The organism is Bradyrhizobium guangxiense, from assembly GCF_004114915.1.
In the GTDB taxonomy this organism is placed as follows: Bacteria; Pseudomonadota; Alphaproteobacteria; order Rhizobiales; family Xanthobacteraceae; genus Bradyrhizobium; species Bradyrhizobium guangxiense.
The window spans coordinates 5,740,717-5,797,058 of sequence record NZ_CP022219.1 but is presented as its reverse complement, the minus strand read 5'-3'; the positions used below and the strand labels follow the sequence as shown (position 1 = coordinate 5,797,058).

Genomic DNA, 56,342 nt, shown 5'->3' with positions numbered 1-56,342 from the left:
TTCGCCGCGCACGGCGTCCGCACCGTGGTCGGCACCGACGGCTACAACATGGATTTGCTCGGCGAGCTCAATGCGGCGTCGCTGATCTCCAAGATCACCTCCGCACGGCCTGACGTTGCGAACTCGCCCGAGCTGATCGAGGCTAATACGGCGGTCGCGGCCGACGTCATCAAGCGGCCGGATCTCGGCCGCATCGAGCCGGGCGCAACCGCCGATCTCACCGTGGTCGATCTGACCCATCCGCATCTGCAGCCGCTGTTCGACCCGCGCCGCGCGCTGATCGCACTCGCCAACCGCGCCAATGTTGATCAGGTCATGGTCGATGGTCGCGTGCTGGTCGATGAGGGACGCTATCTCAGCGCGGATGAAGCGGCGATCACCGCGGCCGGGACGGCTGCGATCGGCAAGATCTGGGATTTGCCGGAGGCACAGGCCGCGTTCAGCGGCTGACCCCGGCTTCGTCGTCCTCGAACTCCACCAGCGCCTTGCGCATGGTCTCGACGAGATCCAGTGCCACCGGAGACGGACTGCGCTGCGCCGGAAAGACCGCGGAGAATTCGAAATCGATCCGCGGCAGGAAGCGGCGCACGACCACGCCGCGGGTGGCGAATTCCCTCGCGGTGAAAGGGTCGCAGATCGCAACGCCAAGGCCCGACGACACCATGCCGCACATGATTTCCGACAACGTGGTCTCGACCCTGAGCACGCGACGAACCTCGTGGCGGTTGAAGACCTGGTCGACGAGATGCCGGCTGGATGATCCCGCCGACAGTGAGATGAACGTCTCGCCTTCGAAGTCACGCGGCTCTAAGACGTCCTTCTCCGCGAGGCGATGACCTTCGGGCAGCACCGCGACGCGCGCGGGCGCCGGCAGTCGCAGGCTCGGCAGGCCGGAATGGGCGATTGGCACCTCGGCAAAGCCGATGTCGCATTGATTGTTCAGAACCCAGTCGACCACGATCGGAGAGATCACGCCGAAGAACGCGAGGTTGAGGTTCGGCCGTTCCTGCAGGAAGTGTCCGGCCAGGCGCGGCAGATAGCCGTTCGCCAGCGCCGGCAGCGCAGCGATACGCAGCGAGCCGGTGCGGCGGCCACGGATTTCCTCGGCCGCTGCGGTGATGCGCTCGAGGCCGACGAAGGAGCGCTCGACCTCGGTATAGAGCGCCATCGCCGCCGCGGTCGGCACCAGGCCGGTGCCGCGCCGCTCGAACAGCTCCATTTTCAGGAGCGCCTGGAGGTCGCGCAGCAGCCGGCTGGCCGCAGGCTGCGTCACCGCCATCAGCTTCGCCGCCTCCGTGACGCTGCCGGTCAGCATCATCGCGCGGAAGGCTTCCACCTGCCGCGAATTGATCCGCGCCATCGTGCACTCCAATCATAACATTTCGGCATGCAGAGGGTGCCATTATTCATTGGACGATGGAAGTATAGGTCTGCGATCTTTTTCATCAGAGCTGGAGCCAGCCCGCTTTTTCGGCAGATTGGAGGGGTTCAAACCTCCAAATCGCGCCAAATTCCGCCGAACAGGGGCCGGAGCCCTGTGTGGTGAGGGATTTGCGCGGAAGGAAATGCGGAAGGCGCTTCGGCCGGAGATTTGTCGGCACGTCACCTCATTCCGGTATGGAGATCGGTCCACATGAAGACTTTTCGCCTTCTGACCGCGGTCAGCATCGCAGCGCTGATTGCCGCCCCCTCAGTCGCCTCGGCCCAGCAAAAGACGCTCTACGTCGCCGGCTATGGCGGCTCGTTCGAGAAGACCATCCGCGACGAGGGGATCCCGAGCTTCGAGAAGGAGAACGGCGTCAAGGTCGAATACGTCGCCGGCAATTCCACCGACACCCTGGCCAAGCTCCAGGCGCAGAAAGGTAACCAGCAGATCGACGTCGCGATCGTCGATGATGGTCCGATGTACCAGGCGATCCAGCTCGGCTTCTGCGGCAAGCTCGACGGCCTGCCCGCCGATCTCTATGACACCGCCCGCTTCAAGGACGATCGCGCCGTTGCGATCGGCATCGTCGCGACCGGCCTGATGTACAACACCAAGGTGTTCAAGGAAAAAGGCTGGGCGCCGCCGACCTCGTGGAACGATCTGAAGGACACGAAGTACGCCAAGCAGCTCGTGATTCCGCCGATCAACAACACTTACGGTCTCGAAGCGCTGGTGATGCTGTCGAAGATGAACAGCGGCGGCGAGACCAACGTTGATTCCGGCTTCAAGATCTTCAAGGAACAGATCAATCCGAACGTGCTCGCCTATGAGCCGTCGCCGGGCAAGATGACCGAGCTGTTCCAGTCCGGCCAGGCCGTCATCGCGGTGTGGGGCACCGGCCGCGTGCAGAGCTTTGCCAATACCGGCTTCCCGGTCGACTTCGTCTATCCGAAGGAGGGCGCAGCGACGCTGCTGACCACCGCATGTCCGATCAGCAAGCCCAACGCCTCGCCGCTGGCGGCGAGCTTCGTCAAGATGCTGCTCGAACCCAAGATCCAGCTCGTGATGCTGAAGGATTACGGCTACGGCCCGGTGCTGAAATCGCTGGTGATCCCGCCGGAGCTCGGCAAGATGGCGCCGATCGGCGAGCGCGCGGCGAAGCTCTACAATCCGGACTGGACCGTCATCAACGAGAAGCGCGAGGAGTGGACCAAGCGCTGGAATCGCGAGGTCGAGCGCTGATCTGATCGTTTGCGGAGACAGCGTATGGCCTATCTCGAGCTCGACCGGGTCGCAAAACAGTTCGGCGCGCAGACTGTGGTCGACGACTTCAGCCTGTCGGTGGGGAAGGGGGAGTTCATCTCCTTCCTCGGCCCCTCCGGCTGCGGCAAGACCACGACACTGCAGATGATCGCGGGCTTCCTCGACCCCACGCGCGGCGCAATCCGGCTGGAAGGCAAGGACCTGACCGCGATCCATCCTGCCAAACGTGGCCTCGGCATCGTGTTCCAGAGCTACGCACTGTTTCCGCACATGACCGCGGCGGAGAACGTCGCCTTTGGTCTCGAGATGCGCGGTGTGCCACGCGCTGAGAGGTCCGAGCGCGTCCGTGCCGCGCTCGCGATGGTAGGCCTTGCCGGTTACGAGGACCGTCACCCGCGCCGTATGTCCGGCGGCCAGCAGCAACGCGTGGCGCTGGCGCGCGCGCTGGTGATCAAGCCGAGCGTGCTGCTGCTCGACGAACCGCTGTCGAACCTCGACGCCAAGCTGCGCGAGGAGATGCAGATCGAGCTGCGCCAGATCCAGCGCACCATCGGCACCACCACGATCCTCGTCACCCACGACCAGAACGAGGCGATGTCGCTGTCCGACCGCATCGTCGTGATGAGCCAGGGCAAGATCGAGCAGATCGGCACGCCGCAGGAAACCTATGAGAAGCCGGCCTCGGCCTTCGTCTCGCAATTCCTCGGCAAGACCAACGACTTTGCCGGAACGATCGACCGCACCGTCGCGCCGACGCAGTTGGCGGCGGGCTCCTGGCGCGCCCCGGCGCCGGCCGGGCTCGGCGGTCCCGTGACCGTCAGCGTTCGTCCCGAAAGAATCGGCTTCGGCGATACAGGGCTCAGCGCAAAGATCGTCACGCGCATCTTCCAGGGCAATCACTGGCTGTTCCAATGCGACAGCGAATGCGGCTCGGCGATCGTGATCCGCCAGAATGACGGCACGGCGCAGCCGGCCGAAGGCGACGCGGTTCGCCTCACCTGGCGTCCCGAGGACATGAGCGTGCGCGCGAGGGCAGGCGCATGAGCATGGCCGCCGAGGAGCGCAGCGTACGCGCGCCGTGGGCGCTGAGCGCGCCCGCCTTGATGCTGTTCGTCGGTGTGCTGCTGATTCCGCTGGCGATGACGGTGATGCTGTCGTTCCACGATTGGGGCCAGTACAAGGGAATCGAGCCGGTCTTCATCCTCAAGAACTGGCACGAGATCGCGACCGATCCCTATTACGCCGAGATGTTCTGGCGGACGTTTCGGATCGCGATCCTGACCACGCTGCTCACGGCTCTGCTCGGCGCGCCCGAAGCCTACATCCTCAACCGCATGAGCGGCCGCTGGAAGAGCTTTTTCCTGCTGGTCATTCTCGGCCCTCTCTTGATCTCCGTGGTGGTGCGGACGCTCGGCTGGGCGTTGCTGTTCGGCGGCAACAACGGTCTCGTCAACAAGCTCCTGATGTCGCTTGGCGTGATGCGCTCGCCAATTCCCTTCATGTTCACCGAAACCGGCATGGTGGTCGCGCTCGCGCATGTGATGATGCCGTTCATGGTGCTGTCGGTGTGGGCGGCGCTGCAGCGCCTTGATCCGCAGATCGAGAATGCCGCGATGTCGCTCGGTGCGGGTCCCGTCACCATCATTCGCCGCATCGTCATGCCGCAGATCATGCCGGGCGTGCTGTCGGGCGCCATCATCGTGTTCTCGCTCTCGGCCAGCGCCTTCGCGACACCGGCGATCATCGGCGGTCGCCGGCTCAAGGTCGCCGCGACGCTGGCCTATGACGAGTTCCTCAACACCCTGAACTGGCCGCTCGGGGCCGCGGTCGCGACGCTGCTGCTGGTCGCACTGGTGCTGATCGTCGTTGGCAGCAACGCGCTGATCGAGCGGCGCTATGCCGAGGTGTTCCGATGAGGCAGAACGGTCCGCTCGCGCTGATCTTTCACACCATCTTCGTCATCGTGATGGTGGCGCCGATCCTGGTGGTCTGCCTCGTCGCCTTCACGCCCGAAGGTTTTCTGTCGCTGCCGACCAACGGCTTCTCGCTGCGCTGGTTCAAGACCATCGCGAACTATCCCGAATTCATCCACGCGTTCTGGGTCAGTCTCGGCCTCGGCGCGCTGTCCTCGCTCGTGGCGCTCCTGTTCGCGGTGCCGGCGGCGCTGGCGATCGCGCGCTACCGCTTTCGCGGCCGTGATGCGCTGGCGGCGCTGTTCCTGTCGCCGCTGATGATCCCGCATGTCGTGCTCGGCATCGCCTTCCTGCGCTTCTTCACCTCGGCCGGCCTCGGCGGCAGCTTCGCCGCGCTGATCATCGCCCATGTCATCATCGTGTTTCCGTTCGCGCTGCGGCTGACGCTGGCGGCGGCGACCGGCATGGACCGCACGGTGGAGATGGCGGCGGTCTCGCTCGGTGCCAACGGCTGGACGCTGTTCCGACGCGTGACGCTGCCGCTGATCTTGCCCGGCGTCATCAGCGGCTGGGCGCTCGCCTTCATCCAGTCCTTCGACGATCTCACCATGACCGTCTTCCTCGCCGCGCCCGGCACCGAGACGTTGCCGGTGCGCATGTTCCTTTATATCCAGGACAACATCGATCCGCTGGTGACGTCGGTCTCGGCCTGCGTGATCGCAATCACCATGACCGCCCTCATTCTGCTCGACCGCTTCTACGGGCTCGACCGCGTGCTCGCCGGCAAGGGCGATACGGGACGATAGGAGAACTCATGTCAGGGGACTACGACGTCGCCGTCGTCGGCGGCGGACTGCTCGGCTCCGCCATTGCCTGGGGCCTCGGCCGGCTCGGCAATAAGGTCGCCGTGCTCGATGAAGGCGATATCACCAAGCGTGCCTCGCGCGCGAACTTTGCGCTGGTCTGGGTGCAGAGCAAGGGGCTCGGCATGCCCGCTTATACGGTCTGGACCGTGCAGGCGTCGCAGGCGTGGGGCCGGCTCGCGTCCGAGCTGAAGCAACAGACCGGCCTCGACGTCTGCCTCCAGCAGAATGGCGGTTTTCACCTCACCCTCGGCGAGGACGAATTCGGCCAACGCGCCGAGTTGGTCAAGCGCATGCACAACCAGGTCGGCGCCGCCGACTACAAGATGGAGATGCTCTCGGCCTCCGAAGTGAAGAAGTCGCTGCCGTTGATTGGGCCCGAGGTCTCGGGTGGCAGCTATTGCCCGCTCGACGGCCACGTCAATTCGCTGCGTACCTTCCGGGCCTTCCACACCGGCTTCAGGGCGTTCGGCATCGACTATTTTCCGGAGCGCCCGGTCTCGGCGATCAGCAAGAGCGGCGGCGAATTCCGTCTGACCACGCCGAAGGGCGAGCTTCGCGCTGCCAAGATCGTGCTGGCCGCCGGCAACGCCAACCAGACGCTGGCGCCGATGGTCGGTCTCTACGCGCCGATGGGGCCGACCCGCGGCCAGGTCGTGGTGACTGAGCGCACCATGCCGTTCCTGCCGCATCCGTTGACGACGATCCGCCAGACCGACGAGGGCACGGTGATGATCGGCGACAGCAAGGAGGACGAGCTTGACGATCGCGCGCTGAAGCATTCGATCAGCGCGGTCATGACCGATCGCGCCCAGCGCATGTTCCCGCATCTGTCGCGGCTCAACGTGGTCAGGAGCTGGGCCGGCATCCGCGTGATGCCGCAGGACGGCTTTCCGATCTACGACCAGTCGGAGACGCATCCCGGCGCCTTCGTCGCCTGCTGTCATTCCGGCGTGACGCTCGCGTCCAACCACGCTTTCGAGATCGCGCGCATGGTCGCGCAAGGCGCGCTCGAGCCGGAACTCGTCGGCGCATTCTCCGCCAGCCGCTTCGGCACAGGCGCGCCGAACAACAGCGGTTACTAGAGATACCGAAGGAGCCAAGAGGCATCCCATGTTCAAGAGATCCGAGCGGGACAAACGTCCGCAAGTGCAGATTTTCGTCGATGGTGTCGCCGTTGCGGCGCGCCAGGGCGACACCGTCTCTGCCGCGCTGCTGGCTTCCGGCTGCGATGTCCGCCGCTCGACTGCGGTGAGTGGGGTGCCGCGTCTGCCTTATTGCATGATGGGCGTGTGCTTCGACTGCCTCGTCACCATCGACGGCGTCGGCAATCGGCAGGGCTGCCTCGTGCCGGTCGCCGATGGCATGCAGATCGAGATCCAGAAGGGCAAGCGGGAGATCGGAAAATGACTGTGGCTCCCAAGCGCGAAGACTATGATGTCGTGGTGATCGGCGCCGGGCCAGCAGGCCTTGCTGCCGCGGCAACCTCCGCCGAAGCCGGCCTGTCGACGCTGCTGCTCGACGAGAATATCGGCCCCGGCGGTCAGGTGTTTCGCGCGATTTCCTCGACGCCGGTGACCGACCGCAACCAGCTCGGCGCTGACTATTGGGTCGGTGCCGATCTCGTGCAGTCGCTGCGCGCGAGCGATGCTGAGGTCATTCATCGCGCCACGGTCTGGAGCCTCGACCGCAATCTCGAGATCGCCGTGTCGATCGGCGGCGCGTCCGCTTTCGTCAAGGCGAAGCGCGTGATCCTGGCGACCGGCGCGCTGGAGCGGCCGTTCCCGATTCCGGGCTGGACGCTGCCGGGTGTGATGACCGCCGGCGCGGCGCAGACCATGCTGAAATCGTCGGCCCTGGTGCCCGACGGCCGCACCGTGATCGCAGGACAGGGCCCGCTGCTCTGGCTGCTCGCGGCGCAGATCCTGCGCCTCGGGGGCCGCATCGATCGCATTCTCGACACCACCGAGCGCGGCAATTATTTCGCGGCGCTGCCGCACGCTTTCGCCTTCCTGACCTCGCCCTATTTCGCCAAGGGCCTGTCGATGATGCGCGAGGTGAAAGCGAAGGTGCAGGTCGTCTCCGGCGTCACCGAGCTCTTTGCGTCCGGTGACGGCCAGCTTGCCAGCGTGAGCTATGTCGCCGGCGGCAAGCGCGAGACCATTCCGGCCGATCTTCTGCTGCTGCATCAGGGTGTCGTGCCCAATGTCAATCTGGCGATGTCGGCCGGTGTCGAGCATCGCTGGGATGATTTGCAACTCTGCTGGTCGCCAGTGCTCGATGCAAACGGCAGCTCGTCGGTCGCCGGCATCGCGATCGCGGGCGACGGCGCGGGAATCGGCGGCGCGAATGCTGCGGTGGTTCGTGGTCGTATCGCTGCGCGCGCCACGATCGAAGCGCTGGCGCCCGCGGTTGCCGCAAGGCTGCCTGCAATGGCAACGCTTCGCGCCGATCTTGCCAAGGCCGAGCGCGGCCGCGTCTTCCTCGACACCCTGTTCCGCCCCGCGCCGCAGTTCCGCATTCCCTCGGGCGACACCATCGTCTGCCGCTGCGAGGAAGTCACCGCGAAGGACGTGCTCGATTCGGTCGCGATCGGCGCGACGGGGCCGAACCAGCTGAAGGCCTATCGCCGTACCGGCATGGGGCCGTGCCAGGGCCGGCTCTGCGGCCTCACCGTCACCGAGCTGATGGCGCAGGCGCGCGGCAAGACGCCGCAAGAGATTGGCTATTACCGGCTGCGCGCGCCGGTGAAACCGATCACGCTCGCCGAGCTCGCCGCCGTTCCGAAGAGCGAGGCCGACGTCAAGGCCGTGGTGCGCGGATGAGCACAAACGTGGATGCGATCGTCATTGGCGGCGGCATCCACGGGTGCTCGACCACGTTACATCTGTGCCTCGCCGGCCTGAAGCCGGTGCTGATCGAAAAGGACTATGCCGGCCGCCACGCCTCCGGCGTCAATGCCGGCGGCGTCCGTCAGCTTGCCCGGCACATTCCCGAGATCCCGCTGTCCATCCGCTCGATGGGGATCTGGGAGAAGATAGCTGACCTCGTCGACGACGATTGCAGCTTCGAGAGCTACGGCCAGGTGTTGGTCGCCGAGAACGAGGATGAGCTCGCGGTCTGCCGTGCGCGCGTCACCGAGCTCAATGCGCTGGGCTTCACCCACGAAGAGCTGATCGATGCGGCCGAACTGCGGCGCCTGGTGCCGGCAGTCGCCGAGACCTGTCCCGGCGGCGTGGTCTCGCGCCGCGATGGCGCGGCCAATCCGGCGCAGACAACGACGGCGTTCCGCCGCAAGGCCGAGCAGCTCGGTGCGACCGTGCGTGAAGGCGTCGCCGCCGGCAACATCCGGCAGAGCGACGGACTCTGGCACGTCGATGTTGGCTCGGAGAGCTTTGCCGCACCGGTTCTGGTCAATGCTGCCGGCGCCTGGGCCGGCAAGATCGCAGCGGATCTCGGCGAGCCGGTGCCGGTCGAGACCGTGGCGCCGATGCTGATGATCACCTCGCGCGTGCCGCACTTCATTGACCCCGTCGTGATTCTGCGCGGGCGAAAGCTGTCCTTCAAGCAGTTCAAGAACGGCACCGTGCTGATCGGCGGCGGCCATCTGGCGAGGCCCTATCAGGATCGCAACGAGACGGTGCTGGACTGGAAGAGCCTTGCGGTCAGCGCCCGCACCGTGTTCGAGCTGTTTCCGGTGATGCGCGGCGCCACTATCGTCCGCGCCTGGGCCGGCATCGAGGCGAAGATGAAGGACGACATTCCCGTGTTCGGGCCGAGCAGCCGCCACAAGGGGCTCTATCACCAGTTCGGCTTCTCGCTGCACGGTTTCCAGCTCGGCCCCGGCGCCGGCGCCGTGATGGCCGAGCTGATCGTCAACGGCGGCACCCAGACCCGGATCAGCGATCTAGGCATCGACCGCTTCCATCCCTCCACGCTCTAGAGACAAGAGGACATCATGAGCATCACCCGCAGCATCCGCACGCCCATCATGCACCGCGCCGTCGAAGCCAATGGCTTTGTCTTCCTCGGCGGCACGATCGCCGACGACACCTCGGTCTCGATGGGGGACCAGACCCGCAACATCCTCGGCAAGATCGCCGGCTATCTGAAGGAGGCGGGAACGGACAAGTCGCGCGTGGTCAGCGCCTCGATCTTCGTCACCGATCTCTCCAGGAAGAAGGAGATGGACGCGGCCTGGACCGAGTTCTTCGGCGACAATCTGCCGACCCGCGCCACCGTCGGCGTTGCCGATCTCGGCGGCAGCGCGCTGATCGAGGTGGTGGTGACCGCGCTCAAGGGCTGACAGGTGCCCAGAGCCCACAACATTTCGGAGAAGTAATGATGCGGAGCGGCCGCGGGGCCTTGACCCGCGGCCGTTTCCTTTTATCGGTAGGGGACCGGCTGGAGTTCCCGATGTCCTCGCAGGTCAACGACAACAAGCACGCGATCAGATTTCGCTGCCCCGCAGAGCTCGAAGGACTGCTGCCGCAGCCGATCCCTGCCAATCTCGGCATGCCCGACTGGCTCAAGGCGATGCCGAACTCGGCCTTCAGCGCCCTCAATCAGCAGGATGACGACACGGTCAAGCGCTGCCCGCCCTTCATCGATGCGATGACATGCGGCTTCCTGATCCCGCTGATCTGTGATCTCCGCGTCGAGGATGGCGAGATCAGCTGGGACAATGACATCCCGGCGGGCGGGGCGATCGATTTTCCGCGCTCGCCCGTCAGCTTCCACGATCAGAGCCAGCTCACCGGCTCGCCATTGTTCGAGGCCGATCGCTTCGTCATCAAGTTTCACAATCTCTGGACCATAGAGGCGCCGGACGGCTACGCGCTGTTCTTCACCCATCCGGTCAACCGCTTCGATCTTCCGTTCACCACGCTGAGCGGCCTCGTCGATTGCGATCGCTATCGCGACAACTGGATCCATTTTCCGGCGCATTGGCACAACACGGGCTTTCGCGGCGTGTTGCCGAAGGGCACGCCGATCGCGCAGTGCATTCCGGTCAAGCGCGAGGATTGGACGGTGCAGGTTTCAGCCTTCACCCCGGAAGAAACGCAGCAGGTCCATGCGCTTCGCGCCACGATGAAGCGCGAGCCGGGCCTGTACCGGCGGAAATTCAGGGCGTAGCCGCTGGTTCTTGCTCGCGTTCCAGAAACTTCGCCGCCGCGCTCGGGCGGAAGAAGAAGCGACCGTGCGACGAGGCGGCCAACGCGAAGGCGGCGCGGCTGAGCATGTGTGGTCGTCCGCGAAGCACTGCGCGCAGCGCTGCCTCGCCACGGTTGCGCTCGCCCATTTCGAGCAGGCACATCGCGAGATTGGCGCGGGATGGCGCGTCGTCCGGACGCAGTCCAAGCGCGTGACGGTAGGTCTCGGCGGCATCCTTATAGGCGCCGTCGAGAAATTCGACTCCGGCGAGCTCGGTCAGGATGTCGGTTCGTCCTGGCGCGGCGGCGCGAGCGGCGGCCAGGACGGCACGCGCGCTGGTGCGATCATTGTTGCGGACATGCAGGCGTCCGAGGTCGAGTTGCAGGTCGATGTTGGCGGGGGCGCGCGTGACGGCATTCTCGATGATCCCGATGGCCTCGCCAATGTCCCCGGCATTCGCCAGCTGGCCGGCCAACTCCTGGCAAGCAGGCAGATAGGCCGGGTGGCGTGCTGCGGTGCGCCGCAATTGCGCGATCCCGTCCGTTGCGCGCCGCGCGCGGCATAGTGCGTGACCGAGCAGCGTCTCGATTTCCGGATCGTTGCCTTGCCGTGCGGCTTTCTCGAGCGGCGCGATCGCCTCCTCCGCGCGCTCCAGGCCGAGCAGCGCATGGGCCAGAATCAGAACAGCATTCCGATCGGTGCGATTTGATTTCAGGGCTTCGCCGGCAAGCCGGCATGCGATGTCGAACTGCCTGGCTCGCAACGCCAGGAAGGCCTGCTGAAGCAGCTGGGCGAGGGCGCTGTTTGGCTTACCGCTCACGAAATTGCCTCCCTTGGCTGAGACACTCCGACCCTGGTGCCTCTTACCGCGTGCCCTGGGCAGTGTCCATCGACGGCTTCGGGAAGCATCGCCGATCACACCGATGACGCTAGTCGGAATGCGGCCTTGATCCCGCCGCCCAGCGGGATTATGAGCGAGGCTTCAATCAGGAAGCTCGCAGCCATGGATTTCACCCCGACCGCAAAGCCCATCCGCCTTGCCCACGGGGAATTCCATGCCTGCTTCAATCATCCTGTCGAATCTGTCGCTGTCCACGCCTGACGGCCGTTCTCTCTTCTCCAACCTCGATCTGACATTCGGCGCGGAGCGGACCGGCCTCGTCGGCCGCAACGGCGTCGGCAAAACGACGCTGCTTGCGTCGATCTGCGGCGAGCACGGTCCCCGGGCCGGGGGTGTCGTCGTCACCGGAACCGTCGGGTTGCTGCGCCAAGACGTTCAGCTTGTTGCGGGCGCGACCGTGGCCGATTTGTTCGGCGCGCGAGGTCAGCTCGCGTTGCTGCGCCGGGCCGAGCGCGGGGAAGCCTCGGCCGACGAAATCGCCGAGGTCGATTGGACCCTCGAAGCACGCTTGCAGGCTGCCCTTGCACGCCTCGGGTTCGATCTCGCTCCCGAGACCGAACTGGAGCGGTTGTCCGGCGGCCAGATCACGCGGGTTCGCCTCGCTGCACTGGTCTTTGCCGAGCCCGACTTCCTGCTGCTGGACGAGCCCACCAACAATCTCGACCGCGCCGGCCGCAAGGCCGTGATCGATCTCGTTGCGGCCTGGCGTGGTGGCGCGATTGTCGTCAGCCACGACCGGGGCCTGCTCGACACGATGGATGCGATCGTCGAGCTGTCGTCGCTTGGAGCCAGGCGATACGGCGGCAATTGGAGCAGCTTTCGCACGCAGAAGGCCGTCGAGCTCGCGGCCGTGAAGCACGACCTCGCGCGTGCCGAGAAGCGCCTGTCCGAGATCGACGGGAAGGCGCAGGAGGCTGCCGAGAAGAAAGCGCGCAAGGACAGCGGCGGCAGAAAGAAGCGCGCCAAGGGCGACATGCCGCACATCCTGGCCGGCGCGCGCAAGGACCGAAGCGAGGATACCGGCGGCAAGAATGCCCAAATCGCCGAGCGGCAGCGCGCGGAAGCGCTTCAAGCCGTCGACACGGCGCGCCGGCGCATCGAGGTTCTTCAGCCGCTCTCGGTCAAATTGCCCGCGACCGGCCTGCCCGCGGGCCGTGAGGTGCTTTGGCTCGATGGCGTCAGCGCGGGCTATCGACCGGAGCAGCCTGTCTTGCGCGATCTTTCATTTGCCATCGGCGGGCCGGAGCGTGTTGCGCTGGTCGGGCCCAATGGCTCCGGCAAGACGACGCTGCTGAGGCTCATCGCGGGCGAGCTGCGTCCGCTCGCGGGCACCGTGCGGATCAGGCCGGATTTCGCGCTGTTCGATCAGAAGGTCAGCCTGCTCGATCCGGCGCGCTCCATCATGGACAATTTTCGGCGTCTCAATCCGAAAGCGGGTGCGAATGAGTGCCATGCCGCGCTGGCCCGATTCATGTTTCGCGCCGATGCGGCCTTGCAAATCGCGGGAAGCTTGAGTGGCGGACAGATGTTTCGCGCGGGCCTCGCTTGCGTGCTGGGCGGGGCACCGCCGCCGTCGCTGCTGATCCTGGACGAGCCGACCAACCATCTGGACATCGACTCCATCGAAGCCATCGAGGCCGGCTTGCGGGCCTATGACGGCGCGCTGCTGGTTGTCAGTCACGACGAGGCTTTCCTGGAGGCGATCGGGATCACGCGGCGGCTCGATCTTGCCGCCAAGGTGATCCGCATCGATGGCGGGATCGTCTGATCCCGCCTGGCGGTCCGGATGTGGTTGTGATTTTCAAAAACCCGACGCCCTGCCCCCAGCGCGTCGGGTGGAAAAAACGAGTATCAATCAGTAATCCCAATCCGATTATTGTGATGCGTGCCGCAGCAATTTTCTACTCCGGGAAACTACCGCGCTGGAACCGCTGTGCCTTTCCTCTTGCGCGGGCTTATGAGGCCGCGTTTCCGCCCGGCTCCAGCGCCTCGCCGATCTCCAGCGGGTGGGCCATGGTCTCGTGCAGCGCATCGCGATCGAGCTCGCCTTCGGAAATGCTGATGACGACGCAGGCAACGCCGTTGCCGATCAGATTGGTCAGCGCGCGGCATTCGCTCATGAATTTGTCGATGCCGACCAGGATCGCAATCGACTGGATCGGGATGTCGGGCACGATCGAGAGCGTCGCGGCGAGCGTGATGAAGCCGGCGCCGGTCACGCCCGAGGCGCCCTTCGAGGTGATCATGGCGATGCCGAGAATGCCGAGCTCCTGCCAGATCGTCAGATGCGTGTTGGTCGCCTGCGCCAGGAACAGCGTCGCCAGCGTCATGTAGATATTGGTGCCGTCGAGATTAAAGCTGTAGCCGGTGGGAATGACGAGCCCGACCACGGAACGCGAGGCACCGAGATGTTCCATCTTCTGGATCATCTGCGGCAGCACCGTCTCGGAGGACGAGGTGCCGAGCACGATCAAAAGCTCGTCCTTGATGTAGGCAATGAAGCGCAGGATCGAGAAGCCGGCGAGGCGCGCGATCGCCCCCAGCACGATCAGCACGAACAGGATGCTGGTCAGGTAGAACGTGCCGATCAGGGCGGCGAGATTGAGCAGCGAGCCGAGGCCATAGGCGCCGACGGTGAACGCCATCGCGCCGAAGGCGCCGATCGGCGCCACGCGCACGATGATGCGGATGATACCGAAGAACATCTTCGCGGCCTTGTCGATCGCGTCCGCAATGGGCTCGCCCGCCTTGCCGAGGAAGGCGATGGCGAAGCCGGACAGGATCGAGATCAGCAGCACCTGCAACAGGTCGCCGCGCGCGATCGCGCCCACATAGCTGTCGGGGATGATCGCCATCAGATGGGCGACGATGCCTTCCTCCTTGGCCTTGGTGACATAGGTTGCCACCGATTTCGGATCGATCGTGGCGGGGGCGATGTTGAAGCCGTGCCCGGGCTGGAGCACCTCGCCGACCAGCAGGCCCACCGCGAGCGCGACGGTCGAGACCGTCTCGAAATAGATCAGCGACTTCAGCCCGACCCGGCCGACGCGCTTGAGGTCGCCCATCGAGGAGATGCCGTGCACGACGGTGCAGAAGATCACCGGCGCGATCATCATCTTGATCAGCGCGATGAAGCCGTCGCCGAGCGGCTTCAAAGCCTTGCCGAGATCGGGATAGGCATAGCCGATCAAAACGCCGAGCGCGATCGCGATAAGGACCTGGACGTACAGGATCTTGTACCAGGGCTGATGCCGGGCGCGGATAGCTGGCTGGATCGCGACTTGTGTCATAGAGTGGCCCCGGGAACGCATTGATGATGCAAGCATTTGATCTTGCATGTCTCGCATCATGTGATGACCGTCGCAGAAGCGACAATCACATTTTTGTCTGTTCGCACGAAGATCGATCGCTGCACCGCAATCGGGGGGAACATGTCGACAGCAATGGGCTCGGACGAGCAAGCACAGGGCTATTTCCCGCGTTGGAAGCTCAAGACCTCCGGCGTGATCATGCCAGAAGAGCGACTGTCATGGGGGCAGACCGTCGTCTCCGGTCTGCAGCATTGCGTCGCGATGTCCGGCTCGACGATCATCGCCCCGCTGCTGATGGGGTTCGACCCCAACGTTGCAGTCCTGTTCTCCGGTATCGGCACGCTGATCTTCTTCGTCATCGTCGCCGGTCGCGTGCCGAGCTATCTCGGTTCGAGCTTCGCATTCATCGCCGTCGTCATTGCGGCCACCGGCTATGCCGGGCAGGGGACGAACCCCAACATGTCGGTCGCGCTCGGCGGCATCATCGGCGCCGGCGTGCTGTATGGGGTGATCGCGCTGATTGTGATGTGGTCGGGGGTCGGCTGGGTCGAGAGGCTGCTGCCGCCGGCCGTCACCGGCGCCGTGGTCGCCGCGATCGGCCTCAACCTCGCCCCGGTGGCGGTCAAGGCGGTGAGCGCTGGCACGTTCGACACGGCAATCGGGCTCGCGACCGTTCTGATCATCGCCATCGTCGCCGTTGCCGCCCCCGGCCTGTGGCGGCGGCTGCCGATCATCCTCGGTGCGATCGGCGGGTATGTATTGTATTTGCTGTTCGCGAACGGGCTCGGTTTCGGCAAGCCGATCGACTTCGCGCAACTGGCGGCCGCGCCGTGGATCGGCCTGCCGAACTTCACTGCGCCGACGTTCCAGGCCGACGCAATCTTTCTCATTGCCCCGGTCGCGATCATTCTCGTCGCCGAGAACCTCGGTCACATCAAGGCGGTCGGCGCCATGACGGGCCGAAGCCTCGATGCCTATCTCGGCCGCGCCCTGTTCGCCGACAGCTTAGCAACCATCGTTGCCGCCTCAGGCGGCGGCACCGGCGTCACCACCTACGCCGAGAATATCGGCGTGATGGCGGCGACGAAGGTCTATTCGACATTGCTGTTTGCTTTCGCCGCCATTGTGTCGATCCTGCTCGGCTTCTCGCCGAAATTCGGCGCGCTGATCCTGTCGATCCCGGGCCCTGTCATCGGTGGCCTCTCGATCGTGCTGTTCGGCCTGATCGCGGCAATGGCGGGCCGGATCTGGGTCGAGAACAAGGTCGACTTTGCAAATCCTGCAAACCTGATCACCGTCGCGGTGGCGTTGACCGCGGGCGCGGGGGACCTGACGCTCAAGTTCGGCGCATTCACGATCGGCGGCATCGGCACGGCGACCTTCGGCGCCATCATCCTGTATCAGATCCTGACCTCGCCGCTGACGCGGCGCGCGGAGTGAAGCCACGAATGCGCGCAACGGATGGAACAAAACGCTTGTTCCATCCATGATGGAGCATCCCGGAGAGAACACATGCCGCAAACCGAACGTCCTCGCCCCTTTCCGTCGCGCCTTGTCGGCCAATACGCGCTGGTGACCGGCGCCTCGCAAGGCATCGGACGCGCCATCGCCGTCCGGCTCGCCCAGGAAGGCGCGACCGTCGCCATCAATTATTTCGAGAACGCGGAGCGGGCGGAGGAGACGCTCGCGCTTGCCCGGGCGGCTTCGCGCGATCGCGGCCACGACGAGCCCGATCATTGCATCGTCAGGGCCAATGTCGGCGATGAGCAGGACATTGCCGCGATGTTCGAGGCGATCCTGTCGCGCTGGAAACGTCTCGATTGCCTCGTCAACAACGCCGGCTTCCAGAAGGAATCGCCGAGCGAGGCGCTCGACGTCGAAACCTATCGACGCATCATCGACGTTAATCTCAACGGTGCCGTGCTCTGCGCGCAGAAGGCGCTCGCGCATTTCGTGGCGCGCGGGGGAGGCGGCAGCATCATCAACTGTTCGAGCGTGCACCAGATCATTCCAAAGCCCGGCTATCTCGCCTATTCGATCAGCAAGGGCGGCATGGCCAACCTGACCCGCACGCTGGCGCTGGAATTTGCCAGCCGGGGCATCCGCGTCAATGCCGTCGGTCCCGGCGCGATCGACACGCCGATCAACGCCGCCTGGACCGGCGATCCGGACAAGCGGGGCGTCGTCACCAGCCACATTCCCATGGGGCGCGTCGGCACGCCGGAAGAGATCGCCGCGGTGTTCGCCTTCCTGGCCTCTGACGATGCGAGCTACATCACTGGACAGACCCTCTATGCCTGCGGAGGCCTGACGCTGTTTCCGGAGTTTCGCGAGAACTGGGCGAGCTAGCGAGGTGATCTGGCAAAACTCGCCTGCGCAGACTACATCTGCGCCATGACAACAGCTCGGCCGGTTCACCCTCCACTTCAGGACTTCATCGCCCGGCACGAAAAGCTGTTCGTGCTGACCGGCGCCGGCTGCAGCACCAATTCGGGCATTCCCGACTACCGCGACAGCCACGGCAATTGGAAGCGAACCCAGCCGGTCAATTTCCAGGCCTTCATGTCGGAGGAGCGCACGCGCCAGCGTTATTGGGCGCGGAGCCTGATCGGCTGGAGGCGCTTCGGTCGGGCCCGGCCGAACGATGCGCATCACGCGTTGGCCCGGCTCGAGGCGAGCGGGCGCTGCGGCATGCTGCTGACCCAAAATGTCGATCGGCTGCATCAGTCCGCCGGCCACCGGCAGGGGATCGATTTGCACGGCCGGCTCGATCTCGTCCGCTGCATGGGCTGCGGGGCGAAGACCCAGCGCAGCGAATTCCAGGATGCACTTGGCCGCGCTAACGCGGAATGGTTGACGCTCGATGCCGCGGATGCGCCGGACGGCGACGCCGATCTGGAGCACGCGGATTTCTCGTCGTTCAAGGTGCCCGCTTGCGAAGCCTGCGGCGGCGTCCTCAAGCCCGACGTCGTGTTCTTCGGCGAGAACGTCCCGCGTGACGTCGTTGCCGCCGCGCGGGATCACCTGGCGCAGGCCGATGCCATGTTGATCGTCGGCTCGTCTCTGATGGTCTATTCCGGATTCCGCTTCGTAAAGGAGGCGGCGCAGCGCAACATCCCGATCGCTGCGATCAATCTCGGACGCACCCGCGCCGACGATCTCCTGACGCTGAAGGTCGAGGAGCGCTGCGAAGCGGCGCTTGCATTCCTGCTCTGATCGCGAGGGCGGCGAACACGCCTTGCCTATTGCATAGGTGCCAAGCAGAATAGCCGGGCGCGGCGTTGTCCTTGTCGGCCATGGCATGGAAATTGCTGCGTTTTCGACCTCAGTCTTGACGATCAGCACGGAGAATTTGGAATGCTTGAGGGAGCCGAAGTGCGGCTTGCCGTTGATATCGGTGGCACATTCACCGACATCGTGCTGGACGTGGGTCAAGCTCGCAAGACGCGCAAGGTGCTGACGACGCCGCAGCGGCCCGAGCAGGCGGTGCTGGACGGCATGCGTCTCATTCTCGCGGATGCGCGCGCTCATATCAGCGACATCGACGTCTTCATTCACGGCACCACGCTCGCGACCAACGCCATTATCGAGCGCCGCGGTGCCAAGACCGCCCTGATCGCGACCGAAGGCTTTCGCGACGTGCTCGATATCGGCACCGAGAGCCGCTACGACCAGTACGATCTCACCATCGACAAGCCCAAGCCGCTGGCGCCGCGGAGCCTGCGTTTCACTGTGCCCGAGCGCGTTGACGCCCACGGTGCCGTTCGCCTCCCGCTCGACGAGGCCTCGCTACGCGCGCTCGCGCCCAAATTGCGCGAGCTAGGCGTCGAGAGCGTCGCGATCGCCTTCCTGCACTCCTACGCCAATCCCGAGCACGAGCGACGTGCAGCCGCGATCCTGGCTGAGGAGATGCCTGGCATCTCCGTGACGGTGTCCTCCGCCGTCTGTCCCGAGATTCGCGAGTATGAGCGCACATCGACTGCGGTCGCGAACGCCTATGTGCAACCCCTGATCGACGGCTATCTCGCCCGCATGGCCGATGCCCTGCAGGTCGAGCAGTTCCGCGGCGCGATCTACCTCGTCACCTCCGGCGGCGGCGTCACCTCGATCGAGACGGCGCGGCGTTTTCCGGTGCGTCTCGTCGAATCCGGACCCGCCGGCGGTGCCATCTTCGCGGCGCAGATCGCGGCGCGGCTGGGCGAGAGCAAGGTTCTGTCCTTCGACATGGGCGGCACCACCGCAAAGATCTGCCTGATCGAGAAGTACCAGCCCGAAACCTCGCGCGTATTCGAGGTCGATCGCGCGGCGCGCTTCCTCAAAGGCTCGGGCCTGCCGGTGCGCATTCCCGTGATCGAGATGGTCGAGATCGGCGCCGGCGGCGGCTCGATCGCGCATATCGATGCCATGAAGCGCGTCACCGTGGGGCCGGAAAGTGCGTCCTCGGAGCCGGGACCGGCCTGCTACGGCCGCGGCGGCCAGCGTCCGGCCGTGACGGATGCGGACGTTGCGCTAGGCATGATCGATCCCGACGCGTTCGCGGCCGGCACGATCAAGCTCGATCCGGAGCTGTCGAAACAGGCGCTGCTGCGCGATGTCGGTGCGCCGCTCGGCCTGTCCGCGGAAACCGCGGCCTATGCGGTGCACGAAGTCGTCTGTGAGAACATGGCGAGCGCGGCGCGCGTCCATGCGGTCGAGCGCGGTGCCGTGGTCGGCCAGCACACGCTGATCGCCTTCGGTGGCGCTGCGCCGCTGCATGCGGCCCGCGTCGCCGAGAAGATCGGCGTCTCCCGCGTGATCGTGCCGTCGAATGCCGGCGTCGGTTCGGCGGTCGGCTTTCTTGCCGCGCCGATCGCCTATGAGCTGGTGCGCAGCCGTCACGCCCGCCTCGATGATTTCGACACCGAGGCGGTCTCCGATCTGTTGCAGGAGATGGCAACCGAAGCGCGTGCGTTGGTCGAGCCTGGCGCCGCCGGCGCACCGGTGCGCGAGCGCCGCGCCGCCTTCATGCGCTACGTCGGTCAGGGCCATGAGATCTCGGTCGAGCTGCCGAACCGGCGGCTGACCGTGGCCGATCTTGCGGGCCTGCGCCAGAAATTCGAGGCGGACTATTCCGCGATGTTCGAGCGGCCGATTCCGGGCGCGGCCATCGAGGTGTTGAGCTGGTCGGTGCTGGCGACCACCGAGGCGCGCAACCCGCCCGCCGTCGCATCCGTGGCGCGCAAGCCCGCGGCCAAGGCGTCCGGCAGCCGAAAATTCTTCGACGGCCGGGCAGGCGAGGTGATCGAGATCCCGCTCTATCGCCGCGAGGACATGGCGCCGGGCGCGACCATTGCAGGTCCGGCTGTGATTGCGGAGGACGAGACTTCCACCTTCGTCTCTACCAGTTTTGACGCCCATATCGACGGTGCCGGCAGCATCGTCATGGAACGAAAGGCGGCCTGATCATGAGCAAGGCAAATGGCGCGAGCCTGATCGACCTGCAGATCATGTGGCACCGGCTGATCGCCGTGGTCGAGGAGCAGGCGCAGGTGCTGCTCCGCACCGCGTTCAGCCCGATCGTGCGCGAATGCGGCGACCTCTCGGCCGGCGTGTTCGACCTTAGGGGGCGGATGCTGGCGCAGGCGGTGACCGGCACGCCCGGCCACGTCAACTCGATGGCGGAATCGGTCAAGCACTTCATCGACCACTTCCCGATCGCGACGATGCAGGAGGGCGATGCCTATATCACCAACGATCCCTGGATGGGCACCGGCCATCTCAACGACTTCGTCGTCACCCCCCCCTGCTTCAAGGACGGCAAGCCGGTGGCGCTGTTCTCCTGCACCAGCCATCTCATGGACATCGGCGGCATCGGCTTCGGCCCTGATGCCACTGACGTGTTCATGGAGGGGCTCTACATCCCCATGCTGAAGCTGATCGACCAGGGCGTCGTCAACGAGACGCTGATGGCGATGATCCGCACCAACACGCGGCTGCCGATCGACACCGAAGGTGACACCTATTCGCTCGCCGGCTGCAACGACGTCGGCTGCGAGCGGCTGGTCGAGATGATGAGCGAGTTCGGCATCGATACGCTCGACGAGCTCGGCGATTACATCTGCGATCGCTCGCGCGAAGCCGTGCTGGCCGAGATCGCAAAGCTGCCGAAGGGAAGTTGGCGCAACACCATGGTGGTCGACGGCTATGATGCCCCGGTCACGCTGGCGGCGACCCTGACGATCTCGGACCAGGGCATTCACGTCGATTTCGACGGCACGTCCGCAGCCTCGAAGTTCGGCATCAACGTGCCGCTGTCCTACACCACCGCCTACACCGTGTTCGGCCTCGGCTGCGTCGTCGCCTCGCAGATCCCGAACAATGCCGGCTCGCTCTCGCCGTTGACGGTGTCGGCACCCGCTGGCGCCATCCTCAATGCGCCGAAGCCGGCGCCGGTCGCCTCGCGTCACGTCATCGGCCAGATGCTGCCCGACGTCGTCTTCGGCTGCCTGCGCCAGATCATTCCCGAGCGCGTGCCTGCGGAAGGCACCTCCTGCCTGTGGAATCTCAACGTGCGCGGACAGACCCGCTCCGGGGTCGGCGGCAATTACGGGTTCTCGATGGCAGTGACCTCCAATGGCGGCACCGGTGCGCGCTTCGGCAAGGACGGGCTGTCGGCGACTGCCTATCCCAGCGGCGTGCGCGGCACCCCGGTCGAGATTGCCGAGACGCAAACGCCTTTGATCTTCTGGCGCAAGGAGCTGCGTCCGGATTCCGGCGGGGCAGGCCGCACCCGCGGCGGCCTCGGCCAGATCATCGAGGTCGGCAGCGGCGTCGATGCGCCGTTCGATATTCTCGCGGCGTTCGACCGCATCGATCATCCGCCGCGCGGCCGCGATGGTGGCCAGAACGGCGAGGCCGGCTATGTCGGCCTCAAGTCCGGCAAGAAGCTGCGTGGCAAAGGCTTTCAGCAGGTGCCGCCGGATGACCGGCTGGTGGTGCTGACGCCCGGCGGCGCCGGCATCGGCGATCCCGCGGCGCGCGATCGGGCGGCGGTCAAGGACGACGTCGAGAGCGGACTCGTGTCTGCCGACAATGCGGTTGCAGTTTATGGGTACGCGCGCTGAGGCGTCGGTACGTTTGGTAAACGGAGGGGTGCAATGATCACGCGACGGAACTTCACCGCGGGCGCAGCGACGCTGCTCGCCGCCGGCCACATCTCGACCCGCGCCCGTGCGGCGACGACAAGCTGGGACATGTCGACGGTTTGGCCCGATGGCAATTTCCACACTCAGAACGCGATGGCCTTCGCCGAAGAGGTGAAGAAGCAGACGGGCGGCTCGGTCGCGATCACCGTGAAGGCCGGTGGCCAGCTCGGCTTCAAGGGACCCGAGCATCTGCGTGCCGTGCGCGACGGCCTGGTACCGCTCGCAGATGTCCTCAACATCCAGCAGGTCGGCGACGAGCCCTTCATGGGCGTCGAGAGCATTCCGTTCCTCTGCGGCTCCGTGGAGGAGTTGAAGGTGCTGCACAAATATGTGCGGCCCGAATACGAGAAGATCGCGGCTCGCAACAACCAGAAGATCCTCTACATCGTGCCGTGGCCGACGCAATATCTGCACCTCAAGGCGAAGGTCGCCGACGTCGAGGGCCTGAAGAACATCAAGATCCGCGTGCCCGACAAGAATGCGGTCGAGATGCTGAATGCGATCGGCATGGCGGCGGTGATGATCCCCTGGGGCGAAACGATCCCCGCGCTTGCCTCCGGCGCGGTGGCCGGCGTCTCCACCTCCTCGGTGTCTGGCGTCGACGGCAAGTTCTGGGAATTCCTGAAATATGTCTATCCGACGAACCACGTCTGGTCGTCGCAGATGCTGACCGTCAATCTCGATTCCTGGAAGGCGCTCTCTGCGGATCAGCAGAAGCTCGTCGCGGATATCGCCGCGAAGATGGAGCCGGGCTTCTGGGCCAATTCGCTCAAGGCCGACGTCGACAGCCTCAACCGCCTCAAGGAGGGCGGCATGGAGGTGGTGCCGGTTTCGGATGCGATGATGACGGACATCCGGGCCAAGACCGCGCCGCAGTTGGATGCCTTCCTCAAGCGCGTGCCGGCGGCCGACAAGCCGGTGCGGGCCTATCTCGCCGAAATGAAGCGCGGCTGAGGGCGGGATCGTGGCGAGCGTTTCGTCCGAAGCACCGCAAAGCCTCAATGCAGCGGCCCCAGTGCCGCTGCGTATCCTGCTCGACGGCATCGACCGTCTCGGCCGTCTCGACGGCTGGATCGGCGGGGGCTGCCTGTTGATGCTGACGCTGCTGATGCTGTGCGAGGTCGCAACGCGCTTCCTGTCGAACTTCCTGTCGTTCTTTCCCCCGACGATCTCGATCGCCTGGGAATATTCGTCTTATCTGATGGCGGCGTCCTTCACCTTCGGCGCCGCCATGACCCTGCGCGTCGGCGGCCACATCCGTGTCGTGCTGCTGCTCAAGAACGCACCAAGGCCGATGCAGCGCGCGCTCGAGATCCTGTCGGCGGCCGCTGGCTTCGCCTTCATGGCCTTTCTCACGTCAGCGATGGCGAAGTTCGCCTTTGCCGCGTACACGCGCGGCCAGGTCTCGACCTCCAGCGACACGCCGCTGTGGTTTCCGGAAGCCGTCGTCACCTTCGGCATGCTGCTGCTCACGCTCCAGTTCCTGGCGCGCGCAATCCAGGCCGGGCTTGGGCTGCCGCTGGAGGATCACCGCATGAAGGCCTCCCCCGTCGAATGACCGCCTTGCTCGCTCCCGGGTTCAAGATCGTATGACCATCGAAGTCGTCGCCCTCTTCGCGATCCTGTTTGCGCTGCTCGCGTGCGGCGTGTGGATTGGCCTGACACTTGCTCTCACGGCGACGCTGCTGCTCGCGATGTTCCGCTCGATCCCGCTCGACAAGCTGCTGCCGCAATACGCCTGGAACATCCTGACCACGCAGGAGCTCTTGGCGCTGCCGCTGTTCATCCTGATGGGCGAGCTGCTGTTTCGCCCCCGCCTGTCGCGATCGCTGTTCCAGGGGCTTGCGCCCTGGGCCGGGCTGCTGCCCGGCCGCCTGCTCCATGTGAACGTGATCGGCTGCACCATCTTTGCGGCGATCTCCGGCTCCTCGGCGGCGACCACGCAGGTGATCGGCCGCATGTCGCTCAACGAGCTGTTGCGCCGCGGCTATTCGCGCGACATCGCGATCGGCTCGCTCGCCGGTGCCGGCACGCTCGGCTTCCTGATCCCGCCGTCCAACATCATGATCATCTACGGCGTGCTCGGCGACGTCTCGATCCTGAAACTGTTCACGGCCGGCGTGCTGCCGGGATTCCTGCTGGCCGCCACCTTCATGGCGTGGGTGATGCTGCATACGACCCTCAACGCGACGATGGTGCCGGAGACGGAAGCCAAGCTCTCGCAGGTGCCGTGGGGCGAGCGCTTCGCCGCGCTGAAGGACCTTGCGCCGGCGCTGTTCCTGATCGCCTGCGTGCTCGGCTCGATGTACGGTGGACTCGCGACACCATCGGAAGCGGCGGCCGTCGGCGTGCTCGGCGCGGGGCTGGTGGCCTGGGCGCAGGGTGCGATGTCGCAGCAGGTGATGCGCGACGTGCTGATCGGCTCGGTCGTGACCTGCTCGATGATCGCGCTGATCGTGTTAGGGGCATCGATTCTCGGCAATGCCGCGGCCTTCCTCGGTATTCCCCAGGCCGTCGCCGCGTTCGTCAAGGGCCTTGGCCTGTCGCCCTTCATGCTGATCGTGGTGCTGGTCATCTTCTACTTGATCCTCGGCTGCTTCCTCGACGGCTTCTCGATGATCGTGATGACGCTGCCGATCGTGCTGCCCATCGTGAAGGGCGCCGGCTTCGACGAAGTTTGGTTCGGCGTGTTCCTGGTGCTCGCGGTCGAGATGGCGCAGATCCCCCCGCCGGTCGGATTCAACCTGTTCGTGATCCAGGGCTTGACGGAAGATGGCCTCGGCTACATCGCGCGCGTCACGATGCCGTACCTGGTGATCATGATCGGCTTCGTGCTGCTGCTGACGCTGTGGCCGGGCATCGTCACGATCTTGCCGCGCGTGCTGTACGGCTAGCTCTATAGCTCCGATCGCGATCGAACGGTCAGCGCTGCTGTCGTTTCAATTCGCCCTCTGCGCAATGCGCTCCCCCGCGCGCATTCTGTCTTTGCACATTGCGTGATCCGTCGTACGCTGTGCAAGCAGACGTGCGACAGCAATCATGCTAGTGAACGTGGCTCCCTTGGCGACATGCGCCGAGAGAGGGGACATTTGTTTGCAGCTCATGTCCGGTGGAGGACGATCGACGCATACTGAACTGCAAACATTCCTCGCAGCGGCGTTCACGAGAGACGCAATCAATAAACATCAAGCGGGAGGAAGTGCATATGAGGAAGCAGTGGCTCAACTCGGGCTTACCTGTTCTCGCCGTTGCGGCATTTGCGGCGTCGGCGGCGCTGGCCCAAACCGTGGATACGGCTCGGATCGAGAGCGCCGGCCAGAACGACTGGCTCACCTATCACGGTTCATACAAATCCCATCATTACAGCCCGCTCGCGCAGATCAACGCGAACAACGTCGGCAATCTCAGCGTCGCCTGGATGCACATTCCCGGACGATCGACGCGCGGGCTGCAGTCGATGCCGCTCGCGGCCGACGGCGTGCTGTACTATTCGGGGTCCTACAGCCGCGTCTTCGCGCTGAACGGCGCGACGGGCGAGGTCATCTGGTCGTTCCTTCCGGAGCTGGATGAGGCCCTCATCAGCCGGCAGACCCACTCGCCCTACAACCGCGGCGTAGCTCTCGGCGAAGGCAAGGTTTTCGTCGGCACGATGGACGGTCGTCTCTTCGGGCTCGATGCGAAAACCGGCAAAGTCCTCTGGGAGACCAGGCTGATCGATTCGCAGAAGCTCACGGTCGGCTTCACCGGCGCGCCGCTTTACGCGAAGGGCAGCGTGATTATCGGCTCACAAGGCGGTGAATGGCCAGGCCGCGGCCCGATCTTCGCGGTCGATGCCACAACCGGAAAGAAGAAGTGGGAGTTCCTGACGGTCGCGGGCACCGACGAGGCCATGAAGACCTGGGGCAACGATTCCTGGCGCACCGGCGGCGGTGGCGGCTGGATGCCGGGCACCTACGATTCCGAGACCAACACGGTCCTGTGGGGCACCGCAAACCCGGCGCCGCTCTACGACTGGTCGGGCGCCGACTACAAGACGCAAGGCGCGCGTCCCGGCGACAATCTCTATACGAGTTCAGTTATCGCTCTCGATATCGATACCGGAAAGCTGAAATCCTACCATCAGGAACTGCCGCACGACGCCTGGGACTTCGACAGCGCCGTCGGCGAGTTCGTGATGCTCGAGCGAGACGGCCAGAAATACGTGGTTCATCCGAACAAGGGCGGCTTCGTCTTCGTCTACGACCGCAATCTCGGCGTGAAGAACGTCTGGCGGTTGGTCGAGAACATCAACTTCGTCAAGGATATCGATCCCAAGACCGGCGCGTTGATCGGGCGTCGCGATTTCCCGGTCGGGAAGGTCACCGAACCGCCGCTGTGTCCGTTCATCGGCGGCGGCATCAGCTGGAACTCCGGCTCGTACAGCCCGAAGACCGGTCTCTACTACAAGATCGGCCAGGAATGGTGCATGACGCTCGACATCCAGAAGACGACGCCGGTCACTGCGCCGCAAGCTCAGCTCAACATCGGCGCCGATTTCAAGATGGCGCCGCCTCCGGGCGGTGAGATCTATGGGCACCTCGACGCGCGCGACCCCATCACGGGGGCAAAGAAATGGGAGGTTCGCTCCCCCGAGCCGCCGCTCGGGAGCGTGCTGTCGACCGCCGGCAATCTCGTGTTCGTGCCTGATTCCCGCGGCGTCCTTCACGCCTACGATGCCGAAACCGGGGCCGAGTTGTGGAAGCACAACAACGGCACTGGCCACCAGGGCGGCATCGTCAGCTACTCCGCGGGCGGCAAGCAATATATCGCCGTGACAGCGGGCTTTGGCGGCATGCTGGCGGACGAGTATGCGCCGAACTTCGGCGGCGTCTACAAGAGCATGCCGCGTGACGACGGCGCGCTGATCGTTTTCAGCCTGAAATAGTCTGCCGCAAACGTTCGACCGGGGAGCGGGCACCAGCCCGCGTCCCCGGCCGATCGAAGCGGCCGCACGTGATTCAGGATGGAGCGGACGCAGTGAGATTGCATTTGAAAACGATTCCGGCGGGGCTGGCCGCCTCGTTGCTGTGCGCTGTCATGGCTCAAGGACAATCCGCCACGCCGGCGCCCGGGGACGGGACGCTTGACGTCGAGCAGGTGTTCGCGGGGACGTGCGGCTTCTGTCACTCCGATGGTGGCCGGGCAGCCGGCAAGGGGCCGCAACTGATGAACTCCCCGCGCGACGATGACTTCATCCGCAACCGCATCAAGCACGGCAAGCAAGGGGCGATGCCGGCATTCGACGGCGCCTTCACCGACGCCCAGATCGACCAGATCGTCAAATATATCCGCGCCTTGAAACCGCGCGAGGGTTGAACCGCCGAGAGCTGATCCATCAAGAGCTGATCCATCAAGGCCCGATCCATTTCAGAGAGAACGCGGAATGAAGGCATTCGCTTCGGCCATCGTCGCTGCCGCCATCATTCTGTCAGGACCGGCGCAGGCGCGAACCCTGGAGGCGATCCGATCGAGCGGCGTGATCGGGCTGTGCGCGCATCCCAATTCGCTTCCCTTTGCGCAGAAGGCCGGCGATCCCCCCGGCTTTCAGGTCGAGTTCGGCCGGGTCCTGGCGCGCGAGCTCGGCGTCTCGCTCAGGCTCGACTGGATCATCACCCAGTATCAGATGCGTAGCGCCGGCTGCGACATTCTTCTGGATGTCATCGCCGACCGCGAAGCGCAGGGCGAAACCCGCCTGAGGATCTCGAAGCCGTACTATCGCACAGGCGTCGCGCTCGCGGTGCCGTCATCCAGCACGCTCACCTCGTTCAGGAGCCTCAACGAGGCGACCAGGGTGGGCGTGCAGGTTGGTTCGATCGCAGCCATGATCATCGGCCAACGGCGCGTGCCGACGTCGACCTTCGGCTTCGAGACCGACAGCCTGGAGGCCGTGTCGAACCACGAGATCGATGCTGCCGCAGTCACGCCCACCGCAGCGAGCTATTTCAATCTGACGCATCCGGACAAGAAGCTCCAGATCCTGGATCGCGACGAGAGCGTCGTTGACCTCAACTGGAACGTCGCCGTCGGCATGATCCGTCCGGATGATGCGTTGCGCGACGCCATCGACGGAGCAGTGGAGCGGCTGCGAAGCGACGGCACGATCGACCGGATCTACGGCCGCTATGGGATCGTGCTGCAGGCGCCGAGATAGTCGAGCTCGAGGACGAACGACGCCGCCCCGACCGAGCCCGGGGCGGCGTCGCGGCCGCGCGAAATACGGAGATGGCCTACGCCGCCGCCTTCTTGCGTGCGAGCTCGGCCTTGTACAGCTCGAACTCCACAGCAACCGCCTTCGCGACCGACGGCCGCTGCCGCAGGCGCTCGTAATAGGCCTTCACGTTCGGCCATTTCGCAAGCTCGATCGGCGGCGTCGCCATGGTCCAGTTGATGACGGTGACGAGATAGGCATCCGCCACGCTGAAATGATCGAGCAGGAAGTCGCGCCCCTTCAGGTAGTTGTCGAGATAGTCGAGCCGCGACAGGTTCTTCTCCAGCACATAGGCCTTGGCTTCTTGCGGCGCCTTACGGTCGAGCACGGGCACGAACAGGCCTTTGTGCAGCTCGGTGCCGATGAAGCACAGCCATTGATGCAGACGCGTGCGGTCGATGCCTGCGGCGGCGCCAAGCCCGGACCGCGGGAAGCGGTCGGCGACGTATTGCAGGATCGCCGCGTTCTCGGTCAGAACCACGCCCTCGTCGGTGCGCAGCGTCGGCACCAGGCCGATCGGATTGACGGCGCGGAAGTCGGAGCCGTCGCTCAGCACTGTCTTGGTCGGCGGGTCGACTTCGAGATAGTTCGCCTCGGCGCCGGCTTCGTACAGCGCGACGCGGGTCGCCATCGAGCAGGCGAGCGGCGAGAAATAGAGATCCATCTGTAGCCTCCTTGGGGCATGTCTCCTGAGGTTTTCGCTCAACCCGGCCAGATTGATTTTTGTACTATCTTGCATAATATGAGGTCGGTCAAGGATTAACTTGCGAAATGGTACAAAAATCGAAGGGGCCGCCCGCCGCGCCCGAGCCGCCAAAGCGCCGCGGCCGCCCGCGCGCCTACGAGCCAGAGGTCGCACTCGGCAAGGCGCTCGACCTGTTCCGCAGACAGGGGTTTGCCGCGACTTCGCTCGACGATCTCAGCGAAGCCACCGGCATGAATCGCCCGAGCCTCTACGGCGCCTTCGGCGACAAGCGCGAGCTCTACATCAAGAGCTATCAGCGCTACCGCGAGGAGGCGCGGGCCTCCATGGCTGCGATCTTTCGCGAGGAAATGCCCGTGCGCCAGCGGCTGGAGCGGATCTTCGCCTCTGCGCTGGACATCTATCTGTCCGGCGAGACCGGTCCGCGCGGCTGCTTCACGGTGGTGACCGCCGCGTCGGAGGCCGTTGGCGATCCCGAGATCCGCGCCATGGTGCTCGACGGGCTCAGCGAACTCGACAAGGCCTTTGCAAGCTGCTTCCGCCGCGCGAAAGAAAAGGGCGAGTTGCCGGAGAGTGCCGATCCGGCGGTGCTGGCCCAGATCGCGTCAGCCACCGTCCACAGCATCGCCATTCGCTCGCGCGCGCGCGTGTCACGCAAGGAGCTGGAGGCGATCGTCAAGGGCGCGATCGACGTGATGGTGGGAGCGGGCGCCAAGCCCTGAGCTGTCGTCCCGGACACGCGCGCCGATCCGGGATGCGGCGCAATCGCGCCGTCCGATTACACCGCGCGGATCTGCGCCAGGAAACGATCGACCTCATCCCGCAGCCGCTGCGACTGCTTCGACAGCTCGATCGCCGAACCCAGCACTTCCTCTGCTGCGGTGCCCGTCGCGGCGATGCCGGCAGTGACACCGGAAATGTTTTGCGAGACCTCGCCGGTGCGGGCGGCGGCCTGCTGGACGTTCTGTGCGATCTCCTGCGTCGCCGTGCCCTGCTGGCCGACGGCAGCGGCGATCGCGGCGGAGATTTCATCGACCTCTCGAATCGTCGCGCAGATCGACTGGATGCCGTCCACCGCGCCCGATGTCTCGCCCTGCACCGCAGTGACCTGCGCGCCGATCTCCTCGGTCGCCTTCGCCGTCTGCGTCGCCAATGCTTTGACCTCGGAAGCGACCACGGCGAAGCCGCGGCCGGCTTCGCCTGCGCGCGCCGCTTCGATCGTTGCGTTCAGCGCCAGCAGGTTGGTCTGGCCGGCGATGCCGCTGATGAAGGAAACGACGTCGCCGATCTTCTGCGCGGCATCTGCGAGGCTCTGCACACGCTCGTTCGAGCGCCGCCCGTCGCTGGCGGCCTTGCCGACCACCTCGGTCGCGTGGGCGAGGCGGCGGCTGATCTCGGTCATCGACGAGGACAATTCTTCCGCCGCGGCCGCGACCGTCTGCACATTCTCCGAGGCCAGCGCCGAAGCCGACGACACTGCGCTCGTTTGCTGCCGAGACTGCTCGACGATCGCCGACATCGAGCGCGCGGTATGCTCCATCTCGACCGCCGCCGATGAGACGGTGGTGACGACGTCGCGGATGCTGGCCTCGAAATTGTCAGCGAGCGTGGCGAAGGCGCGGCGCTTCTCCGCTTCGGACTGTGCCTTGACCTCGACCTGCTCGGCCTGGAGCTTGTCGAAGTTGACGGCATTGTCGCGGAATACCGCGACCGCCTTCACCATCGCGCCGACTTCGTCATTCGCCTTGCTGGCGGGTATGGCGACGTCGAGTCGGCCATCTGCGAGCTCACGCATCACGCTCGTGATCGACAGAATGGGCTGCGAGATGCCGCGGGCGATGAGATAGCCGACGATGGCCGCCAGCAAGAGCCCCAGCGCGGCGATGCCGATCGCGAGCAGCCAGGCGCGGTCGGCGGAGGCTTCGTAATCGGCATTGTCCATCACCAGCTCGACGGCGCCGAGCGGCTTTCCGGAGAAGTCCTTGATCGGTCCGAGCAGCGCTGCGACCGCCGTATTGTCCAGTTTGGCCTGCTTCACGGTGAAGCTGCCGGCGGTGGCACGGCCGTAATCGGCCGCGTCGAAGAAGCTCTTGCCCTTCAGCGTGCCGCCGAACAATTTGAAGCCCGAGCCGTCGGCAAGATGGAAGGCGATGTCGATGTGGCGGTTGGCCTTGAAGTCGTCGAGGAAGGACTGGCCGAAGGTCAAGCCGAATTCGACGGTGCCGAGATGCTTGTCGCCTTGCGTGACGGGGACCACTCCGCGGATGCCGAGGCCGGCGACGCCGCCCTCGAGGCCGACCACGACCCTGCGATCCTGATTGGCGACCAGAACCGTCTTGCGGAAGCCGGAGAGATCGTCGCCGAACTTCGCGGGCTGATGCACGCGCAGGAACGAGGTCGCCGGCGCCACATGGAACTGGAACTGCTCGACGCCGTAGTCCGATTTGGTCGCGGCAAACACCGGCCCGAACAGGGCGATCAGGGCGTTGCGGTCCTGCCTGGCGATCGCGTCTTGCGTCGCCGGCATCGCGGCCACCACCGTGCTCATGGCGGCGGCGCGGTGGGATTCCTCGGCAATGCGCGATTGAAGGGCATCATAGTGGCTGCGCAGCTCGCGCTGATCGGCGCGGTCGATGATCCCGGCGATGATCCACATCGCCCCGAGCACGGCAAACAAGGCAGTCGCTGCCGCCGTGATCGCAAGGGCGACCGTGATCCGCATCCTGAGGCCGAGACTGGCGCGCATGTCTGACTCGTTCTTTGACCGCTGGTTAAGAACGCTTATCAATTTCTCGCTAAGAGAGGGTGAACGGGATACCGTCGGAGCGCTGTGGTTGTGGTGACCGGGCCCGCCCGCCAAGACGAAGCTGCCGTCCCCCTGGTGCGCAATTGCGCAACGGGGCGGGGACCCACCGCGGACTCGATCGAGGCGCGCGGGTCTCTCTTCCAGTCAGCTGCAGCCTAATAGCCCCTTGCCCGGTCCACCACGTTTTCCAGCGCGCCGCCCGCCTCGAACCGCGCGATCTGCTCGGCGACATAGGCCGAGATTGCGTCCGCGTCGGTATCGGCGGCGTTGTGCGGCGTCAGCACCACCTTGGGGTGGGTCCAGAACCGGCTGTCCGCGGGCTGCGGCTCCTGCACGAAGACGTCGAGCGAGGCGGCACCCAACGTGCCGTCATCGAGGCAGGCCAGGATATCGGCTTCGTTCTGCAAGCCGCCGCGGCCGGCATTGATCAGCACCGGCGCGCCGAGCGGGCTGGCGCGGTTGAGTTTTGCGAAAGCGTCGCGGTTGAGGATGCCATGCGTCTCCGGCGTCAGCGGCAGCAGGCAGACCAGGATGTCGGTCTTGCGCAGGAAGGCATCGATCTGCGCGGCGCCATGGAAGCAGTCGACGCCATCGATCGCGCGCGGACTGCGGCTCCAGCCGACGACCCGGAAGCCGAGCCGGCGCAGCACGTCGGCCGCATCCGCGCCGAGCGTGCCCAATCCCATGACGCCGACCGTGACGGCGGCGGCCGGCCACTGATATTTCGGCTCCCAGCGCTTCTCGCGCTGTGATTGCCTGAGATAGAGCTCCTGGCGGTGGTGCATCAGCACGTGCAGCACGACGTATTCGGTCATGCGGTTGGTGAGGTCGGGCACGGCGACGCGGACCAGCGGCACGTCAGGCAGGCTCTTGTCCGCCATCAGCGCATCGACGCCTGCGCCGAGATTGAAGATGGCCCGCAGATTGGGAAACGAGCCGAGGTCGCCCGGCACCGGCTTCCATACCGCGGCATAGTGCACCTCGGCCGGATCGAGCCCGGAATCCGGCAGCAGCACCACGCGGCGGCCGCCGCAGACCGCGTCGAACCGGGCCTTCCAGCGCTCCGGCAGCCAGTTCTGCTGCGTGCTGTTGATCAGGACGGCCAATGTGCCCATGGTCATTCGAAGTGCCTCGTCAGGTTCCGCTTGAGAAGGCCCTCCTTGGCACGATCTGCCGGATTTTTCTTGCAAATTTTTTCCGCAGTGCTGTCGGGGCGGGGCATATTGGCGCGTCTTTAGAACAGACGAGGAAAGTGCCGTCCATGCTTTATGCCATCCTTTGCTATCACGATGAGGACTTCGTCGGCTCCTGGAGCAAGGAGCAGGACGAGGCCGTGATGAAGAAGCTCGCCGTGGTGCAGGAGAAGCTCACGAGCCAGGGCCGGCTCGGCCCGGTGGCGCGGTTGTTGCCGACCACGGCCGCCGCCACTCTGCGCAAGGAGGCCCCGCCGCTGGTGCTCGACGGCCCCTATGCCGAGACCAAGGAGCAGTTGCTCGGCTTCTACATCGTGGATTGCAAGAACCTCGACGACGCCCTCGACGTCGCGCGCGATCTCGGCGCCGCCAATCCCGGCGGTGCCTATGAGGTGCGTCCCGTCGGCGTATTTCGGCCCGGAGGAAACCTGACGTGAGCGAGACCGATGCCGCCTGGATCGAGACTGCGCTGAGCTCGGCGCGCCCTCAGGCGGTCGGCGCTCTGCTGCGTTATTTTCGCGACCTCGATACGGCGGAGGAAGCGTTCCAGAACGCCTGCCTTCGCGCGCTGAAGACCTGGCCGCAGAACGGGCCGCCGCGGGATCCAGCGGCGTGGCTGATCATGGTCGGCCGCAACGTCGCGATCGACGAAGTTCGCCGCGCCCGCAAGCAGCAGCCGTTGCCGGAGGACGACCAGGCGATCTCCGATCTCGATGATGCCGAAGGCGCGCTGGCCGAGCGGCTCGACGGCTCGCACTACCGCGACGACATCTTGCGCTTGATGTTCATCTGCTGTCATCCGCAATTGCCGGCGACGCAGCAGATCGCGCTGGCGCTGCGCATCGTCTCGGGCCTTACCGTGAAGCAGATCGCGCGCGCCTTCCTGGTTTCGGACGCGGCGATGGAGCAGCGCATCACGCGCGCCAAGGCGAAGGTCGCGGAAGCCGGCACACCGTTCGAAACGCCCGGCGCGGTCGAGCGCTCCGAGCGCCTCGCCGGCGTCGCGGCGATGATCTATTTGATCTTCAACGAGGGCTATTCGGCAAGTGGCGACACCGCAGAGATCCGCAAGCCGCTCTGCGAGGAGGCGATCCGGCTGGCGCGCCTGCTGCTCAGGCTGTTTCCGAGCGAGCCGGAGATCATGGGGCTCACGGCGCTCATCTTGCTGCAGCATGCACGCAGCGCCGCGCGCTTTGCCGCAGATGGCTCGCTGATCCTGCTGGACGACCAGGATCGATCGCTGTGGAACGGCACCATGATTGCGGAAGGGTTGGCGCTGATCGACAAGGCGATGCGCCATCGCCGCAGCGGACCCTATCAGATCCAGGCCGCGATCGCTGCGCTGCATGCCCGCGCAGCGACGCCGGAGGAGACCGACTGGACGCAGATCGACCTGCTTTACGGCGCGCTCGAAGTGGTGCAGCCCTCACCGGTGGTGACGCTCAACCGTGCAGTTGCGGTGTCCAAGGTGCGCGGGCCGCAGGCCGCGCTCGAGCTGATCGAGCCTCTGGCGCCCAAGCTTGGCAACTACTTCCATTTTTACGGCGTGCGCGGCGCTTTCCTGATGCAGCTCAGCCGTAACGACGAAGCCCGCGTCGCCTTCGACCGCGCCATTGCGCTTGCCAACACCTCGGCGGAAGCCGCCCATATCCGCATGCATCTCGATCGCCTGATCCGGGACAGCCAGCCGAAGGCAAAGGAAGGCGCGAAGGCGAGATAGGCGTATCTGCCTCCACGTCGTCATGCCCGGGCTTGTCCCGTCCATGTTCTCCGGCCCTCTGTGCCAAAAAATTCGTTTCCGGTCTGTCGGCCCGCGCTGTTCCCCTTCGTCCTTAGCCCGTACCAGGGGAGCCCTTCATGCTGAAAGCCATTGCCATCATCGCCATCGTGCTCGCCGCCGGCATAGCCGGGGTTCTCGCCTTTGCTTTGGCGAAACCCGACACATTCCGCGTCGAGCGCAGCCTCGCCGTGAAGGCGCCGGCGGGCGCGATCTACCCGCAGGTGGCCGATTTCCGCCGCTGGACCGCCTGGTCGCCCTATGAGAGCCGCGATCCCGACATGAAACGGACCTTCGGCGGAGCCGCGGAAGGACGGGGCGCGACCTATGCCTGGGACGGCAACAACAATGTCGGCGCCGGCCATATGGAGATCCTGGAGGCGAGCGGGCCGTCGAAGCTTCGCATCAAGCTCGATTTCGAGCGGCCGTTCGAAGGCCACAACACTGCCGAGTTCACCTTTGTGCCGCAAGGCGATGCCACACTCGTCACATGGGCGATGTACGGTCCGGCGCCGTTCCTGTCCAAGGTGATGCAGGTGTTCATCAACATGGACAGCATGATCGGCAAGGATTTCGAGGCAGGCCTCGCCGCCCTCAAGAAGCTCACCGAGAGGCAATAAGCCCCACAGCAAACGAAGAGGAGAGAAACGATGCTCAATCCCTACCTGTTCTACCAGGACAATTGCGAAGCCGCGTTCAACTATTACACCAAGGTTCTCGGCGGCAAGATCGAGGCGATGATGCGCGCGTCGGATGCGCCGCCGGAGGTGCCGGCCGCGCCCGGCCGCGAGAAGATGATCATGCATGCCCGCATGTCGCTCCCCGACGGCAGCGTGCTGATGGCCTCCGACGCGCCGGCAGAGCACTTTCACAAGCCGCAGGGCTTCTCGATCTCGCTCACAGTCAAGGATCCCGCGGATGGCGAGCGCAAGTTCAACGCGCTCGCCGACGGCGGCAGCGTGACCATGCCGTTCAGCAAGACGTTCTGGGCCAAGGGCTTTGGCATGTGCGTCGACAAGTTCGGCATTCCCTGGATGGTGAACTGTCCAGCCGAGGGTATGTGACGCGCGCGACTGCGCATGTTTTTTGCGTTGCGATTCCCCTCTCTCCATCTTTGCGGGAGAGGGGACGCATCGGAATCGTCACGAAACGTAGAGACGCTCCGTCACGTGCGGCTCGGCCGTCATCGGATTGATCCGGTCGTCTCCTCCCCCTGCGGCGAGGATTGCACGCACCCAGGGCAGATCACGAGCTTGGCGCCGAGCTGCCTGTCGTTCTCCGCTTCGATCGCGTCGTAAACTGCCCACCACGCCTCGGAGTATGGCCGCAAAGTCCCGAGCACTCGTTCCCGCTCCAGATTGGGATCACTCGCCGCAGGCGCGGGGTTCGCTGCGCGCCGTTTCGCCATGCGAGGGCGGCTCGCACCCTTGTTCGGGTCTTGGCCGAGGCCGTCCCACGCGATCGGGCGACGCTCCTGCGCCGGCGCGACTGCACATCCGAGCAGCGCTGTACACAAAGTGAGCAAGATGAAGCCGTGTCGCATCATGCCGGACCCGAATTTCTGCTGTGCAATACCAAGCTCCGTACGGGAAACTGACATCGCGTCGGTCAAATGGAACTTAAGGCAAACGAGTTGGGTCGGCATGGCCGAGCATGAACTCACTATTCGCATGACTCTGTGGGAGCAGTGAGGCCGCTTCGTGAAACCACGCGGACTGCAGCGCACAACAATTGACGCAATATTGGGCTGTGATCTGCACGTCAGAATCGCTATTGATGATTCATAAAATCTAAAAACTAGGGTGGACGTCACTTGGAAGGGGAGCGACCGATGGCGACGGCGCTACAGATCAACTTTGCCCTTTGGGGGATGCTCATTTGCGCCAGCATGAAGCTGGTGCCGGTGATTCAGACTCTCTACTGAAGGCAGCCAAAGCGTAATGGCGCAGACCCGGTGCGCATCTATGTGCAAGCACGGGGAGCCTGCCGTATGGCCTCGCGCTAGCCAAGCCAGACGCGCTCCAAGCCAAGCGCCTTTAATGTGACGCGGCTCACAGATTCACGTCACACACCTGGCGATTGCCAAGACTGTCAGCGGCAGCGTGGATAGATTGCGGCGAGATCACGGCCCTTGAGCAAGAGCAATCGCGCGGTGAGCCCGCCACGGCGGCTGATCCAGTCGCGAACCGGGCCGGGATAGGCGGCAAGCACTGCGACCGATGCTTCCGGCTCGGCATAGAAGCGCCCGCGCCGATCCACCGAACGGGCCGCATGGAAGCCGAGCACGGCGCGCTTGGTGACGCAGATGCGCTCGCCCGGCACGATGCTCAGCACCAGCGTGCAGGCAGACAGGCAGGGACCGTCGATCACCACGCGCTCGCCGCTTTCGCGCACCTTCTCGAACAATTCGAGGAACGGCCCGACCTGCCCGCCCGGAGATTGGAGGATGCGGATCTCGGCGGCGGCGGGGGTGACGGCGAGCAGCGCGGATGCGAGCATTGCCTTGATGAATGCGCGTCGCATGGAGCACTCCACAAGCCCGGTTTCGTAGCGTGGGCAAAGCGTAGCGTGCCCACCATTGTCGCCGCATATCGGGAGAGATCGTGGGCGGGGCGCTTGCGCGCCTTTGCCCTCCCTACAATTCCGTGCCTACCCGTTGCGCCTTTGCCCGCGCAGCGTCGGCAGGCCGATACCTGCTGCATCGAAGCCGCCATCAACGGCCAAAATTTGGCCGGTGATGTAGCTCGCATTCGCCGAGCACAGGAAGTAGATCGCTTCCGCAAGCTCCTCCTCGAGGCCATAGCGGTTGAGCGGAATGGCGTCGTGATAATCCGCGCGGATCTCCTTGGTATGCACCTGCTTCGCCATCGCCGTGTCGACCGGCCCCGGCGCGACCGCGTTGACGCGGATGTTGAGGGAGGCGAGCTCGACCGCGAGCTGCTTGGTCAGGTGCGCGAGCCCGGCCTTGCTGGTGCCGTAGGCCGAGCGCAGCGTCGAGGCGCGCACCGCCGAGATCGAGGTGATGTTGACGATGGCGCCGCCATCGCCCTCGCGCATCAGGGGCACGGCGGCCTTGGTGCAGAGGAACGGCCCGGTGAGGTTGACCTCGAGCACGCGGCGCCAGTCGGCGTCCGACGTCTCCATCAGCGGCGCGAATACCGCGATGCCGGCATTGTTGACGAGCGCGTCCAGCCGGCCGAACCGTCGCTCAACCGCTGCGATCGCCGCGCCGACTGCGGTCGCGTCGGACACGTCGCAGGTCAACGCCAAAGTCGCTTCGTCCTGGCCGATCTCGGCGACCGCGCGGCCGAGCAACTCGCCCTCGATGTCGAGCAGGGCCACGCGCCAGCCCTCGGCCAAGAACTTCTTCGCGGTCGCAAGTCCGATGCCGCGTGCGGCTCCAGTGACGAGGGCGACTTTCTGCGGGGCGGGCGGCATGGGCGGATATGTCCTGTGTTTGAGCAGCGCGCGAGCGCCGGTTCCTTGTACTGCGCTTTCGGTCCGGCAAGAAAGGCCTCAAGTCGAAGGCGCGATGTCGGGACGTTTCTCGATGGAACGTCTTCCAGGGGGATCGTTACCGAGGAGACCGCAATGCCCGACGACCATGAGCGCCTGATCCGAGACCTCTTCGCAGCCTATCTCGCCAACGACCGGCAGCGGGTCGCCGACGCACTGGCCGACGATTTCCGCTTCACCAGCCCGTTCGACGACGATCTCGACAAGGCCGCCTATTTCGAACGGTGCTGGCGTGACAGCGGCTGGATCGCACGCCATGACCTTGAGCGGATCTTCGTCCGAGGCGAGGAGGCCTTCGTTACCTATCTCTGCTTGGCGACAGATGGCAGGAGCTTTCGCAACACGGAGTTCTTCACCTTCGCAGGCGGCAAGGTCCGTCGCATCGACGTCTATTTCGGCGCGGCCCGGCAGGACGGTCGCTTCCTGCCGCAGCCGCGCTAGGCCTCGCGAAATAATTCTCGTCCTGATGTCGGTTCCACCCGGACCCGTTCGTCTTGAAGGCGAGCGCGGCTAGGCGCGAGCCCGGCATGACGAACAATGAGGAACCCCATGCGATTCATGATGCTGATGATCCCGCTCGGTTACGAGACCGCACCGCCGGACGTTCAGCTCGACCCCGAGCGTGTGGCGGCCATGATGCGCTACAACGAGGCGCTGAAGGACGCGGGCGTGTTGATCACCCTCGACGGCCTGCATCCGCCGTCGATGGGCGCGCGGGTTTCGTTTGCGACCGGTGAGCCCGTCGTCACCGACGGCCCGTTCGCCGAAGCCAAGGAAGTCCTGGGCGGATACTGGATGATCGAGGTCGTCTCGCGGGCCGAGGCGATTGCCTGGGCAAAGCAGTGTCCGGCCTCGCCGAACGAAATCATCGAGATCCGGCAGGTGCAGGAGATGGCCGACTTTTCGCCCGACGTGCAGGCGGCCGCCGCCGGCTTTGACGACCTAAAGGCATAACCAGAGACCTCAACAAGGGAGAGACCGATGAGCACCGAACACACATTCCTCGCCATCTACCTCGGCAGCATGAACGGCGAGAAGATGAAGGCTTGGCATGCGATGCCCGAGGCGGAACGCAAGGCAAAGGAGCGCGAGGGCATGGCCGCCTGGCACGGCTGGGTCGAGAAGCACAAGGACGTCATCGTCGAGATCGGCGGCCCGCTCGGCAAGACCCGCAGGATCGACCGCGGCGGCATCACCGAGATCAGCAATGCGCTGACCGGCTTCACCGTGGTGCGGGCGGCCTCGCAGGAGGCGGCAGCAAGACTGTTCGAGAACCACCCGCATTTTTCGATCTTCCCGGGCGAGGCGGTGGAGGTCATGCCTGTCTTGCCAATTCCGCAGATGTAGGCTCCGTGACCGTTATTCCGGGCTCGATGTTTTGCATCGCCCCGGAACGGCGGTGAAAATACGGGTTAACCAATCCGCCTGCCGCTAGTGACCTTCACCGCCGGCTCATGTAAAAGTCGTTCACATGAGCTGGCGCAAGGAGCAGCGCCGCGCCGAGCGCGGCTATCATCACGGCAATCTGAAGGAAGCCTTGTTGCAGGCCGCTCTCGGGCTGATCGCCGAGAAGGGCGCGGCCGGCTTCACCTTTGCCGATGCCGCACGCATGGCCGGCGTCAGCGCGGCGGCGCCCTATCGGCATTTCCGCGACCGCGACGAGCTGCTGTCCTCGATCGCCCAGCGCGGCTTCGAGCAGTTCGAGGCGCGCCTGACCGCAGCCTGGGACGACGGGCGGCCCGACACCGTCACCGCGTTCGAGCGCGTCGGCAAGGCTTATCTCGCCTTCGCCCGCGAGGAGCCCGCCTTCTACAACGCGATGTTCGAGTCCGGTCTGCCGGTCGATGCCAATCCGGCGCTGCTGGCCGCCAGCGAGCGCGCTTTCAACATCATTCGCGCCGCGGCCGAGCGGCTTGCGGCGCTGGCGCCGCCCGGCATGCCGCGGCCGCCGGCCATGATGATGGCGCTGCACATCTGGTCGATGGCGCACGGCGTCGCCTCGCTGTTCTCGCGTGGCGATGCCGCGCGCCGTAAGCTGCCGATGTCGCCAGACGAGTTGCTCGAGGCCGAGGTGCTGATCTATCTGCGCGGCCTCGGCTTCCCGACCGACCGCCGTCCTGCAGCGAAGGCCGCCGAGCCGCCGCCGGTGCCACCGGAGGCTTCCTCCGGTTCGAGGCCGCCGCCCGCTGGCCCCTGGGGCAAGCCGAAATAAAATTGCGCAAAGAATCACGCGGCCGTGTCTAGCGGCCAGCTTGACAAAATCCCGGGATGGTCTAGCTATGTAAATGTTATTTACATTCACAACGGCACTGGTGCCGTGATGGAGAAGGGAAATGGCCTACACCGCTGATGTCAATCGCTGGCGCGGCCCGTCGGACCAACAGCAGTATTACGAGCGCCCCCGCATGCTCGATACGCCCTGGCACCCCGGCTGGATCGCCGTGACCATTCTCGGCTTCATCATCTGGTGGCCGATCGGACTTGCCCTTCTCTTTTTCACACTCGGGAGCAGAAGAATGTCGTGCTGGAGCAATCAGGACCGCTGGTCGAACAAGATGGAGCGGATGCAGTACAAGATGGACCGCATGCGTGACCGCATGGAGCGCCGCGGCTTCGGCTTTGGCTTCGGCCCGCCGTCCTCCGGCAACCGCGCCTTCGACGAGTATCGCAGTGAGACGCTGCGCCGGCTCGAGGAAGAGCAGGTCGAGTTCAAGAACTTCCTCGACCGCCTGCGTCACGCCAAGGACAAGGAAGAGTTCGACCAGTTCATGGCGCAGCACCGGACGCGCCCGACCCCGCCGCCGACCGACCAGCCGCAAGGCTGAGCTGCAAGGGATGATCTACGAAGGCTGATCCAAGGCCGACCTCTCAAAGCCTTCAGGCGCATGCCCCCAAAGTCCTGATGGCCCCGAGCCGCCCGTCTGCGCAACCCGCAGGCGGGCGGTTTGGTTTTGGAAGGTCCTCATGCCGGGCGATCATCCAAGCCCCGCATGCCCTAAAAGGATCAGCGCACGGCCACGAGCTGCGCGCGAACCGAGGTCAGGAACTGCTCGTAGGCGTGGTCCACGATCTCGTTGAGCGATCGCGTTCGCGCGAACATCGCCTTGGCTTCGGCCAGAAACTCCTCGCGGGTCGGAATCTTCGGCAGATGCAGATGCGTCAGCGCGTCGACGCCGTCATGGGCGCGATTGAGAATGTCGTGCAGCGTCGGCAGTTGCAGCTGGGCCAGATCGGCGCGGTACAGCGCCGACGAGATCGCGTGCGCCAGGGCGTGGGCATCGAACCGTCCGGCGAGCTCGCGGGCTGCCCGATTGATCACGCGCGCGCCGAGCGGCTGCTCGTTGCGCAGCACCTGCTCGGGCGGCGCCTTCATGTTCCAGACGATTCCGAACCAGGACAACATCTTCAGGACGTAATAGGTGAGGTCGATCTCCCACCAGCGAAAGCCCTGTCGCACGCTGCTCTGATAGGCATGGTGATTGTTGTGCCAGCCTTCGCCCAGGGTGAGCAGCGCCAGCAGCCAATTGTTGCGGGAATCATCGCCGGTCACGTAGCGCTTGCGTCCATGCACATGGGCAAGCGAATTGATGCAGAAGGTCGCGTGATAGAGCAGCACCGTGCTCCACAGGAAGCCGACGACCAGGCCCGACCATCCCGCAACCAGGAAGCAGAGCGCGGCCAGCACGACGGCCGGCAGCAGTTCGAGCCGATGCAGCCACATCAGCTCCGGATAGATCGCGAGATCGCCGACCTTCACGAGGTCGGTCGCGTCATGCTGACGATAGAAGATCCAGCCGACATGGCTGTACAGGAAGCCGCGGTGGCGCGGCGAATGCACGTCGATCTCGGTGTCGGAATGCAGATGATGGTGCCGATGCTTGGCCGCCCACCACAACACGCTCTTCTGCGCGCTGCTTTGCGCAAGGCACGCTAGGACGAACTGCAACACCCGGCTGGTCGCAAACGCCCGATGCGAGAAGTAGCGGTGGTAGCCGGCGCCGATGCCGAACATCCGAGCGATGTACAGCGAGACGCAGATCGCGACGGCCTGCCACGTCACGCCCGACCAGATCGCCGCAACGCAGCCGAGATGGACCAGCAGGAACGGCACGGCGGAGGGATACATGATGTCGTCATGGTGGTCGTCGGCAGGCGCGTTGGGCGACATGTCTTGGCGTGACCTCAGGTAACGGGGATCCGGGATTCGCGGCGGCGAGCCTTGAAGGCGGCCGTGTACGAAAAACCCGCGGATGGCGGACCACCGCGGGGGGCTGGAGCGCGCTGCTTTGCATGGACATCCCGGCCCAAGCAGCGTCGGCCGAAAATTTAGTGGACTATATGGCTCGCGGACATCCGGCACGCAAGCTCGTAACCTCACGGGGAACTGCGGCCATCGGCTCGGGACGGTCGGCGCGGGACGCGCGTGGCGTGGCGTGCGGATTGCCGACCGCCTATATTCGAGGGCGAAGCAAGCACCAGAGCACCGGAGGCGGCGATGACGGCAACTGTGACTGCGACGAACGATGGCCTCTGGCAGACGATATGTGACGAGGCGCAGCGTGCGGTTGCATCCGATCCCGTCTTCGGCAAGTCGCTTGCCGAGGCCGTCCTCGTGCATGACGGACTTGCGGCGGCTCTCGCCGATCTGATCGGGCGCAGGCTTGGCGGCAATGCCGCCGAGCAGACGCGCTTCGCGGCGTTTTGTCGCGATGCTTTTCGCCGCTCGCCGGAATTGCTCGACGCGGCCGGCCGCGACTTGCAGGCCATCGTGCGCAGCGATCCCGCCAGCGTCGGCCTGTTGGCGCCGCTGCTGCATTTCAAGGGCTATGTCGCGCTGCAGGCCTGGCGCGTCTCGAACTGGCTCTGGCATCACGAGCATCGCGATGCGGCGCTGCTGTTTCATAACCAGGCCTCGAACGTCCTGCAGGTCAGCATCCATCCGGCGGCCAGCATCGGCGCCGCCGTTTATCTCGACCACGCCACCGGCATCGTGATCGGCGCCAATGTCGTGATCGGCGACGAGGTCACCATCCTTCAGAATGTCAGCATCGGCCGCAGCAACGAGCTGCCGGCGCGCTCACCGCGGATCGGCCGCGGCGTCTTCATCGGCGCCGGCGCGACCGTGATGGGCGATATCCGGATCGGCGATTTTGCGAAGATCGGCGCCGGCACGGTCGTGACCTCCGACGTTCCCGCCGGCTGCACCGCGGTCGGAAACCCGGCGCGATTGACCAACTGCCCCGAGCCCGCCTCGGCGGCTTGAGGCGCGATCAGGCCAAGAGATGCGGCGGCGGGCGGGCCGAGCAAGCCCCGATGATCTGCCGTTGCCTCAGGCGGCGCGGCGGTGGCTCTCGCCGCCATGCTGCGGCGTCACCGGCTCCGAGCTGGTCTGGCCCGGCGCATCCAGCACCGCGACGTGGTGACGGTAGACCATCTCCCAGCCTTTCCATCCCGTGAACAGCAGGATGCCGACCACGATCAGGGACAGCGCAACGCCCCACGGCTTGATCGCGGCCTCCGCACCTTGCGCGTAGCGCAGGTAGAAATTGACCAGGGCCAGCACGACCGCGGCGAGATTGCCGACCATATGGTACCAGGCATCGTTGAGGCGGCGGATGCGGGGCTCGCTGAAGAAGTCGGTAAAGCCGGCTGCGGCCGCGACGAGCGCCATGACGATGCCGGCGCCGATCAGCCACATCGCAGCCCTGGCCCAGAAATTGTCGCCGGTTCCGATGAAGGCCAGATCGGCAATCGGCGCGCCGACCAGACAGGCGACGGGGAACGGGATCAGCATGGGGTGGAGCGGGTGATCGCCGATCGCGGCGGTCGTCTTGGGGTTGATGGTCATGACGAGACCTCGCAAAACGTGATTTTCGGGACAATTTTTCGGGCGAGGGGTGGTTCCTCCGGGAGCTTCGTGCCCATCTGCCGCAACCGCCTGCGCAGGCTGCGTTTCCCGCGGTCAAATTGACCCCTGGTAACCCCGCATTAACCAACGCCGGGCTCTGGTAGGGGTGGACAATCGCGCCCAAAGCCTCAAGCCAGGCCCGTCAAGGCCCGGGGCCAAAGGCCCATAGTTTTGACATCTTGGCAGGGAATGCAGACGGCCGGCTTTGGACGAGCCCTGCACCCCAGAAAGACAAGGCTTTGAGCGGGCTTGCCGGCCGCGCCGGTCTGGCGCGGCCATCGGGGAACCGGCAGCCATTTGCTGGCCGGCACATCGGGTAACGATCGCCTTGAGAGGATACTGCTTATGAATCCGGCCGACGTGGCTCAGTCAGCCCTTCCGGTTGCCGCTTCCGCGGACGTGTCGCTGATCGCGCTGTTCTGGCAGGCTCACTGGATCGTGAAAGCGGTGATGCTGGGACTTCTGTCCTGCTCGGTCTGGGTCTGGGCGATCGCCATCGACAAGATCTTCCTGTTTGCCCGCCCCCGCCGCTCGATGGACCGTTTCGAGCAGGCGTTCTGGTCCGGCGAGTCGATCGAGGAGCTTTACCGCACGCTCTCGGCCAAGCCGACGCATTCCATGGCGGCCTGCTTTGTGGCGGCGATGCGCGAGTGGAAGCGCTCGTTCGAGAGCCACGCCCGCTCGGTCGCCGGCCTGCAGATGCGCATCGACAAGGTCATGAACGTCTCGATTGCCCGCGAGGTCGAGCGCCTGGAGCGCCGCCTGCTGGTGCTGGCCACCGTCGGCTCCGCCGGCCCCTTCGTCGGCCTGTTCGGCACGGTCTGGGGCATCATGTCGAGCTTCCAGTCGATCGCGGCGTCGAAAAATACCTCTCTGGCGGTGGTGGCGCCGGGCATCGCGGAGGCGCTGTTTGCGACCGCCGTCGGCCTTATCGCCGCCATTCCTGCCACTATTTTCTACAATAAGTTCACGTCCGAGGTGAACCGGCAGGCCCAGCGGCTCGAAGGCTTCGCTGATGAATTTTCCGCCATCCTGTCGCGTCAGATCGACGAGCGGGGCTGATGGACGGCATGTATGAAGCGTTTTGGAGCGAAGTGGATACCGGTTCGCGTAAAGAAAACGCGTCGGGACAAGAACCTAGAGCCCCGTTCCGATTTCATCGGAACAGAATTGGCTCTACTGTGAAGGGCAATTTGGGCACGCAATCATGGCGATGAACGTTGCGAGTTCGTCCGGCGGCGGCGGGCGCCGTGGCCGGCGCAAGCCGGTCGTGGCCGAGATCAACGTCACGCCGATGGTCGACGTGATGCTGGTGCTGCTCATCATCTTCATGGTGTCGGCGCCGATGCTGACGGTCGGCGTGCCGCTCGATCTGCCGCAGACCCAGGCCAAGAGCCTTGAGAACAACGACCAGAAACCGATTCAGATGTCGGTCGACATCAAGGGCAAGGTGTTCATCAACGACACCGAGATTGCGCTGAATGAGCTGATCCCGAAGCTGAAGGCGATCACCGATGCGCGCGGCGGTCTTGAGGAGCGCATCTATCTGCGCGCCGACAAGAAGGCAGATTACGGCACCGTGGCCAAGGTGATGGGCCAGCTCTCCGGCGCCGGGTTCAAGAAGCTGGCGCTCGTCACGGAAGCGGATCAGGGGTCCTAGGCCGGTGAAGGTGAAGGTCGACAAGACACTCGTTGCGTCGATTGCCCTCCATGTCCTCGTGCTGGGATGGGGGCTCGTCACCTTTAGCAGCAAGGCCTACGTCGCGCCGGAGGAGTCGCTCCCGGTCGACATCATCTCCACCGATCAGCTCGCCAAGATGATGGCCGGGCAGAAGACCGGGAAGAAGGAAGAGCCGAAGCCCAAGGTCGAGAAGATCGCGGAACCGAAGCCCGAGGAAGACGCCGTCGGCAAGGTCACCGAGAAGAAAGAGCTGATCAAGACCAATTCGCAGCCAGAGCCGCCGCCGAAGCCCGTCGAGAAGCCGGTGGAGAAAAAGCCCGAGCCGCCGAAGCCTGTTGCCGAGGCGAAGCCGAAGGAAGAGCCGAAGCCGCAGGAAAAGAAGCCTGATCCGGCCAAGGAAGATCCGCTCGCCGAGCTCATGAAGAAACAGGAGACCAAGAAGCCGCCGCCGAAACCCGTGGAGCAGAAGGTCGCGGCGGTGCAGCCGCAGCAGCAGCCCAAGCCGAAGGAGCGCACCTTCGATCCCGCGCAGATCCAGCGCGACCTCGACAAGCGTGCTGCGACCCGGCACGAGCAGACCGGCTCCGCGCTGAATGCATCGGCGTCGCTGGGAGCGGCGACCGGGACCGCGGCAAACAATGTTGCGACTTGGCGCGGTGCATTCCAGGGTGCGGTCAAACGCTGCTTCACGCCGACCTATAACGGGCAGGACGCCGATCAATACGAAGCCGACATCGACATCCCCATGAAGATCGACGGATCGCTCGCGTCCGAGCCGATCGTAGTCGCGGTGAGGGGACCGTCACGGTCGATCGCCCAGGCGGTGGCGGAGAGCGCCAAGCGCGCCATCGTGCAGTGTCAGGTCTACTCGTTCATGCCGAAGCAGCAGTACGAGAGCTGGAAGCTCATTCCCATGACTTTCGGCCTGAAGGATATGTTGTGACATCCGAACAAAAGTATTTTGCAATGAATGACGCTCGATCGATGAACCGCCGCCGCTTCATGACTCTGACCGGATCGACACTCGCGATGCTCGGGGGCGGACAGGCCTTCGCGCAGGGCCAGCCGCGCCTTCGCATCGATCCCACCGAATTCCAGCCGATCCCGATCGCGATCTCCAACTTCGTGCCGGGCTCGCCGTCAGACGGCGATGTCGGCAACGGCGTCACGCAAGTCATCACCAACAATCTCAAACGCTCGGGCTTGTTCGCCCCGATCGACCAGGCTGCCTTCATCGAGCGCATCAGCAACATCGACGTCGCGCCGCAATTCCAGAACTGGAAGACCCTCAACGCGCAGGCGCTGGTCACCGGCCGCATGACGCGGCAGCCGGACGGAAGGCTCAAGGCCGAATTCCGCCTGTGGGACGTGATTTCCGGCCAGCAGCTCGCGGGCCAGCAATATTTCACCTCGCCGGAATATTGGCGCCGCATCGCCCACATCATCTCCGACCAGATCTACGAGCGCATGACCGGCGAAAAGGGCTATTTCGACAGCCGCGTCGTGTTCGTCGACGAGACCGGCCCGAAGGAGCGCCGCGTCAAGCGGCTCGCGATGATGGACCAGGACGGCGCCAATGTGCGCTATCTGACCCGCGGCTCCGACCTTGTGCTGACGCCGCGCTTCTCGCCGAATTCGCAAGAGATCACCTACATGGAGTTCGGCCAGGGCGATCCGAAGGTCTATCTCTTCAACATCGAGACCGGCCAACGCGAGATCGTCGGCAACTTCCCCGGCATGACCTTCGCGCCGCGCTTCTCGCCGGACGGCCAGCGCGTCATCATGAGCCTGCAGCAGGGCGGCAATTCCAACCTGTTCGTGATGGACCTGCGCTCGCGCTCGACCACGCGCCTCACCGACACGCCGGCGATCGATACGTCGCCGTCTTACTCGCCGGACGGCGCCCGCATCTGCTTCGAGTCCGATCGTGGCGGCAGGTCGCAGATCTATGTGATGGCGGCGGGCGGAGGCCAGGCGCAGCGCATCTCCTTCTCCAAGGACGACACCAACGCCAGCTATTCGACACCGGTGTGGTCGCCGAAGGGCGATTACATCGCCTTCACCAGGCAGGGCGGCGGGCAGTTCTCGATCGGCGTCATGAAGCCCGACGGCAGCGGCGAGCGGCTGCTCACCTCCGGCTTCCACAACGAGGGCCCGACCTTCTCGCCGAACGGCCGCGTGCTGATGTTCTTCCGCGATCCCGGCGGCAATGCCGGGCCGTCGCTGTACTCAGTCGACATCTCCGGTCGCAACGAGCTCAAGGTGCCGACGCCGGGCTTCGCCTCCGACCCGGCCTGGTCGCCGCTGTTGTCATCAACGGCGGGCCAGTAGATCGATCGCGCGTTTCACAACGCGCGATCTTGTCGAAAAAAAGCGCCGATTTTTCGTAGTTCTGTGGGCGCGGCAAGCTTTCCTTCACCTTGCGCTCGGCAAGCCTTGCCTAGTTGCTTGATATTGCAGCGGAAACGATTTCGCTATTGCCGAAAAACAACCTGACTTTAACGATGTTCCCTCAGAAAGGCTTCATCTGGTCTGGGTAAAAGTACGCGCAGACAGGACGCGTGCGGCCCGAAAATGCAACTTGCAACTCAAAGCGGACAGCCCGATCGGTGGCCGACGTCATCTACGATTTCGGCGGCGCTGCTCGATTCTTTGTTTGAAGCACCCGGTCCGCTGCTCGCCGGTCTGGCCTTCGCAGTCATCGCGGCGTCCATGACCGCGCTGAAGACGGAAAGCAATGTCATCTGGGGCTGTGTGGCGCTGCTTGTCCTCACCGGAGTTCTCCGGGCCTTTGGGCTACGCCGCTATCAGCAACGCAAAGCTCCACTGACCGTCGATGAAGCTGCGAGCTGGCAGAGATGGTCACAGCTCGGGACAACGATCCAGGCCGCTGCGATTGGAATCTGGTGCTCCGCCACGCTCTTGTGGACTGACGACGCAGTGGCCCACATGATCGCCCTGTCGGTCACCACTGGGCTCGCCGCGGGCGGCGCGGGCAGGGCTTACGGACGGCAGTGGGCCTTTCAGCTTCAGGTGTCGCTGATCTTCGGTCCGACTGTCCTCGCGCTGGCCTTGCGCGGCACGCCTTATTACATAGCCATGTCTGTCGTGAGTGCGGTCTTCCTCGTGACCCTGGTGAAGCTCTCGGCCAATCTGCACAGAATCTTCATGCAGGCGGTCATAGCGCGGGAGCGCGAAGCGGCGCTCGCTGGTCAGTTCGATACCGCACTGAACAACATGCCGCACGGGTTGTGCATGTTCCGCGCCGATGGGCGGCTGGCGGTCATGAACCATCGCTTCGTCGAGCTGATGGACCTGGCCAACGATCTGGTGAAGCGTGGCGTCAATGCGGCCGAGATCGTGTCGGCCTGTGTGTCCGCCGGCTCGATCTCGGCGGAGAGCGGCAACCAGATCATGGCCAAGATCGCGCATGCGCGGGTTTGCGAGATCGTCACCGCCGATCCCGATTCCTCGCGCGGCCGCACGCTGTCGTGGACGTTCCAGCCGATGACCGGTGGCGGCACGGTGCTGCTGCTGGAAGACATCACCGAACGCACCAATGCGGAGGCCCGGATCAGCCATCTGGCTCGCTATGACGAGCTCACGGCGCTGCCGAACCGGGTCAGCTTCCACCACGAGATCGAGCGGCTGCTGGAGAATTCGCATCATTCCGAGCGCCTCTCCGCGCTGCTCTTCATCGACCTCGACCAGTTCAAGCAGGTCAACGACACGCTCGGTCATCCCTGCGGCGACCAGCTGCTGTGCGCGGTCGCCAACCGTCTGCGCGAGATGCTGCGCCCCGAGGATTTCGTCGCCCGCTTCGGCGGCGACGAATTCGTCGTGTTTCAGCAGAACATTTCTTCGCCCGAGGACGCCGCCGCGCTCGCCCGCCGCATCGTCGAGCGGCTGAGCGAGCGCTACCGCATCGACAATCACCTGGTCGAGATCGGCGCCAGCGTCGGAATCGCGCTGACCTCCCCGGAGGGTGCCAGTGCCGATACGCTGCTAAAGAACGCCGACATGGCGCTGTATCGCGCCAAGGCGGACGGCCGCGGCACCTTCTGCTTCTTCCGCGACGAGATGGCGGCGACCGTCGAGGCGCGCCGCATTCTCGAGCTCGATCTGCGCAAGGCGCTCGCCAACGAGGAGTTCGAGCTGTTCTATCAGCCGCTGGTCAATCTGAAGTCCGGCAAGATCACCACCTGCGAGGCCCTGCTACGTTGGAATCATCCGGTGCGCGGCACGGTTTCGCCGGTCGACATCATTCCAGTTGCCGAGGACATGGGCCTGATCGTCGATCTCGGCCGCTGGATTCTGCGCCGTGCCTGCATGGAATGCATGAAGTGGCCGGAGAGCGTCAGCGTCGCCGTTAATTTCTCGCCGCAGCAATTCCACCAGCGCGACGTGCTCAACGAAATCCGTTATGCGCTCGAAGTATCGGGCCTCCCGGCGCATCGGCTCCAGATCGAGATCACCGAATCCTCGCTGCTGCGCAACACTCAGCTCACGCACGACGTTCTGTCGCAGCTTCATGCGCTCGGGGTGCGCATTTCGCTGGATGACTTCGGTACCGGCTATTCGAGCCTCAGCTATCTGCATAATTTTCCGATGCAGAAGGTGAAGATCGACCGCTCCTTCCTCGAAGGCATCGATGCGGATCGGCCGCTGACGCTGCTGCGCGGCGTGGCGCGGCTCGCCGCCGATCTCGGCATGTCGGTCGTGGTCGAGGGCATCGAGACCAACGAGCAGCTCGAGCTGATCAGCGCGGACGGCACGATCAGCGAAGGGCAGGGCTATCTGTTCAGCCGGCCGGTGCCGGCGGTGCGGGTGCGCCAGCTTCTCAACGCCTCGCATGGCCGCCGCTTGGATGAGCCGCTCGTCGCGATTTCGTCGCGCTCCTTCGCCTGAGATCCCGATTCTCTTAAATCTCGCGTTGTTTCAATTCGTTGCAGCGTCTCCGTAGTCATACGGGGAGTTAACCCTAACTAATTCAAGCCTTTGCAATCCTGTTAAGGAATCATTAATCTTTCCAAACTCGCGGAAGTTGTTCATCGTGTTTGGAGTATCAGATGGAATCCCGGGCCGAGCCGCGCGCCCCGCTTTCGATGCGGGGGGCAGGGATTTTCGACAGAATCGATTACCGGCTCATCGAAAGTCCGGAAGACAGGGACCGCATCTGTGCGCTGCGCTACAGAGGCTATCTGCACGGCGGATTGATCTCCGAATCGGAGTCTCAGCGCGTCACGGATCCTTATGACGATGCGCCCAACGCGTGGACCTTTGGGGTCTATGTCGACGGGGAACTCTGCAGCTCTCTTCGTCTCCACGTTCTGACGTCGGAATGGCGGATGTCCCATACCAGTGACCTGTTCAGCGATGTGCTTTACCCGCGCCTCGATCGGGGCGAGATTTTCGTTGATCCATGTCGTTTCGTCGCCGACCCCGAGAAGGCCAAGAAGTTTCCGGAGCTCCCGTATCTGACGCTACGGCTCGCTTATCTAGCCTGCGAGGATTTCAAGGCGGACACGGGGCTTGCGGCGGGTCGCGCCGAACATCAGGCGTTCTACCGTCGGGGCTTTCTGCACCAGCCCATCACCGGGCCGCGCTCGGCTCCGAACCTGCACATCAACGTCGCATTGATGACGTCTGATTTCCGCAGCCTGCGCGAGCGCGTCCTGACCCGCTTCCCAATTATGCGCTCGAGCGCGTTCGAGCGGCGCATGCTGTTCGAGCGCGGCAATGTCCGCGCCGCCGTCCCGCGCCCGGTGCTCGTGGCAGGCACTGCTCGGGCCTCACGTGCGGCGGCTCTTCCGGGCCTCGTTCCATCCTCCTGATGGAAGGTGGCAAAAATTCAAGCAGACCCCGCCGTTTTTGCCGGTCACCCTGGCTTGCCTTCACCCTCGCGCCACATTTACAACCCATTAACCATGACGGGTGCTTTTCGCTGGTTGGGGGCATTTGATCGGCTGGGGCAAGGTTCCGTCAAGGTTGACGGAACGTTCGCTTAACCAACCCCCTGTAGACCGGACAGCAGTGGACGAAACGTGAGCGTGGAGGCTCCGGAATGAAACATCCTATGCGTATCCTCCAGGGATTGAAGCTGGCCGCGGTGCTCGCCGTCGCGTTGTCGATGGGCGCCTGCGCCAACAAGAATGCTGCGACGGATGCGATGGCCAATGCGGCGACGCCGGGCAGCCAGCAGGACTTCGTGGTCAACGTCGGCGACCGCGTGTTCTTCGAAAGCGACCAGACCGATCTGACCCCGCAGGCGATCGTGACCCTCGAGAAGCAGGCGCAGTGGCTCCAGACCTATCCGCGCTACTCCTTCACCATCGAAGGCCATGCCGACGAGCGCGGCACCCGCGAATACAACATCGCGCTCGGCGCCCGCAGAGCCCAGTCGGTGCGCTCGTTCCTCGCCTCGCGCGGCATCGATCCGAACCGCATGCGCACCATCTCCTACGGCAAGGAGCGGCCGGTCGCCGTCTGTAACGATATCTCCTGCTGGTCGCAGAACCGTCGTGCCGTCACCGTGCTGAACGCGAGCTCCTGACGCCGATATACGGACGCCAGTCAGGCGCCGTTCATCTTCAGAAACCGATTATGCCGGCGCCCTCTCGGGCGCCGGTTTCGTTTCAGCAATCCGTGACCGAAAACCCCGTGGTGCCAGTCACAGTTTTGGCGTACTCCCCTTCAATGTGTGGCGCGTCGAATGTTCCGTCGCAGGCCATTTCGCTTTCGTCGTCAGGGCAAGATGTCATCGAGATTTAAGGTCTTTACCGGCACCGTGGCGATCGCCGCGCTGCTCGCTTTGGGCTCGCCCGCACTTGCGCAGTCGATCTTTGCGCAGTCGGATGATGCCGATCCCGAGATGCGGATCGAGCGGTTGGAGAACCAGCTGCGCCAGCTCACCGGCCAGAACGAAGAGCTGCAATACCGCAATCGCCAGCTCGAAGAGCGGCTGCGGGCGCTCGAGGGCGGCGCGCAGGGCGCGCCCGGACAGGCGCCGGTCCAGCCCAACGTTGCCGCCGTTCCGCCCGCGCAAGTCGCGCCGGCCTATCGGCAGCAGCAGCCGGCCCAGCCGAATTATGAGCAACCGCAGATCGCAGCTCCCGCTCCGATCGTTCAGGAGCAGCCGGCACCGGGCGCCCCCGGCAGAAGCCGCCGCGGCGATGCGTTCGACCCGAACCAGAATCCGAATGCGCCCGGCGCCCCGCGCGCGCTCGGCGGCGGGCAGCAGCCGATGCCGACAGGAGGTCAGGGTGCACCCGGCGGTCGCGGCGCCGGGGAGCCGCTCGATCTCGCCAACACAAGTCCTCGCTATCAGCCGCAGGCCGCGCCCCCGGCAGCGCAGCCGGGCTATCCGCCGGCCCAACAGGGCTATCCGGCGCCTTCCGGCGGTGCTGGCTTGAGCACCCTGCCCCCCTCGGCAACGCCGCGCGACGAGTTCGATCTCGGTATCGGCTACATGCAGCGCAAGGACTACGCGCTGGCCGAGCAGACCATGAAGAACTTCTCGCAGAAATTCCCGAGCGATCCGCTCGTCGGAGACGCGCAATACTGGCTCGGCGAGAGCTATTTCCAGCGCCAGCAATATCGCGATTCCGCCGAGGCCTTCCTCGCCGTCACCACCAAATACGAGAAATCGGCCAAGGCGCCGGATGCGCTGCTGCGGCTCGGCCAGTCACTTGCGGCCCTCAAGGAGAAGGAAGCCGCCTGCGCCGCCTTCGGCGAGGTCGGCCGCAAATATCCGCGCGCTTCCGCCGGCGTCAAAGCCGCGGTCGACCGCGAGCAGAAGCGGGTGAAGTGCTGATCCACGGCGCTGATCGCTGACAAAGCGGACGGCGCTGCGCTAGATTGCGCCCGCCATTCGCTGGCAGTTGCTGGGCGGCGTCATGTCAGACGATGACAATTCTCCGATCTCGACACGTGAGGCGAGGCGGCTCTTCGCCGGCCTGAAAGCCGCGCCGGCGCTGGTGCTCGCGGTCTCCGGTGGGCCCGACTCGGTCGCGCTGATGTGGCTTATGGCCCGCTGGCAACGCAGCCTCGTGCGCGGCCCGCGTCTCACCGTCGTCACCATCGATCATGGCCTTCGGCGGGAGGCAGCGCGCGAGGCGCGCGAGGTCAAGCGGCTCGCCGCCGAACTCGGATTGCCGCACCGGACCCTGCGCTGGCGCGGCGCAAAGCCGAGGACGGGGGTGCCGGCGGCGGCGCGCGAGGCCCGCTACCGCCTGCTCGTGCAGGCCGCGCGCGCCGTCGGCGCGAGCCATGTGCTGACTGCGCACACCCGCGACGACCAGGCCGAGACCCTGTTGATGCGCCTCCTGCGCGGCAGCGGGCTTGCGGGTCTGTCGGCAATGGCCTCCCTCAGCGAGCGCGACGGGATCGTGCTAGCGCGGCCGCTGCTCGACGTCTCGAAATCGCAGCTGATCGCGACGCTCAAGCGGGCCAAGATCGGCTTTGCCGACGACCCCACCAACCGCGACACCGCCTTCACCCGGCCGCGGCTGCGGGCGCTGCTGCCGCTCCTCGCGGCCGAGGGCGGCGATAGCAAGAGTCTGGCGCGGCTCGCGACCAGGCTGGCGCGGGCCAATGCGGCGGTCGAGGGGCTGGCCGACGGCGCCGAGCGCTTCCTCCGTTTGCGGGATCGCGGCGATGCGCCGCAGGCGGGCGTCCGAAGCTTCGAGGCTGCGGCCTTTGCGGCGTTGCCGGACGAGGTCCGGCTGCGGCTCCTGCTGCGGGCCGTCAACGCGCTCGGGCACGAAGGGCCAGCGGAACTCGGCAAGGTCGAATCCCTCCTGGCCGCGCTCGATCAGGCCATCGCCGCAGGTCCTGCTGCAGCCGCAAATGGCCGGCCGGCCTTGAGGCAGACCCTAGCGGGAGCCTTGATCAGCCTCGCCGGCGGGCGTATCCAGATCGCACCGGCGCCGGCCCGGCGCCGCAAGGGCGGATAAGCGTGGGACCAGGGCGGATCATGACACCGGCCATTTCGCCCCCGCGCCGTCAGGACACCTTAACCAGGCAGGAAAAACCCCGCTTCGGGCGCCATTATTTCAGCGGGAATCGCTCTAAGATGGGCTAAATAGTCCCATCTCGTTCCCTTGGCAGCGACCGGGGCGGCACCTAAATTGTATGCGTCTAACCGAGAGGATTCCTTGGGGATTTTCTCTTCTCTGCCCAAGGATGCGGCCGCGATCCGCGCGACCACGAAGGAAGATCGATGAACGCCAATCTGCGCAATTTCGCCCTCTGGGTCATCATTGTTTTGCTGCTGTTGGCGTTGTTCACGCTCTTCCAGAATCCGGGTCAGCGGGCCTCCTCCCAGGACATCGCCTTCTCGCAGCTGCTGAGTGAGGTTGACCGCGGCAATGTGCGCGACGTCGTGATCCAGGGCCCGGACATCCACGGCACCTTCACCAACGGCTCCAGCTTCCAGACCTACGCGCCGAACGACCCGACGCTGGTGAAGCGCCTGTATGACAGCAAGGTGCAGATCACCGCGAAGCCGCCGGGCGACAACGTGCCGTGGTTCGTCTCGCTGCTGGTCTCCTGGCTGCCGTTCATCGCGCTGATCGGCGTCTGGATCTTCCTGTCGCGACAGATGCAGGGCGGCGCCGGCAAGGCGATGGGCTTCGGCAAGTCGCGCGCCAAGATGCTGACCGAGGCGCATGGCCGCGTCACCTTCGAGGACGTCGCCGGCGTCGATGAAGCCAAGCAGGACCTGCAGGAGATCGTCGAATTCCTGCGCGACCCCGGCAAATTCCAGCGCCTCGGCGGCCGCATTCCGCGCGGCGTGCTGCTGGTCGGCCCTCCCGGCACCGGTAAGACCCTGATCGCGCGTGCGGTCGCGGGCGAAGCCAACGTGCCGTTCTTCACCATTTCGGGTTCGGACTTCGTCGAGATGTTCGTCGGCGTCGGCGCCAGCCGCGTCCGCGACATGTTCGAGCAGGCCAAGAAGAACGCGCCCTGCATCATCTTCATCGACGAAATCGACGCCGTCGGTCGTCACCGTGGCGCCGGCCTCGGCGGCGGCAACGACGAGCGCGAGCAGACGCTGAACCAGTTGCTGGTCGAGATGGACGGCTTCGAGGCGAACGAGGGCGTGATCCTGATCGCCGCGACCAACCGCCCCGACGTGCTCGATCCCGCGCTGTTGCGTCCGGGCCGCTTCGACCGCCAGGTCGTGGTGCCCAATCCTGATGTCGTCGGCCGCGAGCAGATCCTCAAAGTTCACGTCCGCAAGGTGCCGCTGGCGCCCGATATCAACCTCAAGACCATCGCGCGCGGCACGCCGGGCTTCTCCGGCGCCGACCTGATGAACCTCGTCAACGAGGCCGCGCTCACCGCCCCCCGCCGCAACAAGCGGATGGTGACGCAGGCCGAGTTCGAGGAGGCCAAGGACAAGGTGATGATGGGCGCCGAGCGCAAGTCGCTCGTCATGACCGAGGAAGAGAAGCTGCTCACGGCCTATCACGAGGGCGGTCACGCCATCGTCG

At 65.0% G+C, this 56,342-nt stretch carries 55 protein-coding genes (2 of these 55 only partly in view); 44 read left to right on the top strand and 11 right to left on the bottom strand.

Annotated features, from left to right (window positions below; all coding sequences use genetic code 11):
• Nucleotides 1–450, top strand: partial view of an amidohydrolase family protein gene (locus X268_RS27825; protein ID WP_128927889.1) — the final stretch only. Its footprint begins 924 nt before the window's first position; the window shows 450 of its 1,374 coding nt (coding positions 925–1,374); its start codon lies off the left edge, out of view; the stop codon is at nt 448–450.
• Here X268_RS27825 and X268_RS27820 read toward each other — a convergent pair.
• Complete coding sequence (locus X268_RS27820) at nt 440–1,360, bottom strand: LysR substrate-binding domain-containing protein (protein ID WP_128927888.1); 921 nt, start codon at nt 1,358–1,360, stop codon at nt 440–442. The genes X268_RS27825 and X268_RS27820 overlap by 11 nt on opposite strands.
• A 273-nt stretch (nt 1,361–1,633) precedes the next feature.
• Here X268_RS27820 and X268_RS27815 point away from each other — a divergent pair, with 273 nt between their 5' ends.
• From X268_RS27815 to X268_RS27770, 10 genes are all read left to right on the top strand, one after another.
• On the top strand, nt 1,634–2,668 hold the full coding sequence (locus X268_RS27815; protein WP_128927887.1) for an ABC transporter substrate-binding protein: 1,035 nt from the start codon (nt 1,634–1,636) through the stop codon (nt 2,666–2,668).
• A 24-nt stretch (nt 2,669–2,692) separates the two neighbouring features.
• Nucleotides 2,693–3,733 carry an ABC transporter ATP-binding protein gene (locus X268_RS27810; protein WP_128927886.1) on the top strand — a complete coding sequence of 347 codons (1,041 nt, stop codon included), beginning with the start codon at nt 2,693–2,695 and terminating at the stop codon, nt 3,731–3,733.
• The gene (locus X268_RS27805) at nt 3,730–4,605 is read left to right on the top strand and encodes an ABC transporter permease (RefSeq protein WP_128927885.1); all 876 of its coding nucleotides are present in this window, start codon (nt 3,730–3,732) and stop codon (nt 4,603–4,605) included. Before X268_RS27810 ends, X268_RS27805 begins: the two co-directional genes overlap by 4 nt.
• Nucleotides 4,602–5,408 carry an ABC transporter permease gene (locus X268_RS27800; RefSeq protein WP_128927884.1) on the top strand — a complete coding sequence of 269 codons (807 nt, stop codon included), beginning with the start codon at nt 4,602–4,604 and terminating at the stop codon, nt 5,406–5,408. The genes X268_RS27805 and X268_RS27800 overlap by 4 nt, the downstream gene beginning before the upstream one ends.
• Nucleotides 5,409–5,416: 8 nt before the next feature.
• The gene (locus X268_RS27795) at nt 5,417–6,550 is read left to right on the top strand and encodes an NAD(P)/FAD-dependent oxidoreductase (RefSeq protein ID WP_128927883.1); all 1,134 of its coding nucleotides are present in this window, start codon (nt 5,417–5,419) and stop codon (nt 6,548–6,550) included.
• A gap of 28 nt (nt 6,551–6,578) precedes the next feature.
• Nucleotides 6,579–6,875, top strand: a complete 297-nt coding sequence (locus X268_RS27790) for a (2Fe-2S)-binding protein (protein ID WP_128927882.1) — start codon at nt 6,579–6,581, stop codon at nt 6,873–6,875.
• A complete protein-coding gene (locus X268_RS27785; RefSeq protein WP_128927881.1) occupies nt 6,872–8,290 on the top strand; it encodes a (2Fe-2S)-binding protein in 1,419 nt (472 codons plus the stop codon). The genes X268_RS27790 and X268_RS27785 overlap by 4 nt, the downstream gene beginning before the upstream one ends.
• Nucleotides 8,287–9,408, top strand: coding sequence for an NAD(P)/FAD-dependent oxidoreductase (locus tag X268_RS27780; RefSeq protein WP_128927880.1), 1,122 nt, complete (start codon nt 8,287–8,289; stop codon nt 9,406–9,408). Before X268_RS27785 ends, X268_RS27780 begins: the two co-directional genes overlap by 4 nt.
• A 15-nt stretch (nt 9,409–9,423) precedes the next feature.
• Nucleotides 9,424–9,771 carry a RidA family protein gene (locus X268_RS27775; RefSeq protein WP_128927879.1) on the top strand — a complete coding sequence of 116 codons (348 nt, stop codon included), beginning with the start codon at nt 9,424–9,426 and terminating at the stop codon, nt 9,769–9,771.
• A 110-nt stretch (nt 9,772–9,881) separates the two neighbouring features.
• Nucleotides 9,882–10,601, top strand: coding sequence for a hypothetical protein (locus X268_RS27770; protein WP_128927878.1), 720 nt, complete (start codon nt 9,882–9,884; stop codon nt 10,599–10,601).
• Here the strand turns inward: X268_RS27770 and X268_RS27765 are convergent.
• Complete coding sequence (locus X268_RS27765; protein ID WP_128929411.1) at nt 10,591–11,439, bottom strand: tetratricopeptide repeat protein; 849 nt, start codon at nt 11,437–11,439, stop codon at nt 10,591–10,593. The genes X268_RS27770 and X268_RS27765 overlap by 11 nt on opposite strands.
• A gap of 235 nt (nt 11,440–11,674) precedes the next feature.
• On the opposite strand from X268_RS27765, the gene X268_RS27760 reads away from it, so the two are divergent.
• Complete coding sequence (locus X268_RS27760; protein WP_128927877.1) at nt 11,675–13,288, top strand: ABC-F family ATP-binding cassette domain-containing protein; 1,614 nt, start codon at nt 11,675–11,677, stop codon at nt 13,286–13,288.
• 187 nt (nt 13,289–13,475) lie between these two features.
• Here X268_RS27760 and X268_RS27755 read toward each other — a convergent pair whose 3' ends face one another.
• On the bottom strand, nt 13,476–14,810 hold the full coding sequence (locus X268_RS27755; protein ID WP_128927876.1) for a dicarboxylate/amino acid:cation symporter: 1,335 nt from the start codon (nt 14,808–14,810) through the stop codon (nt 13,476–13,478).
• 141 nt (nt 14,811–14,951) lie between these two features.
• On the opposite strand from X268_RS27755, the gene X268_RS27750 reads away from it, so the two are divergent.
• From X268_RS27750 to X268_RS27700, 11 genes are all read left to right on the top strand, one after another.
• Nucleotides 14,952–16,271: a solute carrier family 23 protein gene (locus X268_RS27750; protein ID WP_128927875.1), complete on the top strand. Its 1,320-nt coding sequence runs from the start codon at nt 14,952–14,954 to the stop codon at nt 16,269–16,271.
• 72 nt (nt 16,272–16,343) lie between these two features.
• Entirely contained in the window at nt 16,344–17,180 is an 837-nt protein-coding gene (locus tag X268_RS27745) for an SDR family oxidoreductase (RefSeq protein WP_128927874.1), read from the top strand.
• Nucleotides 17,181–17,225: 45 nt separating this feature from the next.
• Entirely contained in the window at nt 17,226–18,047 is an 822-nt protein-coding gene (locus X268_RS27740; RefSeq protein WP_128927873.1) for an NAD-dependent protein deacetylase, read from the top strand.
• 141 nt (nt 18,048–18,188) lie between these two features.
• Nucleotides 18,189–20,273: a hydantoinase/oxoprolinase family protein gene (locus tag X268_RS27735; RefSeq protein WP_128927872.1), complete on the top strand. Its 2,085-nt coding sequence runs from the start codon at nt 18,189–18,191 to the stop codon at nt 20,271–20,273.
• Nucleotides 20,274–20,275: 2 nt separating this feature from the next.
• The gene (locus X268_RS27730; protein ID WP_128927871.1) at nt 20,276–21,934 is read left to right on the top strand and encodes a hydantoinase B/oxoprolinase family protein; all 1,659 of its coding nucleotides are present in this window, start codon (nt 20,276–20,278) and stop codon (nt 21,932–21,934) included.
• Between the two features lie 33 nt (nt 21,935–21,967).
• Nucleotides 21,968–22,969, top strand: a complete 1,002-nt coding sequence (locus X268_RS27725; protein ID WP_128927870.1) for a TRAP transporter substrate-binding protein — start codon at nt 21,968–21,970, stop codon at nt 22,967–22,969.
• 10 nt (nt 22,970–22,979) lie between these two features.
• Entirely contained in the window at nt 22,980–23,573 is a 594-nt protein-coding gene (locus X268_RS27720) for a TRAP transporter small permease subunit (RefSeq protein WP_128927869.1), read from the top strand.
• A gap of 31 nt (nt 23,574–23,604) precedes the next feature.
• Nucleotides 23,605–24,909 (top strand): TRAP transporter large permease, encoded by a 1,305-nt coding sequence (locus X268_RS27715; RefSeq protein WP_128927868.1) that lies wholly within the window; start codon nt 23,605–23,607, stop codon nt 24,907–24,909.
• Between the two features lie 311 nt (nt 24,910–25,220).
• Entirely contained in the window at nt 25,221–26,939 is a 1,719-nt protein-coding gene (locus X268_RS27710; protein ID WP_128927867.1) for a pyrroloquinoline quinone-dependent dehydrogenase, read from the top strand.
• A 104-nt stretch (nt 26,940–27,043) separates the two neighbouring features.
• Complete coding sequence (locus tag X268_RS27705) at nt 27,044–27,370, top strand: c-type cytochrome (RefSeq protein ID WP_245477686.1); 327 nt, start codon at nt 27,044–27,046, stop codon at nt 27,368–27,370.
• Nucleotides 27,371–27,437: 67 nt separating this feature from the next.
• Nucleotides 27,438–28,205: a substrate-binding periplasmic protein gene (locus X268_RS27700; RefSeq protein ID WP_128927866.1), complete on the top strand. Its 768-nt coding sequence runs from the start codon at nt 27,438–27,440 to the stop codon at nt 28,203–28,205.
• A gap of 76 nt (nt 28,206–28,281) precedes the next feature.
• Here the strand turns inward: X268_RS27700 and X268_RS27695 are convergent, their stop codons facing one another.
• The gene (locus X268_RS27695) at nt 28,282–28,926 is read right to left on the bottom strand and encodes a glutathione binding-like protein (RefSeq protein ID WP_128927865.1); all 645 of its coding nucleotides are present in this window, start codon (nt 28,924–28,926) and stop codon (nt 28,282–28,284) included.
• A 107-nt stretch (nt 28,927–29,033) separates the two neighbouring features.
• Between X268_RS27695 and X268_RS27690 the strand changes: the two genes are divergently transcribed.
• The gene (locus X268_RS27690) at nt 29,034–29,687 is read left to right on the top strand and encodes a TetR/AcrR family transcriptional regulator (RefSeq protein ID WP_128927864.1); all 654 of its coding nucleotides are present in this window, start codon (nt 29,034–29,036) and stop codon (nt 29,685–29,687) included.
• A gap of 56 nt (nt 29,688–29,743) precedes the next feature.
• Here the strand turns inward: X268_RS27690 and X268_RS27685 are convergent, their stop codons facing one another.
• Nucleotides 29,744–31,711, bottom strand: a complete 1,968-nt coding sequence (locus X268_RS27685; RefSeq protein ID WP_164937959.1) for a methyl-accepting chemotaxis protein — start codon at nt 31,709–31,711, stop codon at nt 29,744–29,746.
• A 215-nt stretch (nt 31,712–31,926) separates the two neighbouring features.
• A complete protein-coding gene (locus tag X268_RS27680) occupies nt 31,927–32,892 on the bottom strand; it encodes a 2-hydroxyacid dehydrogenase (protein ID WP_128927863.1) in 966 nt (321 codons plus the stop codon).
• A gap of 140 nt (nt 32,893–33,032) precedes the next feature.
• Between X268_RS27680 and X268_RS27675 the strand changes: the two genes are divergently transcribed.
• The 4 genes from X268_RS27675 (at nt 33,033) to X268_RS27660 (ending at nt 35,805) form a co-directional block, all read left to right on the top strand.
• Entirely contained in the window at nt 33,033–33,401 is a 369-nt protein-coding gene (locus X268_RS27675) for a YciI family protein (protein WP_128927862.1), read from the top strand.
• Nucleotides 33,398–34,684 (top strand): RNA polymerase sigma factor, encoded by a 1,287-nt coding sequence (locus X268_RS27670; protein ID WP_128927861.1) that lies wholly within the window; start codon nt 33,398–33,400, stop codon nt 34,682–34,684. Before X268_RS27675 ends, X268_RS27670 begins: the two co-directional genes overlap by 4 nt.
• 137 nt (nt 34,685–34,821) lie before the next feature.
• The gene (locus tag X268_RS27665) at nt 34,822–35,361 is read left to right on the top strand and encodes an SRPBCC family protein (protein ID WP_128927860.1); all 540 of its coding nucleotides are present in this window, start codon (nt 34,822–34,824) and stop codon (nt 35,359–35,361) included.
• A gap of 30 nt (nt 35,362–35,391) precedes the next feature.
• The gene (locus X268_RS27660) at nt 35,392–35,805 is read left to right on the top strand and encodes a VOC family protein (protein ID WP_128927859.1); all 414 of its coding nucleotides are present in this window, start codon (nt 35,392–35,394) and stop codon (nt 35,803–35,805) included.
• Nucleotides 35,806–35,924: 119 nt separating this feature from the next.
• On the opposite strand, the gene X268_RS40100 is transcribed toward X268_RS27660, so the two are convergent.
• The 3 genes from X268_RS40100 to X268_RS27645 form a co-directional block, all read right to left on the bottom strand.
• The gene (locus X268_RS40100) at nt 35,925–36,287 is read right to left on the bottom strand and encodes a hypothetical protein (RefSeq protein WP_128929409.1); all 363 of its coding nucleotides are present in this window, start codon (nt 36,285–36,287) and stop codon (nt 35,925–35,927) included.
• 545 nt (nt 36,288–36,832) lie between these two features.
• On the bottom strand, nt 36,833–37,264 hold the full coding sequence (locus X268_RS27650) for a hypothetical protein (RefSeq protein WP_128927858.1): 432 nt from the start codon (nt 37,262–37,264) through the stop codon (nt 36,833–36,835).
• Between the two features lie 126 nt (nt 37,265–37,390).
• Nucleotides 37,391–38,179, bottom strand: a complete 789-nt coding sequence (locus tag X268_RS27645; protein ID WP_128927857.1) for an SDR family NAD(P)-dependent oxidoreductase — start codon at nt 38,177–38,179, stop codon at nt 37,391–37,393.
• A 153-nt stretch (nt 38,180–38,332) separates the two neighbouring features.
• Between X268_RS27645 and X268_RS27640 the strand changes: the two genes are divergently transcribed.
• The 5 genes from X268_RS27640 (at nt 38,333) to X268_RS27620 (ending at nt 41,082) form a co-directional block, all read left to right on the top strand.
• The gene (locus tag X268_RS27640; RefSeq protein ID WP_128927856.1) at nt 38,333–38,698 is read left to right on the top strand and encodes a nuclear transport factor 2 family protein; all 366 of its coding nucleotides are present in this window, start codon (nt 38,333–38,335) and stop codon (nt 38,696–38,698) included.
• A gap of 108 nt (nt 38,699–38,806) precedes the next feature.
• Entirely contained in the window at nt 38,807–39,211 is a 405-nt protein-coding gene (locus X268_RS27635) for a YciI family protein (protein ID WP_128927855.1), read from the top strand.
• Between the two features lie 27 nt (nt 39,212–39,238).
• Nucleotides 39,239–39,604: a YciI family protein gene (locus X268_RS27630; RefSeq protein WP_128927854.1), complete on the top strand. Its 366-nt coding sequence runs from the start codon at nt 39,239–39,241 to the stop codon at nt 39,602–39,604.
• Nucleotides 39,605–39,728: 124 nt separating this feature from the next.
• Nucleotides 39,729–40,469, top strand: a complete 741-nt coding sequence (locus X268_RS27625; protein WP_128927853.1) for a TetR/AcrR family transcriptional regulator — start codon at nt 39,729–39,731, stop codon at nt 40,467–40,469.
• A gap of 121 nt (nt 40,470–40,590) precedes the next feature.
• Nucleotides 40,591–41,082, top strand: a complete 492-nt coding sequence (locus X268_RS27620; protein ID WP_128927852.1) for a DUF2852 domain-containing protein — start codon at nt 40,591–40,593, stop codon at nt 41,080–41,082.
• Between the two features lie 179 nt (nt 41,083–41,261).
• Here X268_RS27620 and X268_RS27615 read toward each other — a convergent pair whose 3' ends face one another.
• Entirely contained in the window at nt 41,262–42,425 is a 1,164-nt protein-coding gene (locus tag X268_RS27615; RefSeq protein ID WP_128927851.1) for an acyl-CoA desaturase, read from the bottom strand.
• A 327-nt stretch (nt 42,426–42,752) separates the two neighbouring features.
• On the opposite strand from X268_RS27615, the gene X268_RS27610 reads away from it, so the two are divergent.
• Nucleotides 42,753–43,520, top strand: coding sequence for a serine acetyltransferase domain-containing protein (locus X268_RS27610; protein WP_128927850.1), 768 nt, complete (start codon nt 42,753–42,755; stop codon nt 43,518–43,520).
• Nucleotides 43,521–43,586: 66 nt separating this feature from the next.
• On the opposite strand, the gene X268_RS27605 is transcribed toward X268_RS27610, so the two are convergent.
• Complete coding sequence (locus tag X268_RS27605) at nt 43,587–44,105, bottom strand: DUF2231 domain-containing protein (protein WP_128927849.1); 519 nt, start codon at nt 44,103–44,105, stop codon at nt 43,587–43,589.
• A 405-nt stretch (nt 44,106–44,510) separates the two neighbouring features.
• Here X268_RS27605 and tolQ point away from each other — a divergent pair, with 405 nt between their 5' ends.
• The 10 genes from tolQ to ftsH form a co-directional block, all read left to right on the top strand.
• Complete coding sequence (gene tolQ / locus X268_RS27600; protein ID WP_128929408.1) at nt 44,511–45,227, top strand: protein TolQ; 717 nt, start codon at nt 44,511–44,513, stop codon at nt 45,225–45,227.
• A gap of 145 nt (nt 45,228–45,372) precedes the next feature.
• Nucleotides 45,373–45,825 carry a protein TolR gene (gene tolR / locus X268_RS27595; RefSeq protein ID WP_025034102.1) on the top strand — a complete coding sequence of 151 codons (453 nt, stop codon included), beginning with the start codon at nt 45,373–45,375 and terminating at the stop codon, nt 45,823–45,825.
• Nucleotides 45,826–45,829: 4 nt separating this feature from the next.
• A complete protein-coding gene (locus tag X268_RS27590) occupies nt 45,830–46,789 on the top strand; it encodes a protein TolA (RefSeq protein WP_128927848.1) in 960 nt (319 codons plus the stop codon).
• Nucleotides 46,790–46,830: 41 nt separating this feature from the next.
• Nucleotides 46,831–48,177 (top strand): Tol-Pal system beta propeller repeat protein TolB, encoded by a 1,347-nt coding sequence (tolB, locus tag X268_RS27585; RefSeq protein ID WP_164938193.1) that lies wholly within the window; start codon nt 46,831–46,833, stop codon nt 48,175–48,177.
• 243 nt (nt 48,178–48,420) lie between these two features.
• Entirely contained in the window at nt 48,421–50,754 is a 2,334-nt protein-coding gene (locus X268_RS27580; RefSeq protein WP_128927846.1) for a putative bifunctional diguanylate cyclase/phosphodiesterase, read from the top strand.
• A gap of 161 nt (nt 50,755–50,915) precedes the next feature.
• The gene (locus X268_RS27575) at nt 50,916–51,680 is read left to right on the top strand and encodes an N-acyl amino acid synthase FeeM domain-containing protein (protein WP_128927845.1); all 765 of its coding nucleotides are present in this window, start codon (nt 50,916–50,918) and stop codon (nt 51,678–51,680) included.
• A gap of 230 nt (nt 51,681–51,910) precedes the next feature.
• Nucleotides 51,911–52,399 carry a peptidoglycan-associated lipoprotein Pal gene (gene pal, locus X268_RS27570; RefSeq protein ID WP_018641585.1) on the top strand — a complete coding sequence of 163 codons (489 nt, stop codon included), beginning with the start codon at nt 51,911–51,913 and terminating at the stop codon, nt 52,397–52,399.
• Nucleotides 52,400–52,600: 201 nt separating this feature from the next.
• Nucleotides 52,601–53,659, top strand: a complete 1,059-nt coding sequence (ybgF, locus tag X268_RS27565) for a tol-pal system protein YbgF (protein ID WP_128927844.1) — start codon at nt 52,601–52,603, stop codon at nt 53,657–53,659.
• A gap of 82 nt (nt 53,660–53,741) precedes the next feature.
• The gene (gene tilS / locus X268_RS27560) at nt 53,742–54,800 is read left to right on the top strand and encodes a tRNA lysidine(34) synthetase TilS (RefSeq protein WP_128927843.1); all 1,059 of its coding nucleotides are present in this window, start codon (nt 53,742–53,744) and stop codon (nt 54,798–54,800) included.
• A 266-nt stretch (nt 54,801–55,066) separates the two neighbouring features.
• Nucleotides 55,067–56,342, top strand: partial view of an ATP-dependent zinc metalloprotease FtsH gene (gene ftsH, locus X268_RS27555; protein ID WP_128927842.1) — the 5' portion only. It continues 650 nt past the right edge of the window; the window shows 1,276 of its 1,926 coding nt (coding positions 1–1,276); its start codon is at nt 55,067–55,069; its stop codon lies off the right edge, out of view.

Bases quoted from the DNA above. Each gene is read 5' to 3' on its own strand.
- X268_RS27820 (WP_128927888.1), bottom strand. From the start codon at position 1,360: ATGGCGCGGATCAATTCGCGGCAGGTGGAAGCCTTCCGCGCGATGATG.
- X268_RS27815 (WP_128927887.1), top strand. From the start codon at position 1,634: ATGAAGACTTTTCGCCTTCTGACCGCGGTCAGCATCGCAGCGCTGATT.
- X268_RS27810 (WP_128927886.1), top strand. From the start codon at position 2,693: ATGGCCTATCTCGAGCTCGACCGGGTCGCAAAACAGTTCGGCGCGCAG.
- X268_RS27805 (WP_128927885.1), top strand. From the start codon at position 3,730: ATGAGCATGGCCGCCGAGGAGCGCAGCGTACGCGCGCCGTGGGCGCTG.
- X268_RS27800 (WP_128927884.1), top strand. From the start codon at position 4,602: ATGAGGCAGAACGGTCCGCTCGCGCTGATCTTTCACACCATCTTCGTC.
- X268_RS27795 (WP_128927883.1), top strand. From the start codon at position 5,417: ATGTCAGGGGACTACGACGTCGCCGTCGTCGGCGGCGGACTGCTCGGC.
- X268_RS27790 (WP_128927882.1), top strand. From the start codon at position 6,579: ATGTTCAAGAGATCCGAGCGGGACAAACGTCCGCAAGTGCAGATTTTC.
- X268_RS27785 (WP_128927881.1), top strand. From the start codon at position 6,872: ATGACTGTGGCTCCCAAGCGCGAAGACTATGATGTCGTGGTGATCGGC.
- X268_RS27780 (WP_128927880.1), top strand. From the start codon at position 8,287: ATGAGCACAAACGTGGATGCGATCGTCATTGGCGGCGGCATCCACGGG.
- X268_RS27775 (WP_128927879.1), top strand. From the start codon at position 9,424: ATGAGCATCACCCGCAGCATCCGCACGCCCATCATGCACCGCGCCGTC.
- X268_RS27770 (WP_128927878.1), top strand. From the start codon at position 9,882: ATGTCCTCGCAGGTCAACGACAACAAGCACGCGATCAGATTTCGCTGC.
- X268_RS27760 (WP_128927877.1), top strand. From the start codon at position 11,675: ATGCCTGCTTCAATCATCCTGTCGAATCTGTCGCTGTCCACGCCTGAC.
- X268_RS27755 (WP_128927876.1), bottom strand. From the start codon at position 14,810: ATGACACAAGTCGCGATCCAGCCAGCTATCCGCGCCCGGCATCAGCCC.
- X268_RS27750 (WP_128927875.1), top strand. From the start codon at position 14,952: ATGTCGACAGCAATGGGCTCGGACGAGCAAGCACAGGGCTATTTCCCG.
- X268_RS27745 (WP_128927874.1), top strand. From the start codon at position 16,344: ATGCCGCAAACCGAACGTCCTCGCCCCTTTCCGTCGCGCCTTGTCGGC.
- X268_RS27740 (WP_128927873.1), top strand. From the start codon at position 17,226: ATGACAACAGCTCGGCCGGTTCACCCTCCACTTCAGGACTTCATCGCC.
- X268_RS27735 (WP_128927872.1), top strand. From the start codon at position 18,189: ATGCTTGAGGGAGCCGAAGTGCGGCTTGCCGTTGATATCGGTGGCACA.
- X268_RS27730 (WP_128927871.1), top strand. From the start codon at position 20,276: ATGAGCAAGGCAAATGGCGCGAGCCTGATCGACCTGCAGATCATGTGG.
- X268_RS27725 (WP_128927870.1), top strand. From the start codon at position 21,968: ATGATCACGCGACGGAACTTCACCGCGGGCGCAGCGACGCTGCTCGCC.
- X268_RS27715 (WP_128927868.1), top strand. From the start codon at position 23,605: ATGACCATCGAAGTCGTCGCCCTCTTCGCGATCCTGTTTGCGCTGCTC.
- X268_RS27710 (WP_128927867.1), top strand. From the start codon at position 25,221: ATGAGGAAGCAGTGGCTCAACTCGGGCTTACCTGTTCTCGCCGTTGCG.
- X268_RS27700 (WP_128927866.1), top strand. From the start codon at position 27,438: ATGAAGGCATTCGCTTCGGCCATCGTCGCTGCCGCCATCATTCTGTCA.
- X268_RS27695 (WP_128927865.1), bottom strand. From the start codon at position 28,926: ATGGATCTCTATTTCTCGCCGCTCGCCTGCTCGATGGCGACCCGCGTC.
- X268_RS27690 (WP_128927864.1), top strand. From the start codon at position 29,034: ATGGTACAAAAATCGAAGGGGCCGCCCGCCGCGCCCGAGCCGCCAAAG.
- X268_RS27685 (WP_164937959.1), bottom strand. From the start codon at position 31,711: ATGCGCGCCAGTCTCGGCCTCAGGATGCGGATCACGGTCGCCCTTGCG.
- X268_RS27680 (WP_128927863.1), bottom strand. From the start codon at position 32,892: ATGACCATGGGCACATTGGCCGTCCTGATCAACAGCACGCAGCAGAAC.
- X268_RS27675 (WP_128927862.1), top strand. From the start codon at position 33,033: ATGCTTTATGCCATCCTTTGCTATCACGATGAGGACTTCGTCGGCTCC.
- X268_RS27665 (WP_128927860.1), top strand. From the start codon at position 34,822: ATGCTGAAAGCCATTGCCATCATCGCCATCGTGCTCGCCGCCGGCATA.
- X268_RS27660 (WP_128927859.1), top strand. From the start codon at position 35,392: ATGCTCAATCCCTACCTGTTCTACCAGGACAATTGCGAAGCCGCGTTC.
- X268_RS40100 (WP_128929409.1), bottom strand. From the start codon at position 36,287: ATGATGCGACACGGCTTCATCTTGCTCACTTTGTGTACAGCGCTGCTC.
- X268_RS27650 (WP_128927858.1), bottom strand. From the start codon at position 37,264: ATGCGACGCGCATTCATCAAGGCAATGCTCGCATCCGCGCTGCTCGCC.
- X268_RS27645 (WP_128927857.1), bottom strand. From the start codon at position 38,179: ATGCCGCCCGCCCCGCAGAAAGTCGCCCTCGTCACTGGAGCCGCACGC.
- X268_RS27640 (WP_128927856.1), top strand. From the start codon at position 38,333: ATGCCCGACGACCATGAGCGCCTGATCCGAGACCTCTTCGCAGCCTAT.
- X268_RS27635 (WP_128927855.1), top strand. From the start codon at position 38,807: ATGCGATTCATGATGCTGATGATCCCGCTCGGTTACGAGACCGCACCG.
- X268_RS27630 (WP_128927854.1), top strand. From the start codon at position 39,239: ATGAGCACCGAACACACATTCCTCGCCATCTACCTCGGCAGCATGAAC.
- X268_RS27625 (WP_128927853.1), top strand. From the start codon at position 39,729: ATGAGCTGGCGCAAGGAGCAGCGCCGCGCCGAGCGCGGCTATCATCAC.
- X268_RS27620 (WP_128927852.1), top strand. From the start codon at position 40,591: ATGGCCTACACCGCTGATGTCAATCGCTGGCGCGGCCCGTCGGACCAA.
- X268_RS27615 (WP_128927851.1), bottom strand. From the start codon at position 42,425: ATGTCGCCCAACGCGCCTGCCGACGACCACCATGACGACATCATGTAT.
- X268_RS27610 (WP_128927850.1), top strand. From the start codon at position 42,753: ATGACGGCAACTGTGACTGCGACGAACGATGGCCTCTGGCAGACGATA.
- X268_RS27605 (WP_128927849.1), bottom strand. From the start codon at position 44,105: ATGACCATCAACCCCAAGACGACCGCCGCGATCGGCGATCACCCGCTC.
- tolQ (WP_128929408.1), top strand. From the start codon at position 44,511: ATGAATCCGGCCGACGTGGCTCAGTCAGCCCTTCCGGTTGCCGCTTCC.
- tolR (WP_025034102.1), top strand. From the start codon at position 45,373: ATGGCGATGAACGTTGCGAGTTCGTCCGGCGGCGGCGGGCGCCGTGGC.
- tolB (WP_164938193.1), top strand. From the start codon at position 46,831: ATGAACCGCCGCCGCTTCATGACTCTGACCGGATCGACACTCGCGATG.
- X268_RS27580 (WP_128927846.1), top strand. From the start codon at position 48,421: ATGCAACTTGCAACTCAAAGCGGACAGCCCGATCGGTGGCCGACGTCA.
- X268_RS27575 (WP_128927845.1), top strand. From the start codon at position 50,916: ATGGAATCCCGGGCCGAGCCGCGCGCCCCGCTTTCGATGCGGGGGGCA.
- pal (WP_018641585.1), top strand. From the start codon at position 51,911: ATGAAACATCCTATGCGTATCCTCCAGGGATTGAAGCTGGCCGCGGTG.
- ybgF (WP_128927844.1), top strand. From the start codon at position 52,601: ATGTCATCGAGATTTAAGGTCTTTACCGGCACCGTGGCGATCGCCGCG.
- tilS (WP_128927843.1), top strand. From the start codon at position 53,742: ATGTCAGACGATGACAATTCTCCGATCTCGACACGTGAGGCGAGGCGG.